40 protein-coding genes and 1 pseudogene are annotated in these 41,394 nt (G+C 62.9%); 18 read left to right on the plus strand and 23 right to left on the minus strand.

Annotated elements, in window-relative coordinates:
- The 5 genes and pseudogenes from VNS12_RS05655 to VNS12_RS05675 all read right to left on the minus strand — a co-directional run.
- Positions 1–1,489 (minus strand): annotated as a pseudogene (locus VNS12_RS05655) (hypothetical protein); the annotation flags it as partial.
- A gap of 69 nt (positions 1,490–1,558) precedes the next feature.
- Positions 1,559–2,287: a MotE family protein gene (locus VNS12_RS05660; protein WP_325486868.1), complete on the minus strand. Its 729-nt coding sequence runs from the start codon at positions 2,285–2,287 to the stop codon at positions 1,559–1,561.
- Positions 2,284–2,700, minus strand: a complete 417-nt coding sequence (locus VNS12_RS05665) for a DUF6468 domain-containing protein (protein WP_325486869.1) — start codon at positions 2,698–2,700, stop codon at positions 2,284–2,286. The genes VNS12_RS05660 and VNS12_RS05665 overlap by 4 nt, the downstream gene beginning before the upstream one ends.
- A gap of 1 nt (position 2,701) precedes the next feature.
- Complete coding sequence (fliM, locus tag VNS12_RS05670; protein WP_414693073.1) at positions 2,702–3,796, minus strand: flagellar motor switch protein FliM; 1,095 nt, start codon at positions 3,794–3,796, stop codon at positions 2,702–2,704.
- 10 nt (positions 3,797–3,806) lie between these two features.
- Positions 3,807–4,292, minus strand: a complete 486-nt coding sequence (locus VNS12_RS05675; RefSeq protein WP_325486870.1) for a flagellar basal body-associated FliL family protein — start codon at positions 4,290–4,292, stop codon at positions 3,807–3,809.
- Positions 4,293–4,612: 320 nt separating this feature from the next.
- Between VNS12_RS05675 and flgF the strand changes: the two genes are divergently transcribed.
- The 5 genes from flgF to VNS12_RS05700 all read left to right on the plus strand — a co-directional run bounded on the left by flgF (position 4,613) and on the right by VNS12_RS05700 (position 9,778).
- Positions 4,613–5,356 carry a flagellar basal-body rod protein FlgF gene (gene flgF, locus VNS12_RS05680; protein WP_325486871.1) on the plus strand — a complete coding sequence of 248 codons (744 nt, stop codon included), beginning with the start codon at positions 4,613–4,615 and terminating at the stop codon, positions 5,354–5,356.
- An 18-nt stretch (positions 5,357–5,374) separates the two neighbouring features.
- The gene (gene flgG, locus VNS12_RS05685; RefSeq protein ID WP_325486872.1) at positions 5,375–6,160 is read left to right on the plus strand and encodes a flagellar basal-body rod protein FlgG; all 786 of its coding nucleotides are present in this window, start codon (positions 5,375–5,377) and stop codon (positions 6,158–6,160) included.
- A 23-nt stretch (positions 6,161–6,183) separates the two neighbouring features.
- Positions 6,184–7,140: a flagellar basal body P-ring formation chaperone FlgA gene (gene flgA / locus VNS12_RS05690; protein ID WP_325486873.1), complete on the plus strand. Its 957-nt coding sequence runs from the start codon at positions 6,184–6,186 to the stop codon at positions 7,138–7,140.
- Between the two features lie 69 nt (positions 7,141–7,209).
- Positions 7,210–7,950 carry a flagellar basal body L-ring protein FlgH gene (gene flgH, locus VNS12_RS05695; protein WP_325486874.1) on the plus strand — a complete coding sequence of 247 codons (741 nt, stop codon included), beginning with the start codon at positions 7,210–7,212 and terminating at the stop codon, positions 7,948–7,950.
- A 334-nt stretch (positions 7,951–8,284) separates the two neighbouring features.
- Entirely contained in the window at positions 8,285–9,778 is a 1,494-nt protein-coding gene (locus VNS12_RS05700; RefSeq protein ID WP_325486875.1) for a carboxypeptidase M32, read from the plus strand.
- A 380-nt stretch (positions 9,779–10,158) separates the two neighbouring features.
- Here the strand turns inward: VNS12_RS05700 and VNS12_RS05705 are convergent, their stop codons facing one another.
- Together VNS12_RS05705 and VNS12_RS05710 are read right to left on the minus strand one after the other, a co-directional pair.
- A complete protein-coding gene (locus tag VNS12_RS05705) occupies positions 10,159–10,410 on the minus strand; it encodes a GlsB/YeaQ/YmgE family stress response membrane protein (RefSeq protein ID WP_325486876.1) in 252 nt (83 codons plus the stop codon).
- A gap of 71 nt (positions 10,411–10,481) precedes the next feature.
- The gene (locus tag VNS12_RS05710) at positions 10,482–11,420 is read right to left on the minus strand and encodes a hypothetical protein (RefSeq protein ID WP_325486877.1); all 939 of its coding nucleotides are present in this window, start codon (positions 11,418–11,420) and stop codon (positions 10,482–10,484) included.
- Between the two features lie 186 nt (positions 11,421–11,606).
- Between VNS12_RS05710 and VNS12_RS05715 the strand changes: the two genes are divergently transcribed.
- Positions 11,607–13,187, plus strand: a complete 1,581-nt coding sequence (locus VNS12_RS05715) for an ABC-F family ATP-binding cassette domain-containing protein (protein WP_325486878.1) — start codon at positions 11,607–11,609, stop codon at positions 13,185–13,187.
- A gap of 82 nt (positions 13,188–13,269) precedes the next feature.
- Here VNS12_RS05715 and dksA read toward each other — a convergent pair whose 3' ends face one another.
- Both dksA and VNS12_RS05725 read right to left on the minus strand, forming a co-directional pair.
- A complete protein-coding gene (gene dksA / locus VNS12_RS05720; RefSeq protein WP_325486906.1) occupies positions 13,270–13,689 on the minus strand; it encodes an RNA polymerase-binding protein DksA in 420 nt (139 codons plus the stop codon).
- A gap of 113 nt (positions 13,690–13,802) precedes the next feature.
- On the minus strand, positions 13,803–14,219 hold the full coding sequence (locus VNS12_RS05725) for a flagellar assembly protein FliX (RefSeq protein ID WP_325486879.1): 417 nt from the start codon (positions 14,217–14,219) through the stop codon (positions 13,803–13,805).
- A gap of 260 nt (positions 14,220–14,479) precedes the next feature.
- On the opposite strand from VNS12_RS05725, the gene VNS12_RS05730 reads away from it, so the two are divergent.
- From VNS12_RS05730 to flaF, 8 genes are all read left to right on the plus strand, one after another.
- Positions 14,480–15,604: a flagellar basal body P-ring protein FlgI gene (locus VNS12_RS05730; RefSeq protein ID WP_325486907.1), complete on the plus strand. Its 1,125-nt coding sequence runs from the start codon at positions 14,480–14,482 to the stop codon at positions 15,602–15,604.
- Positions 15,604–15,918: a rod-binding protein gene (locus VNS12_RS05735; protein ID WP_325486880.1), complete on the plus strand. Its 315-nt coding sequence runs from the start codon at positions 15,604–15,606 to the stop codon at positions 15,916–15,918. The genes VNS12_RS05730 and VNS12_RS05735 overlap by 1 nt, the downstream gene beginning before the upstream one ends.
- Positions 15,915–16,382 (plus strand): hypothetical protein, encoded by a 468-nt coding sequence (locus VNS12_RS05740; protein WP_325486881.1) that lies wholly within the window; start codon positions 15,915–15,917, stop codon positions 16,380–16,382. Before VNS12_RS05735 ends, VNS12_RS05740 begins: the two co-directional genes overlap by 4 nt.
- A gap of 472 nt (positions 16,383–16,854) precedes the next feature.
- A complete protein-coding gene (locus VNS12_RS05745) occupies positions 16,855–17,205 on the plus strand; it encodes a hypothetical protein (protein ID WP_325486882.1) in 351 nt (116 codons plus the stop codon).
- Positions 17,206–17,457: 252 nt separating this feature from the next.
- Positions 17,458–18,981: a flagellin N-terminal helical domain-containing protein gene (locus VNS12_RS05750; protein WP_325486883.1), complete on the plus strand. Its 1,524-nt coding sequence runs from the start codon at positions 17,458–17,460 to the stop codon at positions 18,979–18,981.
- 174 nt (positions 18,982–19,155) lie between these two features.
- On the plus strand, positions 19,156–20,631 hold the full coding sequence (locus VNS12_RS05755) for a flagellin N-terminal helical domain-containing protein (protein WP_325486884.1): 1,476 nt from the start codon (positions 19,156–19,158) through the stop codon (positions 20,629–20,631).
- A gap of 104 nt (positions 20,632–20,735) precedes the next feature.
- Positions 20,736–21,170, plus strand: a complete 435-nt coding sequence (flbT, locus tag VNS12_RS05760; RefSeq protein WP_325486885.1) for a flagellar biosynthesis repressor FlbT — start codon at positions 20,736–20,738, stop codon at positions 21,168–21,170.
- Positions 21,130–21,483: a flagellar biosynthesis regulator FlaF gene (flaF, locus tag VNS12_RS05765; protein ID WP_325486886.1), complete on the plus strand. Its 354-nt coding sequence runs from the start codon at positions 21,130–21,132 to the stop codon at positions 21,481–21,483. Before flbT ends, flaF begins: the two co-directional genes overlap by 41 nt.
- Positions 21,484–21,666: 183 nt before the next feature.
- On the opposite strand, the gene VNS12_RS05770 is transcribed toward flaF, so the two are convergent.
- From VNS12_RS05770 to VNS12_RS05785, 4 genes are all read right to left on the minus strand, one after another.
- On the minus strand, positions 21,667–21,888 hold the full coding sequence (locus VNS12_RS05770; protein ID WP_325486887.1) for a hypothetical protein: 222 nt from the start codon (positions 21,886–21,888) through the stop codon (positions 21,667–21,669).
- Between the two features lie 15 nt (positions 21,889–21,903).
- Positions 21,904–23,358: a flagellin N-terminal helical domain-containing protein gene (locus VNS12_RS05775; RefSeq protein ID WP_325486888.1), complete on the minus strand. Its 1,455-nt coding sequence runs from the start codon at positions 23,356–23,358 to the stop codon at positions 21,904–21,906.
- Positions 23,359–23,367: 9 nt separating this feature from the next.
- Positions 23,368–25,197: a flagellar hook-associated protein FlgK gene (flgK, locus tag VNS12_RS05780; protein ID WP_325486889.1), complete on the minus strand. Its 1,830-nt coding sequence runs from the start codon at positions 25,195–25,197 to the stop codon at positions 23,368–23,370.
- A gap of 192 nt (positions 25,198–25,389) precedes the next feature.
- A complete protein-coding gene (locus VNS12_RS05785; RefSeq protein ID WP_325486890.1) occupies positions 25,390–26,706 on the minus strand; it encodes a flagellar hook protein FlgE in 1,317 nt (438 codons plus the stop codon).
- Positions 26,707–27,019: 313 nt separating this feature from the next.
- Here VNS12_RS05785 and VNS12_RS05790 point away from each other — a divergent pair, with 313 nt between their 5' ends.
- Both VNS12_RS05790 and VNS12_RS05795 read left to right on the plus strand, forming a co-directional pair.
- The gene (locus tag VNS12_RS05790; protein WP_325486891.1) at positions 27,020–27,901 is read left to right on the plus strand and encodes an ATPase; all 882 of its coding nucleotides are present in this window, start codon (positions 27,020–27,022) and stop codon (positions 27,899–27,901) included.
- Positions 27,902–27,969: 68 nt separating this feature from the next.
- Entirely contained in the window at positions 27,970–28,887 is a 918-nt protein-coding gene (locus VNS12_RS05795; protein WP_325486892.1) for a homoserine O-succinyltransferase, read from the plus strand.
- Positions 28,888–28,896: 9 nt separating this feature from the next.
- On the opposite strand, the gene VNS12_RS05800 is transcribed toward VNS12_RS05795, so the two are convergent.
- Together VNS12_RS05800 and VNS12_RS05805 are read right to left on the minus strand one after the other, a co-directional pair.
- Positions 28,897–29,238 carry a helix-turn-helix transcriptional regulator gene (locus VNS12_RS05800; RefSeq protein ID WP_325486893.1) on the minus strand — a complete coding sequence of 114 codons (342 nt, stop codon included), beginning with the start codon at positions 29,236–29,238 and terminating at the stop codon, positions 28,897–28,899.
- On the minus strand, positions 29,231–29,500 hold the full coding sequence (locus VNS12_RS05805; protein WP_325486894.1) for a type II toxin-antitoxin system RelE family toxin: 270 nt from the start codon (positions 29,498–29,500) through the stop codon (positions 29,231–29,233). Before VNS12_RS05805 ends, VNS12_RS05800 begins: the two co-directional genes overlap by 8 nt.
- Positions 29,501–29,851: 351 nt before the next feature.
- Here VNS12_RS05805 and VNS12_RS05810 point away from each other — a divergent pair, with 351 nt between their 5' ends.
- Together VNS12_RS05810 and VNS12_RS05815 are read left to right on the plus strand one after the other, a co-directional pair.
- Positions 29,852–31,309, plus strand: a complete 1,458-nt coding sequence (locus VNS12_RS05810) for a YcjX family GTP-binding protein (protein WP_325486895.1) — start codon at positions 29,852–29,854, stop codon at positions 31,307–31,309.
- Positions 31,306–32,334 (plus strand): YcjF family protein, encoded by a 1,029-nt coding sequence (locus VNS12_RS05815; RefSeq protein ID WP_325486896.1) that lies wholly within the window; start codon positions 31,306–31,308, stop codon positions 32,332–32,334. The genes VNS12_RS05810 and VNS12_RS05815 overlap by 4 nt, the downstream gene beginning before the upstream one ends.
- Before the next feature lie 69 nt (positions 32,335–32,403).
- Here the strand turns inward: VNS12_RS05815 and VNS12_RS05820 are convergent, their stop codons facing one another.
- From VNS12_RS05820 to cysG, 8 genes are all read right to left on the minus strand, one after another.
- Complete coding sequence (locus tag VNS12_RS05820; protein ID WP_325486897.1) at positions 32,404–32,661, minus strand: hypothetical protein; 258 nt, start codon at positions 32,659–32,661, stop codon at positions 32,404–32,406.
- A 179-nt stretch (positions 32,662–32,840) separates the two neighbouring features.
- Complete coding sequence (locus tag VNS12_RS05825) at positions 32,841–33,455, minus strand: LysE family translocator (RefSeq protein ID WP_325486898.1); 615 nt, start codon at positions 33,453–33,455, stop codon at positions 32,841–32,843.
- An 805-nt stretch (positions 33,456–34,260) separates the two neighbouring features.
- Positions 34,261–34,590 carry a 2Fe-2S iron-sulfur cluster-binding protein gene (locus tag VNS12_RS05830; protein WP_325486899.1) on the minus strand — a complete coding sequence of 110 codons (330 nt, stop codon included), beginning with the start codon at positions 34,588–34,590 and terminating at the stop codon, positions 34,261–34,263.
- A gap of 222 nt (positions 34,591–34,812) precedes the next feature.
- A complete protein-coding gene (locus tag VNS12_RS05835; RefSeq protein WP_325486900.1) occupies positions 34,813–35,844 on the minus strand; it encodes an NAD(P)/FAD-dependent oxidoreductase in 1,032 nt (343 codons plus the stop codon).
- Positions 35,845–35,904: 60 nt separating this feature from the next.
- A complete protein-coding gene (locus VNS12_RS05840; RefSeq protein WP_325486901.1) occupies positions 35,905–37,218 on the minus strand; it encodes a phosphoadenylyl-sulfate reductase in 1,314 nt (437 codons plus the stop codon).
- 218 nt (positions 37,219–37,436) lie between these two features.
- The gene (locus VNS12_RS05845) at positions 37,437–39,095 is read right to left on the minus strand and encodes a nitrite/sulfite reductase (protein WP_325486902.1); all 1,659 of its coding nucleotides are present in this window, start codon (positions 39,093–39,095) and stop codon (positions 37,437–37,439) included.
- The gene (locus tag VNS12_RS05850) at positions 39,082–39,387 is read right to left on the minus strand and encodes a DUF2849 domain-containing protein (RefSeq protein ID WP_325486903.1); all 306 of its coding nucleotides are present in this window, start codon (positions 39,385–39,387) and stop codon (positions 39,082–39,084) included. Before VNS12_RS05850 ends, VNS12_RS05845 begins: the two co-directional genes overlap by 14 nt.
- Before the next feature lie 688 nt (positions 39,388–40,075).
- Positions 40,076–41,394: siroheme synthase CysG (gene cysG / locus VNS12_RS05855; protein ID WP_325486904.1), on the minus strand; the 1,319-nt coding region annotated here is incomplete at its 5' end.

Genomic DNA, 41,394 nt, shown 5'->3' on the forward strand with positions numbered 1-41,394 from the left:
GTTTGATCACCAGCCCATGCACGCTGCGCGGCGCCCTGAAATCCACGAAATCGAGGTTGCGGATAATGCCCTTGGCGGGCGGATACACCGTCACCACGTCGAGAATATCGCCCACATCCGGGTCGCGCAATTGATGCACGCGACCGGGGCGCTCCAGGTCGGTCACCATTTCATACAGTCCGGCTGCCGATTTGCGGCGGTCGAACGTCAGCGGGCGGGTTTCCGAAAGCAGGATATCGCCCAGCGACAGCACCCAGGCGCGGCCTTCCGAGGCCAGCGTCGCCAACCGGTTGTCGTCGAGCACCAGCCGCACAACATAGGCCTCGCCCGTACTCTCCAGGCTGAAATCGCTGGCCAGCCCACCCAGGATTTGTTCCGATTGCGCGTCGGGCCGCGCCAGCCGGGCCTGCGTATCGAACAGCATCCACACTACGCTGCCGCGCCGGAATACCGCCGCCGACGTATCCTCAGCGAACGGGAACACCACCCGCACTGTCGAGCCGACCGTGCTCACATGGGGCTGCACCAGTTCGGCCGTTTCCGGCCGCCCCGCGCTATCGGGTTCTCCCGGCCCCGCTTCGTCTGCCGCAATCGCCGGAACATCCGCAGCAGCCGCCACCGCCGCAAGGTCGAATACCGCCTCTCCAGCGCCCGGAACGTCGATGTCGAGAATGAATTCGGTACTCGATTGCTCGTAAAAGCGAAGTTCGGCTCCGTCTTCTATCGCGAGGGTAATTTCGGTGCCCGCGCCCAGAACGGTATTGTCTACCCTCCCCAGTTGCGTGGGCTTGTCCGACAGGATCGGGTAGAGATCGACCGGCACCGGCCAGTCGAACCGGACCCGCGCAACGTCTCCATCTTCGAGAAATTGCGCCTTGGTCCCCACGCTCCAGTTGAACGTGATGCGCGAGAAGGTTGGGTGCTTTCCCACGCGGATCGTCGCTTGGGGGTCGTATTCGAGCACCATTTCAGCGCGCCGGCGCTCCTCGGCAATGCGCGCTGCGTCCTCGGCCCGCTCCGCCAGCCGCGCGATCACGTCCTCGGGCAAGGCCGGGGGCAATCCCACCCAGTTCAGCGGCAACAGGTCGATGAAAAGCTGCTCGCCAGCGGCGATTGTGTTGACCTGAAACGCCGTCCGCAGCCCCATGCGGATGCTGGTCCGGTCCGGATCGAACCGCGCCACCGAGACGTAATCGCTCAGCACCGTGCCCACATCGGGCAAAAACCCTGACATCGGCACATCCGGCACCGTGATGACCAGAACGCCATTGTCGCTCGCCACCGAATGGTCGGGCAGCATCAGCCGGTCGGGAAATGTGAGGATCAGGCGGCCATAATCGTCATGCCGCTGCGCCTCGAAGACGATACGCTCGTCGGCCTCGACAGGCACGGCAAAACCCAGCCCGCCAAGCAGCACAAAAACGGCCAGCGAGAGTACCCTCGCGACCTCAACGATTGAGCGTCCACGGTTCTTGGTGGTCGAAAGCATTCTGCCAGCCGCCCTGATTGAACGGGCACACTAGGCATTAGCGCTTAAGATGCCCTTACCGGGCTGCACTCACTGTCCGATGATTTGCGGCAGGTTGGAAAAGTCCTGCGCCGCCACCTGGCTCGGTCCGGTCGGCCCGGTTTCGGCCAGCATCACGGTGAGCTCCTGGGCTTTGGCGGGCACCATCTTGGCCATGATCGGCCCCAGCTTGCGCGGGCTCATCGCCTGCCCCACCCGGACGAGAACCGATCGATCGAGATCGTTGAAAATGGTCGCCGCGTCGCCGGGCCGCATGGATTCATACATCGCGACAATCGCCGCGAACTGCGCAGCTTCGGCATCATCCTGACGATCGACCAGCGCATTGATCTGGGCTTCCATGGCGCTCAATTCGCTCATGCGCTGCTCGATCCGCAACTCTGCCGCCTCGACCACCGCCAGCCGTGTTTCCAACTCGCCCGCAAACACGTCGAGTTCCGCCCGGCGCTCCGCCAGCCGCTGCAGGATCAGCGCTTCCGTCGGATTGGCTCCATCCAGCCGCTCCGGGCCAGCCCCCCCGCCCACGCGCCAGGTGTCGATATCCTGTCGCTCCTCCGGCCCCGACGACAGCGCATCGTAAAGCGCCTGCGCCGCCAGTTCAGCCGCCTCAAGCGCGTCGCCATCGAGCGTCGCGGCGTCATCGGCCGTCTGCGCCATCGCAACAGGCTGCCCCCCGCCGGAAACGATGCCGATGGTCTTGAAGACCAGCAAGGCGGAAGCTGCGAGGATCACAACGGGCAACAGCCGTATCTGTCTCACGCAACGTTCTCCCGCCGCCGCTGATGCTCTTCCAGTGTACGTAATGCAGTCCCGGCCCGGTTCGGCTCACGCATATCGTTCGGGCTCCGCGCCGCCTGGGTGATCTTGGCGATCCGATCCATAACCGCCTGCCCGGCATTGACGTGATTGGCCAGTTCGATGGCAAAGCGCTCGGCATCATTGAGCCGCTGGTTGAGGCGTTCATCCGCCTCGATTGCGGTCGCCTTGAGGCCCTTGATCGCCCCATTGGCCATGGTGGTCGCCTGCACCAGATCGGCGATCATCTGCTGCAGCGCGGCGCGATCGGCATGCAAATTCTTGATTCTCTTATTGAGAACCACGCAGTAACCGATTGTTGTTGCCAGCAGAACGGCAACGGCAACCTCGATCATCATTCCCAGCGGGAGTCCCATTTCAATTGCCTTCCGCGTTGTCTTCCATGGCCTCGAATGCCGCCATCGTGACCTTTGGCGGATTGAGCGGGCGCGTCACACGCACCGATACATTCTTGCCGATATGACCCATCACGGCCTTGGTCAGGTCCACATCGCCGCAGCGCAGCGTCACCGGGTCCGATGGCGTCATGTCGAACATGATGGTGTCCCCTGCCGCCATGTTGAGCACTTTTGACAGCGGCAGGTTCAATTCGTGCAGAACCGCTGAAATTTCAGTATCCGCCGCGTAAATCTCGGTGGCCAGATGTCCTTCCCAGATCGGATCGCGCCCGAACTTCTCGCCCATATACATTTGCAGCAATTGCTCGCGGATCGGCTCGATGGTCGCATAAGGCAACATGATTTCGATCTTGCCGCCGCGGTCATCCATGTCGATGCGCAGCTCCACGAGGATCGCCGCATTGCCCGGCCGCGAGATCGCGGCAAAGCGCGGATTGGTCTCCATCCGGTCGAGCTTGAAGTTGACCGGTGCCAGCGGCTCGAACGCCTTGTGCATGTCCTCAAGGATATGCTCGATCATCCGCCGCGCCAGCGCCATTTCAATGGTGGTGTAAGGCCGCCCTTCCACCCGCACCACGCTGGTGCCGCGCCGCCCGCCCAGCAGCACGTCGATCATCGAATAGATCAGCGAGCTATCTACGGTCAGCAACCCGTAATTGTCCCATTCCTCAGCCCTGATCACCGACAGGATCGCCGGAAGCGGGATCGAATTGAGATAGTCCCCGAACCGCACCGAAGTGATCGAATCGAGCGACACTTCCACGTTGTCGGATGTGAAATTGCGCAGCGTCGTGGTTGCCAGCCGCACCAGCCGGTCGAAAGCGATCTCCAGCATCGGCAGGCGCTCATAGGAGACCAGCGCCGAATTGATCAGCGCGCGCACCCCGGTCAGTTCGACACTGGTGCTGGCGCTCGCATCGAACCCGAGCAGGGAGTCGATCTCGTCTTGATTGAGGATGCTGTTGTCGTCGGCAAGGCCGGCTTCGGCCTCCAGCATGGCTGCCCAATCCTCGCCCAGTCCGCCTTCCGGTTTTGTGCCTGGTTCTCTGGCCATGGTCCGCCCGCTACTGAATGAGTATTTCCTTGAACAGGATGTTGTCCACGCTCGCGGGATAGACCGCGAGGTTGACGCGACGCTGCAATTCTTCCTTGAGCCGATAGATGCCCGCCGACCCCTCGATGTCCGACCGGCGCAATTCGCGCAGATAGACCTGAAACGCATCAAGCACCCGCGCCATGCGCGGCTCGATCAGGCCGATCATGGCCTCGTCGCGCACTTCCAGCGCCACCCGCAACTTGAGATATTCCGTCGGCCCACCGCCGGTATTGAGGTTCACGATGATGTCGGGAAGGTCGTAAAAAGCCACCGGGGCCACCGCCGCGACGTCCGTGGCCGGATCGCCGCCGAACATGCCCGACTGGACGAGGAACCAGCCCCCGCCGCCCGCAATCGCCAGCAGCGCCACCGCCGCGCCGCCGATCAGCGCGACCTTGGGCAATCCCTTGCGGCCAGCAGCGGCGCCAACGTCCGTTTCGGTCACATCGCTCATGATAGCCTTCCGAATCCCCCGGGTTTCCAGCGCTTTCGCCGCGTTTCCAGCTAATCCCGACACGGTTAACGAATGGTTACGATTTACCTACGGGCGGCAGTTATTGCCGGGCAATATTTTCCACGCGGTTAACCATGTGCCGGGCCAGCCCGGATGCAGATACCGCCTAACCCATTGACTTTATTGAAACTCATCAGTTGGCACGCCTCGTGCATTGTTTCTGGCAAGGCACCGGCTTGGGGAAGTCGGGGTCTTAACGGAGCGCTTCCGGAACGGGCCTGCCCACAGAAGCGAAACGCGAACGTAACGGGGAAACGCGCATGATCGGCAACGCGCAATTGATCGGCCTGTCGCGCCAGATGGCCTTGCAGCGGCAGATGGATGTGGTGGCCAACAATCTGGCCAACATCAACTCGACCGGCTTCAAGGCTGAAGCCATCCTGTTCGAGGAATACATCATGCCGGTCGCCGCCGATCGCACCTTTCCGCGCGGCAGCCAGCAGCTTTCCTATGTTCAGGACTGGGCGACCATGCACGATCTTGGTGCTGGCGCGATGACCCAGACCGGCAATCCGCTTGATCTTGCCCTGTCAGGCGATGGCTTTTTCGCCATCGAGGCCCCTGAAGGCACCCGCTACACCCGCAACGGCGCGTTCGTGATCGACGCTGCCGGACGCCTCGTTACCGAAAACGGCTTTCCCGTTCTCTCCGATGGCGGCGACGCCATCGTGTTTGCCGCCGACGAAACCGACATCGCGATCGCGCCAGATGGCACCGTATCGTCGAGCGCCGGAAACAAGGGCCGCCTGAGCGTTGTCGAATTCGAGAACCCCCAGGCCCTCGCCCGCACCGGCGACACCATGTTTTCCGACGGCACGCCGCTGGCCACCGCCTCCACCCGCGTTGTTCAGGGAGCGCTGGAGCGCTCCAACGTCTCGGGCGTGGGCGAAATGAGCGAGATGATCCGCGTCACCCGCGCCTACTCCTCGCTCGCCGACCTCATGAACAAGCAGGACGAAATGCGCCGCACCGCCATCCAGCGTCTCGGCGACGCGCAGGCATAGCCCTAAAGGATCTTATCGATGAAAGCTCTTTACATCGCATCGACCGGCATGGCCGCGCAGGAGCGCAATGTCGAAGTCATCTCCAACAACATTGCCAACATGCGCACCACCGGCTTCAAGCGCCAGCGCGCCGAATTCCAGGACCTGCTCTACCAGTCCTACCGCCGCGCCGGAGCCTCGACCTCCGATACTGGCACCCAGGTGCCCGTCGGCATCGAAATCGGGTCGGGTGTCCGGGTGTCCGCCACCTCGCGCGTCATGAGTCAGGGCAATGTCGCCCCCACCGAAAAAGAGTACGACGTGGCCATCCGCGGCGAGGGGTTCTTTCCCGTGGCCCTGCCCGATGGTCGCACCGCCTACACCCGCGACGGCACCTTCGAGCTCGACGCGACGGGGATGATCGTCAATGTTGACGGCTTCCAGATCGAACCCGGCATTGTGGTGCCCGACGGCACCACCTCGGTTTCCATCAGCCGCGACGGCATCGTCGAGGGCTTTCTCAACGGCAGCACCGAACCGGTTCAGCTCGGCCAGTTCCAGATGGCGCGCTTCGTCAACAAGGCCGGCCTTGAATCGATGGGCGACAACCTCTTCCTCCAGACCGCCGCCTCCGGCGAAGCCCAGATGGGCCTGCCCGGCACCGAGGGCATGGGAAGCCTCCTCCAGGGCTATCTGGAAAGCGCCAACGTCAATGCCGTCACCGAAATGGCCGATCTGATCTCCGCCCAGCGCGCCTATGAAATGAACGCCCGCGTCATTTCCGGTGCCGACCAGATGCTCCAGGCAACGGCCCAGCTGCGCTGATCGGCTCTTACGAGAGGATAACGATGATGTTCGCTTCGCTCCTGAAACACACCGGCCTGGCTCTCGCCTTTTCCGCGCTTGCCAGCATGGCGCAGGCCGAGCCGCTGCTACGCGGCGATGTCACCGTGCATTCCGCCATCGTCACCATCGGCGATCTGTTCGAAAATGCGGGTCTGTTTGCCGAAAAGGCAGTGTTCCGCGCGCCCGCGCCGGGAACGGCGGGCGTTCTCAGCGTTGACGATATCGCCAGCGCCCTGCAATCCGCAGGCATCGAGCGCTTCGAAACCGCCGGCCTCGATAGCATCCGCGTCGCCCGCTCCGGTGTCGACGTCGAGCTCTCGCTGCTCTCCGATCTGATCGCGACCGACCTGCGCCAGCGCGGGATTCTCAATGCCGACATGGATATGGATATCGCCCTCGATACTCCGCTGCCTGCTCTGGTCGCCGCCAACGCCGCCCAGCCCGCTGCCCTGAGCATTTTGCGTTACATGCCCGGCTCGTCCACCTTTTCCGCGCGGTTTGAGGTGTCCGGGCTCGATCGCCCTCTCGATATTTCCGGCCAGATTCAACTGCTGATCGCCGCTCCGCATCTCACGCGCACCCTGCCCCAAGGCACGATCCTGGGCCCATCCGACATCGAAATGCGCATGATCCCGCTGGCTTTCGCCGAATCCTCCGGCCTCGTCGCCATCGAGGACCTTGTCGGCATGCAGTTGCAGCGCCAGACCCGCGCCGGCGTCATGGTGCGGCCTGCCGATATCGCAGCGCCGCAGATCGTCGGACGCAACGATGCGGTGACCCTGGTTTACCAGCACGGCGCACTGACCCTGACCAGCACCGGCAAGGCGCTTAACGCCGCCAGCCTCAACCAGCCGGTTTCCGTACTCAACACCATGACCAACCGGGTGCTGCAAGGCGTGGCGACACAGTCCGGCACCGTCACTATTCACTCCGGCCCGCAACAACTCGCCGGTCTCTGATCTCAACCCTCCGACCCGCGCTTGGGGAAGCGCGACGCCGGACACATTCGATTTTACGGGGAAACTGAAATGAACATTCTGATCAAGCTTGCGACAGCCCTGATGCTTGTCAGCGCTCTCGCCGCCTGCGCCACCACCGATAAGCTGGCCAATGTGGGCCGCGCCCCGGCGCTCTCGCCCATCGTCGATCCCACAGTCACCGCAGGCTATCGGCCGGTCTCCATGCCGATGCCCGCCGCCGAGCCCGCTGTCTATCAGGCCAATTCACTGTTCCGCTCTGATGCAAGAGGGTTCTTCAAGGATCAGCGCGCCGCCCGCGTCGGCGACATCCTCACGGTGATCGTCACCATCGATGACAGCGCCCAGATCGGCAACACCACCACCGCCACCCGCTCGTCATCCAATCAGGCCGGACTTGGCGGCGCGCTGGGCTCGATCTTCAATTCCATCACCCCCGCCGATGTGAGCGCCGACGCTGCCATCGGCACCAATTCGGGCGTTTCCAACACCGGCAACGGCTCTGTCCGCCGCTCCGAGCGTCTCACCACCCAGGTCGCCGCTGTCATCACCCAGGTGCTGCCCAACGGCAATCTGGTGATCGAGGGCCGCCAGGAAGTGCGCGTCAATTTTGAAGTGCGAGACCTGATCGTTGCCGGCATCGTCCGCCCCGAGGACATCGGCTCCGACAACACCATCGATTCCTCCAAGATCGCTGAAGCCCGCATCGCCTATGGCGGCCGCGGCCAGATCACCGATGTCCAGCAGCCACGCTACGGCCAGCAAATCCTCGACGCCATCCTGCCCTTCTGACACCAGACAAGGAGTGAGGCCTTGCCCTCACTCCCCACCCGGCACCACCACCCGGCCCGTCCGGTCCCTATCACCGTGGCATGATCAACCTGCCGCACCCAGTCCCCAACCGGTCGCCGTTCCCCAAACTCTGCGGCAACCGGTTCCCGGCCCGTCTTCCCCGTCGGGCCGGTAAAAAGGGGCGCAGCGTCCCCGCTGCGCCCCTTTCTTTTTCTCCCACATCTCATTCTGTCGTCCCGGCCTTGAGCCGGGATGACCACGCAGATGGGTGTCCCCGACTTTTCTTCCATCTCCTCGCGCGCTAGAACCGTTCCACAACCTCCCGGAGTTCCCCATGTCCTACGCCGATCTCGAAGCCCTTGGGCGTCAGCTCGAATCCATCGACCACGCCATCGCCATTCTCTCAGCGGACGAGGCGACCAACATGCCGGTCGGCGGGGGCGAAAAGCGCGCGGAATCGGTGGCGTTCCTCTATGGCCTGCGCCACGAAACCGCGACCGCTCCAAAGGTTGGCGAGTGGCTCGCCAAAGCGCAAAGCGAGGAGCTTTCCGAGGACCAGAAGCTCTCACTGCGCGAGTTTCGCCGCGTTTACACCAATGCCACCTGCCTGCCCGCCGATTTCGTGCGCCGCAAGGCTCAGGCCGAAATGCGCTCGGAACAGCTTTGGCGTGATCTGCGCGCCAAGAACGATTGGGCCGGTTTCGCGCCTGCGCTTGAAGGGGTCGTCGCCCTTGCCCGCGAAGAGGCACAGATGCGCGCCGATGCCCTCGGCCTTGCCCCCTATGATGCACTGATGGAGCAATACGACCCCGGCAATCGCGTCGCCGACGTCGCACCGGTTCTCAATACGCTCAAGACTTTCCTTGTCGATTTTCTCCCGCAGGCGCTCGATGCTCAGGCTCGCCGTCACGCAGCGCGCCCGCCCAAATCTGTGAGCGGCCCGTTCCCCATCGCCCAGCAGCGCGAATTGGGACTATCGATGATGCAGGCGCTAGGGTTCGATTTCACCCATGGTCGCCTCGACGTATCCCACCACCCCTTTTGCGGCGGTGTGCCCACCGATGTGCGCATGACCACGCGCTACCGGACCGATGAATTCCTCACCGCCCTTATGGGCGTGCTCCATGAAACCGGCCACGCCCTTTACGAACAGGGCCTGCCGCGCGCCCTCTCGCACATGCCGGTCGGTCAGGCCCGTGGCATGGCGATACATGAAAGTCAGTCCCTGTTCGTCGAGCAGCAACTGGCCCGCTCCCCGCATTTCTGGACCTGGGCCATGCCCATCGTCGCCACGAATCTGGGCGATGACGCGCTGGCTGGCTGGGATGTCGAGGATGTGATGGCCGAGGTCAACAAGGTCGAACGCGGCCTGATCCGCGTCGATGCCGATGAGGTGACCTACCCGCTCCACATCATCTTGCGCTTCGAACTCGAACAGGCCCTGATCGGTGGCACCCTTGAGGTGGCTGATCTCCCCGAGGCCTGGGACGACAAGATGCGCACCTATCTCGGGCTGTCGACCATCGACAACCCCGCCGATGGCCCGATGCAGGACGTCCACTGGCCGGCGGGTGCCTTTGGCTATTTCCCGTCCTATACACTCGGCGCCCTCATTGCCGCCCAGCAATGGCGCACCATTGAACAGGCTTTGCCTGATCTGCCCGGTCAGATCGCCCAGGGCGACTTTTCCGCCGTCAACGCGTGGCGCAGGGACAACATCTGGCAACAGGCGTCCCGCTATTCGACGCCCGACCTGCTCAGGCGCGCGACTGGTGAAACGCTCAACCCCGATATCTATATCGAACACCTGAAGCGCCGGTACGGTTAGGCGTCACTTCTGCTAAGCACTCTCTCCTTGCCCCTAAGGGGAGAAGGAAGAGCCACAAGCGCCCACCAAAAGCCCCCCCCCCCCTCTCCCCTTGAGGGAAAGGGGGGGGGGGGGTGAGGGGTGCCCAGCGCCTGCTAAGCCAGCCAGAGACGACTGCCCTTACGCCTTCACCACCCTCAGCACACCCCTCATCCGACCTTTCGCTATCGCGAAAGCCCACCTTCTCCCTCAAGGGGAGAAGGGAAGAAAAACACCAGCGTTGGCCAAAAACCCCCTTGCCGCCTTGCCCCTTTTACCCTTCTCCCCTCGTGGGAGACGGTGGCCGCGAAGCGGTCGGATGAGGGGGCGCAGCGCTCACCGGATCAGCCAGCGACAGTTGCCTACCCCTTCACCAGCCGCAGCAAAAACAGCAGGATCACCGCCCCGATCGTCGAATGGATGACCGCAGCAATAAACCCTGTCCCCAGGCTCACCCCGAGAAACGGGAACAGCCAGCCGGCGATCACCGCCCCGACCACCCCCACAACGATATTGCCGATCAGGCCAAATCCGCCGCCCTTGACCAGCTTGCCGGCGAGCCAGCCTGCGATAAGACCGACGATCAGGAAAATAAACAGACTTTCGACGCCCATGATGGCCCTCACTTTTGTTCGAGCAAAAGTCTAGGCCATCAGGTCGAAAAGTCTAATCGATTTTCGGGATGTCAGAACGAAACCGTTGCCCCCAGCATCACCCCGGCCTCGCCAGCAACGCTCCAGGCGGTGATTGGCCCGGTCTGCGGTCCGCCCGCATTCCCGAACGTCACCTGCCCCAGGCCCAGTTGCCCGCCGGCGAATGCGCCTGCCGAAAGCTGCACACCCTCGGCCATCTCCACGCGATAACCCGCCTCGGCCCGCACTCCAAGCGTCGCCAGATCATAGGCGATATTGGGCACCGGCCCCAGATCGGGGCGCAGGTAATGACTGTCGGAGACGCCCAGATAGTCGCCGCTCACCTCCAGCCGCAGATCGAACGCCTCTGTCGCGGAAATCTCCTGCTCCAGCCACACGCCCAGCCCCGCCGATACCGAGAACAAATCCTGCCCGATCACCGTAACGCTGGCTGGCAAAGCCCCGGTCGGACACGCCGCCCCGCAGGTCAGCCCCTTGGCCGCAGAACGCTCCAGCCCCATCCCGGCGCTCACATAGGGCCGCACCGCCATCCCGCCCCAGAAAAGTTCGTCCTCCATCGGCAGCCCGAACCGCAAATTGACACTGCCTCCGTGGCCCAGCGCGAGATCGCTGAATGTTTCCGAATAGAGCGCCTGCCCCGCCTCATAATCCCGATCAGCGAAAGTGCCGCCGCCCGCGATGGGAAACCCCGCGATCAGATCGAACCAGCCATCCTCTCCCCGCCCGCTGAGCACGAATTCGATATCGGCGCGATAAAGCGGCTCATAACTCAGGATCGATGTGGGATCGCCATAGCTCGTCATCCCGCCCGCCGGTGGCGTCAGCCCCGATGCGTCATGGTTGAGCGACAGATAACCGGCATTGAGACGCACCTGCGTCCCCACGCTGATATCCATGGCTGCGCCCGCGCTCGCCATGCCCCCGGCGATCAGCGCCAATCCCGCCCGCGCCAGTCCCCTTCGCCAGTCCATGCGTCCCTCTTTCCGCCTCCTCTCCCTTGGTACACCGCAACCGCCGCCCGGCACAACCTTGCGCGTCTTGACTTCTCTTCCATGGCGCCTATTTTTCAGCAAGTCTCAACACCAACAGGATGTGTGCCCGAATGGATTTCCACCCGAAAGCAATCTCCCCTTGCCTCGGACCGAAAGCCCATTCTCATGCCCGCACAGATCACTCTTTCTCGCCTCAGCTACTCAACGCCTGACGCCACCTCCCTTTTTTCCGATCTCGACCTCACCTTTTCCCGCCAGCGCACCGGCCTCGTGGGCCGCAATGGTGTGGGCAAATCGACCCTGCTGCGGCTGATTGCCGGACCGCTTGCGCCCTCTATGGGAACGGTCAGGACCGAAGGCAGCATCGGCGTGTTGCGTCAGGCCCTCCAGCCCGCGCCGGGCGAAACCCTCGCCGATCTGTTCGCCATCGGCGATGCACTCGCCATCCTCTCCCGCGCCGAAGCCGGCACCGCTTCAGCCGATGATCTGGCCGAGGCCGACTGGACTCTGGAAGCACGGCTTGCGGAAGCCCTCGCCCGCTTCGGCCTGGATGCCACGCCCCACACCCCGCTCGCCACGCTTTCCGGCGGCCAGCGCACCCGCGCCATGCTTGCCGCACTGGTCTTTTCCGCTCCCGATTTCCTGCTGCTCGATGAGCCGACCAACAATCTCGATCGCGACGGACGCGACGCCGTCATCGCGCTTTTGGCCCAGTGGCGCGGCGGCGCGGTGGTCGTCAGCCATGACCGCGAACTGCTCGATACCATGGATGCCATTGTCGAACTGACCAGCCTTGGCGCCACCACCTATGGCGGCAATTTCACCCTCTATCGCGAGCGCAAAGCCATTGAGCTCGCTGCCGCCCGGCACGATCTGGCCACCGCCGAGCGCCAGATTGCCCAGGTGGAACGCAAGACGCAGGCAACGCGGGAAAAACAGGCCCGCCGCGATCGCGCCGGCCGCGCCCAGAAGGCCCGCGATGACATTCCCCGCATCATTTTGGGTCGCGAAAAGGACTATGCGGAAAAACATGCCGGCGACAACGCCCGGCTCGCCACCCGCCAGCGCGAACAGGCGCAGGCCGAGGCCCAAACCGCGCGCCAGCGGATCGAGGTGCTCGAACCGGTCACCGTCACCGTTGCCCCCACGCACCTGCCTCCGTCCCGACAAGTACTCAATCTCGATAGTGTCACCGCCGGATATGCCCCTCAAACGCCTGTGCTCAAGGCCTTCTCCCTCGCGCTGACCGGCCCGGAACGCGTCGCTGTCACCGGGCCGAACGGGTCGGGCAAGACCACGCTGTTAAAGCTCATCACCGGCGCCCTGCGGCCCCTCGCGGGCTCCGTTGCAGTTCACGTGCCCTATGCCGTCCTCGATCAACAGGTCTCGATCCTCGATCCGCACCTAACCATCCGCGACAATTTCCTGCGCCTCAATCCCGGCTCCGACGAAAATGCCTGCCGGTCCGCCCTGGCCCGCTTCAAGTTTCGCGCCGATGCCGCGCTTCAGATGGTGGGTACGTTATCCGGTGGCGAAACCCTGCGCGCCGGGCTCGCCTGTGTGCTCGGCACGCAAACCCCGCCGCAATTGCTCATTCTCGACGAACCGACCAATCATCTCGATCTCGACTCCATCTCAGCCGTTGAGGCAGGGCTGTCCGCCTATGATGGCGCGCTGCTCGTCGTCAGTCACGACCGCCCCTTTCTGGATGCGATCGGCATCACCCGCGAAATCGCCCTTGGCTGAACGCTCCGCCCCAGAACGAAAACGGCCCGCTGGAGTCCATCTCCAGCGGGCCGCAAAGTCAGTCATCCGTCAGCCGGATTGCTCAATCGTCGCGATAGACCTTTTCACGCCGCTCGTGCATTTCCTGGGCCTCCAGCCCCAGTGTTGCAATCGGCCTGGCGTCGAGACGGGCCAGTCCGATCGGCTCCCCGGTTTCCTCGCAGAAACCATAGGTCCCGTCATCGATCCGCTTGAGCGCCGCGTCGATCTTGGCGATCAGCTTGCGCTGGCGGTCGCGGGTGCGCAATTCGAGCGCCCGGTCGCTTTCCGATGAGGCCCTGTCGGCCATGTCCGGATGGTTCGTGCTCTCTTCCTGGAGGTTGTCGAGGGTTTCGCGGCTTTCGCGAAGGATCTCGTCCTTCCAGGCGTTAAGCTTCCTGCGGAAGTATTCGCGCTGGCGCGCGTTCATGAAGTCCTCGTCCTCAGTAGGACGATAGTCGTCAACAAGGGCTTCAACAGACATCGTCAAGACTCACTCCCCTTGGTAACCAAGTCGCCGCCTATATAGTGGGCTAGGTCGTCGCGGGCAATTGGAAACTGCCCCTGCTGTTAACAAGGCCGTGACACAGTTTCGTGTCAAAGCGGCGGAAAACGCCCCAGCTTGGCCAGTTCCACCCGCACCCTCAACTCGATGTCCGCAACAATGGCGTCCAATGCGGGGTCGATCCGGGTTTTCGCCTGTTGTAACAGGGCGATGGCGCGGTTGAGCCGCCCTTCCCCCACCCGCCCGGCCAACAGGTCCGCCTTGATCTCTTCGAGCGCGTCGAGCAGCAGATTGGCCCGCCGCACAGCCTTGCGACGCCCCGTTGTGGCGTCGTCCACCGCTTGCAGGGCCAACAGCGCATCGATGCCCGCAGCCGGCATCGGCGCTCCGGCCTGAGCCGAGCGATTCGGCTCCTGTCCGGTCTCGGGCCGGAACGTCGCGCCCGAGGAGCGCGCTGCCCCTCCGGGCCGGTTCGCGGTGATGATCCGCCCTGTTCCGTCGATCCGCATACTGGTTCCGAACGCCCATGGTTAATGCTTGGCTAACCGGCAGAATTTGCCGCCAGGCGTTAATTTTACCTTAACCGCCCGGCAATCCCTGCCCACCCGCTCAACACTCAACCCATCCCGCCTAACAAAACACTTTCACTTTCAATAGCTTACCTCAAATTCCGCAAACTGGCACGGTTTTCGCTCCATATTCAGCAACACGCGGCGCGCCTTCGTGGGGACGAAATGCGCTCCAACCGGCAACGGGGAATTGAATGATTATGAGAGCAGGACTGTTTCGCAGGACATTGGCGGTGCTTGCCGCCGCAGCGATCGGACTGACATCGCTGGTTCCGGCCACGGCGGCTCCGGCCCGCATCAAGGATATCGTCGATGTCGAGGGCATTCGCGACAATCAGCTTGTCGGCTATGGGCTTGTGGTCGGGCTGAACGGCACCGGCGACAGCCTCAACAATTCGCCCTTCACGCGCCAGTCGCTCACAGCAATGCTTGAGCGCATGGGGGTCAACACCCGCGGCGAAACCCTGCGCACTGCCAACGTGGCCGCCGTGATGGTCACCGCCAATCTGCCCCCCTTCGCCACTCAGGGCACCCGCATCGATGTCAGCGTCTCCGCCATGGGCGATGCGTCGAGCCTGCGCGGCGGCACCTTGCTGGTCACCCCGCTGCTGGGTGCCGATGGCGATGCCTATGCCATTGCGCAGGGTTCAGTGCTGATCAACGGCTTTTCCGCCGAGGGACAGGCCGCCAGCGTCGTCTCCGGCGTTCCCACCACCGGGCTTGTGTCCTCAGGCGGCCTTGTCGAGCGCGAGATCGGCTTCACCCTTGGCGCACAGCATTCCGTACGCCTGTCGCTCAAGAACCCCGACCTCACCACCTCGCGCCGCATTGCCATGGCCATCAACGACCTGATCGGCCTGCCCGTCGCCATTCCGTCTGATCCCGCCAATGTCCGCCTGTCGCTGCCCAGCGGTTTTAATGGCAACATTGTCGATCTGTTGACCGACATCGAGCAACTGGTCATCCAGACCGATCAGGTGGCCCGCGTCGTCATCAACGAAAACTCCGGCATCATCGTCATCGGGCGCGACGTGCGCGTGTCGAGCGTGGCCATCGCCCACGCCAACCTCACCATCACCGTCGCCGAAAATCCCACCGTGGTGCAGCCCGAACCGTTCAGTTTCGGCGAAACGGCCATCGAGGACCGCACCCGCATCGATGTGACCGAGGACGGCACCCAACTGGCCGTGGTCCCCGAATCCATTTCCCTGCAACAGCTGGTCGATGGCCTCAACGCGCTGGGCATTTCCCCACGCGACCTCATCGCCATCCTGCAAGCCATCAAGGCTTCTGGCGCGCTCCAGGCCGAAATTGAGGTGATCTGATGCCCCTGACCATTGCCTCCACCGCCCCGCAATCCGCCCCCGCCAGCCTGCGCGAAAAGGCCATGGAGCTCGAAGGCGTGTTTCTCAACACCCTCGTCTCGGAAATGTTCAAGGGGCTCGAAACCGATTCCATGTTCGGCGGCGGTTACGCCGAAGAGACCTGGCGCGGCATGATGGCCGAGCAATATGCCGACCAGATGGCCCAGGCCGGTGGCATCGGCATCGCCGACCAGATGGTCGCCGCCCTTATCGACATGCAGGGCGCGCTGACGCCCACTCCACCCCTTTCCTCTCTCGGAGCCTACACACGATGACCGCTGCCGATCGCCTGTCCGCGCTTGAAAACCTCGATGCCGAAACCCTGTGCGCCCGCGCCGAGACCGCCCTTTCCGCGCTGGTCGAAGTGATGAACCGCGAAACCACCTATTTGCGGGCGGGCCACATGCGCGATGCAACGGCCCTCACCAACGAAAAGACCCAGCTTGCGCAGGATTACGTCACGCTGGCCCGCGCCGTGCAGCGCGCTGCTCCCCGCCTCAAGGATGAAGCCCCCGTGCGCGTCGAGGCGCTGCGGCGCGGTCACGAAGCCCTTGCCACCCAAATGGCCGAAAACCTGCGGGTTCTGGCCACGGCCCGTTCCGTCACCGAGACTCTTTTGACCGACGTGGCCCGCGCCGCTGGCAACACCACCCGCCCCAAAACCTACGGCGCCACCGGCCAGGCCCCCGCCGCCACCCCAGACGCCATGAAAGGCATCTCCATCAACCGCGCCCTCTGAGCCCCATCCCCAGCCCCTCTCCCACAGAGGCGAGGGTGGCTCCTTTCGCAGCGCCCACGACCCTGCCTCAGCGCCAGCGCATACTGGATCCCGGGTCTTCGCCCGGGATGATACGCTGGTGATTGGCTCATTCCGCCGACCGAACCTCAACCGTCCAGGACTCAAACTCGACGTTCCACCAGCCCCCTTCTCCCCTCGTGGAAGGAGGTGCCCCACAGGGGCGGATGAGGCGACGCTGAGCTCCAACGTCAACCCACGGCAAAACCTGACATACCACGCCTTCCCCACCCACCCCGGTCATCCCGGACCTGATCCGGAATCCAGCAGCCGGCAGCGCCGGACCAGTTTCCACCACGCCCCCAACACCGCGTATTTTAATCAATTCTCTCCCCCTCGCCTAACCCGCCCGTCACCCCATCCGGCATATCCTGCCCGGCAGATTTTGCCGCCTCCGCAGAAAAAGGGTTAACGGATGTCGGGTATCCACCCAGCGGCGCAGGGCCTTGTCGGGGTCGCTGCCGGAACGTCCCGCCCCGCCGGAAGGCCGGTCGGGCGCGATCCGTTGCGCGTGGACGATTCCACAGGCCCGTCCATCGGCCAGCCCACCCCATATCGGATAAGCCCTCCTCCCGGCCGGAATCAAAAAGACCAGCAAGATCAAAAGATTGATCCCCACGTCGCGCCTGCAACCCTGCTCGATGCCAGCCTGATCGCCGCTGCCTTGCTCAATGATGGCGAGGCGCGTTCCACCCTTCCGCCGTCCCGCTCCGAGCCCTGGAGCCCTCCCGCCTCCAGCCTCACGCTGCACGACCGCACCGTCTAGAGCGCTCCTAGGAAAAACAAACCAGTTTTCCGCCCAAGAAGCACGATAAAACAAAGGCTTGGCGCGTTTCCAGCACACGGGGACACCGCCTGTTCGGTTCGGAGGCGCGTCAGGCCCGAACTCGTTAATTTCCGCCCGCCCGATCAGGATTTGTTAACCATTCGGTAGCACTTGGCGCTGCACTCTATGGTTAACGCGCTCCTAACAGGAGTGATTCTGCCAAACCCATTTCGGGACGGGGGTTTTCGATCGATGTCTGATGTCACGCTGTCCAAGGCGGTCCGCTCCAACCTGCTCCATCTCCAGAACACCTCCCGTCTGATGGACATCACCCAGGAGCGTCTGGCGACCGGCAAGAAGGTCAACTCGGCTCTCGATAACCCGACCAATTTCTTCACCGCGGCCTCGCTCAATGGCCGCGCCGCTGACATCGGCACCCTGCTCGACGCCATGAGCAACGGCATCCGCACCATCGAGGCCGCCGACAACGGCCTGACCGCCATCACCAAGGCCATCGAGTCGATGCAATCGACGCTTCGCCAGGCAAGGCAGGACAATTCCTTCCAGACGCAGAGCTTCACTGTCAGCACAGCGGCAAATCCCACTGGCGACGAAGTGCTCAATCTCACTGGAGGCGCCCTGCCCGTCGGAGCCGATTTCGATATCGACCTCACCAAATCCCGCTCCGCACTTTCAGCAGGCACGTTCACCGCGGCTGGCGTGGACATGTCGGGGACCAGCAACCAGTTCAGTTTCGACATCGCCGTTCACGGCGGCGCCCCGGTGTCGATCACCATCACCAACGCGGACATCGCCTCTCCCGGCGCAGTCGCCAATACCGACGCCGTCACCGCCGATGAAATGGCCGCGATCATCAACTCCAAGCTCGGCAATGCCGGCGTCGCGGCCACCGTCACCGTCGATGGCGGCGATCTCGTCTTCACCACCAATAACGACACGGGCACCAGCAGCGCCGGTATTTCCATTTCCGATTACGCGGCCACGCTCACCGGCGCTGGCGTTACGGGCATTGCCGACGGTGACGGGAGCACCATCGCCACCCGCCCCCGCACCGTTGACGATCTGGTCACCGCCATCAATTCCAATCCCGATCTCAAGGGCGCGGTGCGCGCCTCCAACAACAATGGCAAGCTGCGCATCGAGAACCAGTCGACCAGCCCGCTCACGCTCACTGGCCTCACCAATGGCGACATGAATGGCGGCATCGGCCAGACCGAGGTGGATGGCAATGATGTGCGCGCCAATCTCGCCCGCCAGTTCAATGAACTGCGCACGGAACTCGACCGCCTCGCCGAAGATGCTTCGTTCAACGGTGTCAATCTCCTGCGCGGCGATCAGCTCAAGATTGTCTTCAACGAATCCGGTTCCTCGACCATCGAGATTCAGGCAAAGAACTCCAAGGGCGAAGGCCGCGCCATCAACGTCGCCAATCTGGGCCTGCTCGAACTCAACCCCGAAGATCTCGACCTCAACGCCGATATCGACGGTTTGCTCAACAATCTCCAGAACGTGCTGAACGAAGTGCGCGCGCAGGCCTCCGATCTTGGCTCGACCCTGTCGGTCGTGCAGAATCGCGAGGATTTCACCAAGCGCATGATCAACACGCTTGAAACCGGCGCTGCGAACCTCACCCTGGCCGATTCCAACGAGGAAGCCGCCAATATGCTGGCCCTGCAAACCCGCCAGCAGCTTTCCCAGACGGCGCTGTCCCTCGCCAGCCAGGCCGATCAGGCCGTCCTGCGCCTCTTCGGATAACCGCTCCCTTCATAGACGGGAATTTGAGGCGGGCTTCGGCCCGCCTTTTTCTGTTCTATTCATTCAATTGAAAGCATCCGATTTAACCGTTCTTTAGAAGCTCCCGCAGCAATGTCAGGCCAGCCGCCTCAGGAAGAGGTGCTGTAAATGCGTAAATCCTAGAAAGGGATTACAATGTCTGACGTGACGCTTTCAAAGGCGGTTCGCTCGAACCTGCTTTCCCTCCAGAATACCGCCAACATGATGGCATCCACCCAGAACCGCCTTGCCACCGGCAACAAGGTCAACTCGGCTCTGGACAACCCCACCAACTTCTTCACCGCCTCGTCGCTCAACAGCCGCGCCGGTGACATCAGCCAGCTGATGGACTCGATGGCCAATGGCATCCAGACCATCGAAGCCGCCGACAATGGCCTCACCGCCATCACCAAGACTCTGGAATCCATGTCCTCGACGCTCCGTCAGGCCCGCCAGGACAAGTCGTTCCAGACGGCATCCTACACAATCGCTCTGGGCGACACGCCGGCCGGCACCGAACAGCTTTCGCTCTCGGGCGGCGCGCTTTCGTCCGCCTTCGCGATCGACCTGACCACCACCGAAAATACCGCCACTCCGGTTTCGGTTACCGGTTCCGTTGACGAACTGACCACCGCCAGCTCGCTGGCGGATGCAGGCTTTACCTCGCCCGCCGCGGCCGGCACGATCACGATCGGTGACGGGACCAACACAGTCGCGTTCAGCACCACCGCCGGCGCAGTGGAAACCGTTGGTGACCTCATCAGCGCGATCAACGGCAACGCCGATCTGAAGGTTACGGCATCCTTGAACTCTGCGGGTGAGCTGGTTCTGGCGGCTGATGACAACACAGTCGGCATTTCCGTCGCTTATGGCGGCGCCGCCACCGCAGGTACGTCCGGTTTCGCCGCTGCCACGGCAACGCCTCCGACCGCGGTCGACACCAACGTCGCCAAGACCGTTGACGCTCTCGTCTCCGAGATCAACAACAACGCCTCCGTCAACACGGCCATCCGTGCTTCCAACGACAACGGCAAGCTGCGCATCGAGAACCTCTCGACCCAGGACATCACCACGACCACCCCGACGGGTGTTTCGGGCGAAGCCAAGATCGGTGGCAACACCGTGCGCGCCGATCTGACCAAGCAGTACAACGAACTGCGCGATCAGCTCGACAAGCTGGCCGACGACGCCTCGTTCAACGGTATCAACCTGCTGCGCGGCGATAATCTCAAGATCACCTTCAATGAGACCGGCACGTCGGAAATCGACATTCAGAGCAAGGATGCCAAGAGCATCAACTCTGCCACCCTCGGCATCCAGACCAACATGGAAGAAGCCGATTTCGACAGCGATGCAACCATCGACGGTTTCCTCGCCGAGGTGAAGACGGCGATCAACTCTGTCCGTTCGCAGGCTTCGGCCTTCGGTTCGTCGCTGTCGATCGTTGAAAACCGCCAGAACTTCTCCAAGAACATGATCAACACGCTGCAGACCGGCGCGTCCAACCTCACCCTGGCCGATGCCAATGAGGAAGCCGCCAATCTGCTCGCCCTGCAGACCCGTCAGCAGCTCAGCTCCACTGCGCTGTCGATGGCCTCGCAGGCCGATCAGGCCGTGCTGCGTCTGTTCTAAGACGTTTAGGCAAACCAATACTGCAAAAGGGCGGTCTTAATGGCCGCCCTTTTCATTTGTCCGGCGAAACTTCATAGTTTCCCACCATTTGCGGAGGGCGAATCATGGCGTTGAAAGTTGAACTCAGGCCCGGCGAAAAGCTGTTGGTCGGCAATTGCGTCATTACCAATTCCGATCAGCGCACCCGCCTGTTTATCGAAGGCCAGGCACCCATCCTGCGCGAAAAGGATATCCTGACAGCGGCCACCGCCGATACCCCCGCCAAGGCGGTCTATCTCGCCATCCAGATCATGTATGTGGAAGGTGACGTCGAAAAGCTGACCAAAAGCTATTTCGAGCTGATCAACGAGATGGTGCGCGCCGCCCCATCCACTCTGACTTATGTCGATGCGATCAACAACGAGATATTAACCGGCGATCTCTACAAAGCTCTCAGAGCCGCAAAGAAGCTTATCGCATACGAAGGGGAGCTGCTGGGAAATGCTGCAACAGGGGGCAATGGCATACCAGAGGACCGCACAACAGACTGCGGCCCCTAGAGACCTCGAAGCCAATCTGCTCGCCCGGCTGGCCTCGCGCCTGCAAGCGGTCCGCGACAACTGGCCCGAAAGTCAGGACGATCTCGTCGAAGCGCTGAACAGAAACCGCAAGGTCTGGTCGATTTTTCTGGCCGCCCTTACCAAAGACGATCATCCCCTGCCCCCGGCTGTCCGCCAGAACCTCGCCAACCTCGGCGTTTTCGTGATGGGCCAGACCTATGAGCTGTTGCACGGTGCCGAGCCGCACAAGCTCGATGCCCTCATCAACATCAACCGCCAGATTTCCGCCGGCCTGCGCGGCAATGGCGGCTGACCGATAGCCTCATGACCAAAAACAAAAGCCCCGGTCACTGCCGGGGCTTTGTGTGTTTTTGGTGCGCTATCTATTCCGCCGGATCATGCGGCCGGCGGTCGCGGCGCGTGATGTAGAGGCCCAACAGGCCCACAATACCAATGACAAACGGCGCCCAAAGCCAAAAGATCAGCGTTTCCATTTTCATTCCTTCAATCCTGCAAGGACCCGACGGGCCAGAAAATGCAGCACGATAGCTGATATGATAACAAGTAGGCTCAGTCCGACAATATTCCAAGTCTCCTGAGCAGGCATGGTTCCGAGCGCCATCCCGACCAGCGGCCCGATTATCGCAACGAGAATACTCCCGGATGCCACAGCGTTCATAAAATTAGCAGTGAGCTTGGTACGTTCGTTCTCGATCAAAGCCCCACCCCCGCATCACCGCAAATAGTTCACCAGCGTCAACTGGCTCGCCATCGCGGTCGCCTGATAGCTTGCTTGCAGCTGGGTCTGGAGCGTCAGCAGCATCATCGCCACCTCCTCGCGCGGTGCCTCGGCAATTTCCGCCAGCATGGTCTGCAATTGCGCATCATACTGGGTATGGCGCGCCTTGACCGTGTTGATGGTCGCCGCCGCCAGCCCCAGTTCCATCGTTATGCCTTCGATTGAACCCGGCTTGGAGTTATTGTCCTCCGACAACCGGCTGCGCTGGATATCGACCATGGCGTCATAGCGCCCGGCATTGGTGGCATCGAGCGGCGAAAGATCGGACACCGCGAACACCGCCAGCCCCTTGATTAGCTCCACAAACCCCGCCTCATTGGCCTGTACGCCATAATGGGCCTTGGTGCTCTCGTCGATATTGGCGGTCACCGTCTGGCGCGGATTGGCAGCGTCCTGCCCGCGATACCATGCGGTCGCCGCCGGGTCCTGGGCCTCTCCCATTCCGTTGAAAAACCCGTCCGCCGCCGCATAGGTCGATGACGACCGCAAATCTGTATGGCTCAACTGCGCCAGCTTACTGCCAATCGCCGCTTCGAGATTGGCTGCGGTTTCGTCTTCATCGGCACCGATGGCAAACCCGTTGATCGGCAGCGGATCGGCTTCGCTGGCGGTAAAGGTGAAATAACGCACGCTGTCCCGGTCGTGCGGCATGGTCACGCCAATGGTCACCCTATCACCGGGTGCCGGCTGGGCGGAAACGGTGATCGAAATCTCCTGTTCGGCATCCGGTGCCGCCGGGTCCACCGGCCCGCTCGCAGCCACAATACCCGCCCCAATGGCCGATACCGAGGCCAGCTTGAAGCCGAATGCGTGGTCCCCGTCTTCGGTCAGCGTCACCACATTGCCAGCGACAACGCGATCCACCCTCCCGTCATTGCCCATGTCCTGCGTGTTGCGGTTCTGGGAATAGGCTACGAACCCGTTCGGCCCGTCCATGATCTGGGAAAAGCTTGCCACCGGCTTGGTGTCGGATTTGTTGCCCCCGAAAATATACTGCCCGGTGATATCGGTATTGAGGACGTCGATCACCTCCTTGAGCAGATTGGTGGCCTGGGTACGTGCGGTGGCAAGATTGATCCCGTCGGTGCCATAGGCATTGGGCACCGCGAGCGCCCGCGCGTCGGCTTCGATCTCGTCCAGCCGCTCCAGTCCCAGCGTATAGAAGCTCATCCGGTTCTGTACCGTCAGGATATTGGCCTGATAGCCCTCGATCCTGTTGAGCCGCGCCCCAAGATTGAGGTGATGCAGCCTGTCCGACCCCATTTCCGCCAGCGTATTGTAGCGATTGCCGGTGGCCAGCTGGAGTTGCAGATTGTCCAGCTTCTTGTGCATGTTGGTGATGGTCTGGATGGTGCCCGAGACCGGGTAGAGCGACTTATTGATGATCATCGCGAAACCTCACATGCGCAGCAGGGCATCGATCAGCTCCTGCACCGTTGATACCACCCGCGCGCTGGCCGCATAGGCATTCTGGAGCTGCATCAGCCGCGCCATTTCCTCGTCAACATTGACCCCGTATTCCGCAGTCATTCGCGTCGTGATCGATTGCAGCGTGTAACTGACCGCCGCATTTTCCGACTGCGCCTTGGCGACCACATTGCCCTGATGGTGGATCATCTGTCCGATCAGGTCGCTCACTTTGCCCGACAGCCGCACCCCGCCATCGCGGAGCGAGGTCATCTTCTCGGAAACGAAGCCCATCCCCTTGAGATTATCCAGCAGGAATTGCGGCCGCGTCGCGTCGCCCAGCGATACTCCGGCATCATAGCGCACCAGCAGCGTCGGATCGGCGATCAGCGCGGAATTCACCGAAATGCGCCCGGCAAAGCCCTGCTTCTGCCCGCTGCCGTCCAGAGCATCCGTAAACGCCGCACCACGTGTATCGACAAACAGGTTGAGCGCTCCGGCCCCGCTCTGGGCCCCGCTCGCAGTGATCTGCGCGCTCAGGTTCCCGACACTCGCCACCCCATTGGCAACACTCAGCCCTCCGGCCCCGTCATCTGTAACGGCCAGGCCCGGCACCTCTGCTGCCAGTGCCGCAGCGATCGCCGCCGCCGGATCGCCGCCGGAAATATCCACGCCGATCACCCGCTCGCCGCTGGCATTGGGTGAGTTGAGCGGCAGCGTTCCCGCTTCTTCCACCGCCACCACCCGCACCTTGTGCGTCCCAGTGCCGTCCGTATAGCTCAGGCCCAGCGTGTTGCCCGGCTGCATGCCGCTGAGATCCAGCGCGTAGGCACCCGTCCCGTCGTCTTCGGCTATCGTGTTGACCGTGCTCATGGCCAGCGCCAGCCCGGCGGCGATCTCGTCGAGTTGGTCCTGCATATTGACCAGCGTGGTATCGCGCAGCTCAAGCAGCCCGGCGATGCTGCCCGACGACAACAGGCTTCGGCTGTCGAGATTGACCTCCAACCCCGACGGCGTGCGCAAGGTCAGCTGCCCCACGCCACTATTGGCCGGGTCGGGATCGAACAACGACGATGAGTTAAGCGCTCCGGCCGACTGGAACCCGAACTGGGAGGCCTGCACATCGAGAATGCCCACCCCGCTTTCCGTCATCAGGGCCACCGTGCCATCGGCTCGATAGGTGGCGCGCACGTCGATTGCTTCCGAGATCGAGGCGACCAGCCGGTCGCGCTCATCCATCAGCGACAGCCGCGCCTGCTGGTCCTGCGACAGGTCGAGAATCCGCACATTGATATCGGCCAGCGCTGTCAATTGCCGGTTGAGCTCAGAGACCGAATTGGAAATCTGCTGCTCGGCTTCGCGCCGCATTTCCTGCACGGCGCCGGTCAGGCCATTGAGCTGCTCCACAAGCTGCTGGGCGGCGTTGAGCACCCCGGCCCGGGTGGTCACGTCATTGGGGTTGGTCGCCAGCGCCTGCAGGGCATTTTCGAAGCCCGCATAGAGCGTATCGAGCGAATTGGCATCGCCCGGCTTGCCGATATGCATTTGCAGCCGGTCGAGAAAGCTTGAGCGCACCGCGTGATAGCCAGCCGATGACACCGCCACCAGATGCTGCTTTTCCAGCGCTTCGTTGAAGGCACGCGATAGCGTCGAGGACCGTACCTGGGCACTGGTCCCATACGCGGTTTCCTCGATGACGATGGACTGCCGATGATAGCCGGGCGTGCCCTGATTGGCGACGTTGCGGGAGACGACATCGATGCCGCGCTGGCTGGCATTCATGCCCCCCAAAGCATTCGACAGTGTCGAACTCAATCCCATCGTATCAACTCCACTTTCCCATCACGCGAATTCCACCCCCTATCGTTTGGGGTAGATGTGTTGAGGTTCGGCTTAGGGGGAGGCGAGAACGGTTGTTTTCGAGAACCGGAACGGAGCGTACATTGGTACGTGAGTATCGGAAGCGCAGAAAACAGCCGTTCGCAGCCCGCCATAAGCCGAAGATCAATACATCTAGCGCATCATATTCAAGGCTTCTCGCAACATCTCATCCGCCGTCGAGACGATCCGGGTCCCGGCAGCATAGGCCTGCTGGGTTACGATCAGCTTTGTGAACTCTTCCGAGATATCCGTATTCGACGATTCCAGCGCTCCGCCGGTCATCCCGCCTTCGGTCGAAATGATGGCCTCGCCCGATTCCGCCGTGGCCGAATAGATACCGCCGTCGAGGCGCTTCAGCTGGTTCTCAGCGTTGAAATTGGCGGTCACCAGCTGATAGATTTCGATCTGCTTGCCGTTCGAATAGGTCGCGACCACTCGCCCGGAATCGTTGACGGCCACCGACATGAACGTACCTGCCGGATAGCCGTCCTGCGCCAGCGTCGAAACCTGTGCCCGGCCGTTGGCATTGTCGAACTGGGATAGGCCGCCAACGCCGAAATCGATGTCCACGTTACCCACGGCAACGCCATTCACTCCCAAATTGGCAATAGCGAGCGGGGGAATTTTGCCATCCGCGTTGATAGTCCCCCATCCGACGCTATTCAGGGTCCCGTCGACAAAAGTCGCCTCCCCGTTCGGCACCGTTTCCCAGCCGGTTTCTCCAAGATAGAACAGCTGCCACTCGTCGAGGGTCGGCGGTACCGCCGTCGAATCCGCCTCTCCCGTCTTGCCCCAGCGCAACTGCACGTTCGCCGCCGCTCCGTTGGGCGCATAGACCGTGATCGCACCGCCCTCGACGGTCTGGTTGAGAAAGTCCGGGTCGGTCGGCAAGACCGACAACAGCCCCCCCGCCGGAGCTGCCGGCAGGTTCAGGGCATAATTGATCCGCTGGGTTGCCTTGGCCGGGATCAGACCGTTGCCCACCTTGACCATTTCCGGCACCGAGCCCGAGACGTTGCCGGTGGTTGAATCAATCGGCACGCCCTTGAGATAGTAACCTGCGCCGTTGCGCAGATATCCTTCCCGATCCATCTCGAAATCGCCGCGGCGCGTATAGAAGTTCGCGTCGCCGAACACCGACTGGCCGTCCGACGTCCCGGTTTTTTCCGCTACGACGAAAAAGCCAGAGCCGTTCAGCGCCACATGAGTGCCGGTGGGCGAGGTGATGATGTCGCCGCGCACATCGTTGGTCGAGCGCGAATAGGCCAGAACCGCACCTGGCACCTGCCGCCCCACGGCGGCATCGGGGATCAGGTCGATGAACCCAGTCTCCATCCGCTTGTAACCGGTCGTCTGCGAGTTCGCGATATTTCCAGAAATATTCTCCAGCGCAAACGACTGCGCCGCCATTCCGGTCACCGCCGTCGCCAAAGCCCCATAGATACCCATTCCACACTCCATCGCCGGGCGCGACCAACCGGCCGCTACCGCAAAAACTCAAATGCGCCGAGCACGCACGTCATCTTCCGCGATGCAATTGTGATGCCATCGACCTAAGCTATTGATTAAACTTAACTTCCCCGGAACTCACCTCCTCGCCCCACCCATCCAACCCGGCACCTTCCTCCCCCACCCCGGCAATTTCTTCCCCCCAAAGCCTGCCCAGGTGCCCTCGCCTGCGCCCGCTCCCCTCTGGACGATCACGCCATATGACTCTAAGCAGACGCCTGAACATCCCACCGGTTTCCCGCGAGCTCCCGCCATGCTGTTTGAAAGCGCCGATCAGTTCCGTTCCCTCGACCGCAAGGCGGTGACGGTGTTCGGCATGGCCGGCGTCGGGAAAACGCGGCTGGGCAACATCTTGCGCCGGGCCGACTGGTTTCATTTTTCAGTCGATTTCCGCATTGGCACCCGCCACATGGGCGAATACATCGTCGACAATTTCAAGCGCGAAGCGATGAAGGTGCCGTTCCTCGCGGACCTGCTGCGCTCGGATTCGATTTCCATCCAGTCCAATATCAGCTTCGACAATCTCGATCCGCTGTCGAGCTATCTGGGCACGCCCGGCGATCCCCGGCGCGGTGGCCTGCCTTTTGCCGAGTACCAACGACGCCAGGAGCAGCATCGGATAGCCGAGATCTATTCCCTGCTCGATGTCCCCTATTTCATCGAGCGCGCCAGCGACCTGTATGATTACCGCAATTTCCTCACCGACACCGGTGGGTCGCTGATCGAGGTTCTCGATCCCAACGACCCCGAAGACCCCGTGGTCAAGGCGCTCTCCGAGCACACCGCGCTGCTCTATCTGCGCGGCACCGAGGACGACGCCCAGCGCCTGATCGACCGGTTCTGCGCCAATCCAAAGCCGATGTATTATCCGCCGGACTTCCTCATTGCCCGCTGGGAAGAGTTCAAGCGCCTCAACGGCGTCACCCATGACGATGACGTCGATCCTGCTGCCTTTGCCGTCTGGGGCTTTGAAGCCCTTCTGCGCGATCGCCTGCCGCGCTATCAGGCGCTGGCCGACAATTTCGGCTACCAGATCGATGCCTCGGAGCTTTCCAGCGTCCGCGACGAACACGACTTCATGGAACTCATGTGCAGGGCCATCGCCAGCCGTTTGGCGGTGGCCGGAAATCGGTGAGCCGCGTTTTCGGCTCCCACCATTCATAAATCTGCACTTATATAAGCCTTCATCGAAGGGATGTTCCGATGCCTATTCGTATTCCCGATCAATTGCCTGCCCGCAAAACCCTTGAAAGCGAGGGCGTGCTGGTCATGGATTCCACCCGCGCCGCGCGGCAGGATATCCGCCCGCTGGAGATCGGCCTGCTCAATCTGATGCCCAACAAGCAGCGCACGGAAACCCAGTTCGCGCGCCTGATCGCGGCCACCCCGCTCCAGGTCAATCTCTCGCTGGTCCGCGTCACCGATCACCTCTCGAAAAGCACCCCTGAGGATTATCTTCAGTCCTTCTATTCCACCTGGGAAGAGGTGCGCACCCGCAAGTTCGATGGCTTTGTCGTCACCGGGGCCCCCGTCGCCAACCTGCCCTTCGACCAGGTCCGCTACTGGCCCGAAATGCTCGAAATCATGGATTGGACGCAGACCAACGTGCATTCGACCATGTTCATTTGCTGGGGCGCACAGGCCGCGCTGCACCATTTCCACGGTGCCGAGCGCTACCGCATGCCGCAAAAGGCGTTTGGCGTCTATCGCCACAAGGTCCTCGACACCCGCTCGCCCTATCTGCGCGGATTTTCCGATGATCTGGCCGTGCCGGTCTCGCGTTATAACGATATCGACCGCACGACCCTGGGCGAGAACCTGGACATCCTGATCGACAGCGACGAGGTCGGCATCTGCATGCTTGGCGATCGCAAATACCGCGCGCTCTACATGCTCAACCACCTCGAATACGACAACACCTCGCTCGCCGACGAATACCGCCGCGACCGCGAGGCCGGCCTCGACACCCCGCTGCCCGTCAACCTGTTTCCCGGCAACGACCCGTCCAAAACCCCGGAAAATCGCTGGCGCAGCCACGGCCACCTGTTGTTCCAGAACTGGATCAACGAAATGTACCAGACCACCCCCTACGATCTGGCAAAGGTGGGCGCAGAAGAGTGATCGGAGCCGTCACACCAGATCATCGACCGCTACGTTCAGCGCGACAGCCAGCTTCCTGACGGTCCCGACGGAGCCCGATTTCCGGCCCGCCTCGATGTCCGCGATCTGAACCCGGTTCACCCCCGACGCTTCGGCGAGAGCCACCTGAGTCAGTCCGCGATACTCGCGATAGACGCGCAGAGGGCTGTCCCCATCGATGATGCGGTTGGCGAATGCCGCGGGAACAGCCTCCTCCTCGCCCCTCGCCAGCCGCGCAACCACCCGGTCGAACGCGGCGCTATCAGCCACATCCTCCGCAATAGCGCGCAAACGATCATACTCCGCCCGTGGAATAGTCACGGTATCAGTCATCGTAAATGCTCCCTCTCGGTCCAATTGCCAAAACGGCTAGCACCACGCCATCCTGCATAATCACTCGCCAGTCTCCGACCCGCAGCCGGACGCCGTCGCGCCCTTTCAGAGTCTTGATATTGTTGGCCTGCGACGCCGGATCCCTTGCATAATCCTCGATCTTGCCCCTGATGCGACTGGCAGTATTCGCAGGCAGCCGACGCAAGGTTTTAACCGCGTCCCGCGTGTAGGTAATCGGCTTCATATCGCCATATGTAGCCATAAGCTACACTCCGTCAAGGCCTTGTTTTCTCGCCCCTTCACATCCCCCCTCACTACCCGCCCCCTTCATCGCGGGGAGAAGGGGGTTCTTGTGGCAGCCTTGACGCTCCTGCCCAAACGCTCCCCCGCACTCCCTGTCATCCCGGACTTGATCCGGGATCCAGTAACCGGCAGCGCCCCCGCTTTTCCCCAGCGCCCACCAAGTGCCTCTTTCTCACCTCTGAGACTGTGAGACGAAGCAGAACGGGAATCAGGGGGGCTAAGCCTCCAAAAACCCAACGCTCGCTGCTCCCCCTTCACATCGCCCCCCGCACCCCCTACCTTCTCCCTCACCACCGGAGACCGCTCGCCCTTGTCCAGCCTCCCCACAACCATCGCCGATGAGCTTTCCATCACGCTGGGCAATCTGGCCGACGCTGCCACCGGCACCGTCACGCCGACCCTGAGGATCGGCGTTACCGGTCTGTCGCGGGCCGGAAAAACCATCTTCATCACCGCGCTGATCCACAATCTGCTGACCGGTGCCCGCCTGCCCGGCTTTCCGCCCATGGCCGAGGGGCGGCTGATCGGCGCGCGGCTGGCCGAGCATCCCGACAATGCCACGCCTCGTTTTGCTTACGAAAACCACCTCGCCGCCCTCACCGGCCATCCACCCGCCTGGCCTGAAAGCACCCGCCGGATTTCCCAGCTGCGGCTGACCCTGCGCTACCAGTCGGCCCGCTGGCTGCGCTCGCAACTGGGCATTTCGACCCTCAATCTCGACATCGTCGATTACCCCGGCGAGTGGCTGCTCGATCTGCCCCTGCTGACCAAATCCTACGCCGAATGGAGCGCCGAAGCGCTGGCGCTGGCCCGCCGCCCGGCCCGCGCCGCAGAAGCAAAGGACTTCCTCGACGCCCTCTCCCATATCGACCCCGCCCGCGAGGCCGACGAGGTGACCGCCGAAACCCTCGCCACATCCTTCACGCACTATCTGCGCACCTCCCGGGGCGATGCCCGCGCGCTGTCCACCCTGCCTCCCGGGCGTTTTCTCATGCCCGGCGATCTCGAAGGCTCCCCCGCGCTCACCTTCGCGCCCCTGCCGCCTCCGGCCGCGACCCCGCGCCATGCCAGCCTCTATGCCATGCTTGAACGCCGCTATGAGGCCTATAAATCCGTCGTTGTCCGCCCCTTCTTCCGCGACCATTTCGCCCGGCTCGATCGCCAGATCGTGCTCGTGGATGCCCTGCGCGCCCTCAATGCCGGCCCCGAAGCCGTTGCCGATCTGGAAACCGCGCTCACCTCGGTGCTCGCCTGTTTCCGGCAGGGCGCGTCGAACCCCATTTCGCGCCTGTTCACCCGCCGTATCGACCGCATCCTGTTTGCCGCAACCAAGGCCGACCTCTTGCACCACACCTCGCACCCGCGCCTCGAAGCCATCCTCAACCGGCTCGTCGCCAATGCCGCCCGCCGTGCCAAATTCGCCGGGGCCGAGACCCGTTCGCTGGCCATCGCCGCCATCCGTGCCACCCATGAGGGTACCGTCAAGGACAATGGCGAGACCCTGCACACCATCATCGGCACCCCCGAAAACGGCCAGCGCCTCGGTGAGGTCGTCTATGACGGCGAAACCGAAATTGCCTTGTTTCCCGGTGACTTGCCCGAAAATCCGGATTCATTGTTCAAAACAGCTGATTCAACACCTCACCTCAATTTCCTGCGCTTTCTGCCCCCCGCCAATCTGCCTGTCAGCGAGACGGGGGATCCGGTTTTCCCCTACATCCGTCTCGACCGTGCTCTCGATTTCCTCGTCGGGGACAAGATGCAATGAGAGAGCCCCGCGCCATTCCCACCGCCCCGCGCCCCGACGCCGGGCCGCAAACCCGCGAACCCCGCGCCTTCGAGACCGCGCTGGCCGAACCAGCTATCGATGTCTTTGCCGCCCCACCCGACGCGCTGTCCGATGCCGATGTCGCCCCGCGCCTGCGCCCGCGCCGCAGCTTTTGGCGTCACCTCGCCTTCTGGACCGGCGGCACACTGATTTCCCTCGGTCTCGGCCTTGCCGCCGAACGGCTGATCCGCGATCTGTTCGCCACCTATGACTGGCTGGGCTGGTTCGGACTCGGTGTGCTTGGCGTATTTCTGGTCGCGCTGGTCATCCTCATTGGCCGCGAAATCTTCGGGCTGGCCCGCCTGCGCACCCTTGACCGGCTGCGCGCCAGCGCGACCATCGCGCTCGCCGCCGATGACCTCCCCTCCGCGCAGAAAATCACTGCCGAACTGCTCGGCGTCTATTCCAGCCGCGCCGATCTGGCCCGCGCCCGCACGGGGCTGAAGGCCGATACCGGCTCGATCCTCGATGGCGCTGAATTGCTCCGCACCACCGAACGGGCCCTGATGCTCCCCCTCGACCAGCGGGCCCGCGCCCTCACCGCGTCGAGCGCCCGCCGGGTGGCTCTGGTCACCGCCGTTTCGCCCCGCGCGCTGATCGATATCAGCTTTGTGATTTTTGAGAGTTTCCGCCTGGCGCGCAATCTGGCCGATCTCTATGGCGCGCGTCCGGGCCTGTTCGGTTTCATCCGCCTGATCGGCGCGATCCTCGCCCATCTGGCCGTCACCGGCGGGCTGGTGCTCACCGATGGCATCGTCGAACAGCTCGTCGGCCATGGAGTAGCGGCAAAGCTGTCAGCGCGGTTGGGCGAAGGCGTACTCAACGGGCTGATGACCGTGCGCGTCGGCATTGCCGCCATCAAGCTGGTGCGCCCGCTGCCATTTTCGGCGCAGAAATCCCCGGTCGTGTCCGATTTCGTCGCCGACCTGGCCAAGGTCGCTTCGGCACCCGAAAAATCAGCCTGAGCCCCAAATAAAAAGGGCGACATCTTCCGATGCCGCCCTCCTTTCAAGCCGTTTGGCTAGTTCGGAAAATTAGATCAGACCAGCCTTCTGACAGTCGCTCTGGGAGATCGAGCTGAGGGTCACGCCGCGGGTCATGAGTTCCGCCGAAATAGAGGGCTGCTTGTCGAAAGCATCGCTCACGGACAGGCCGCTCAGCGTATCGCAATACTGGACGACATAACCCCAATCCTGATCGTTCACCGAAATGGTGCCGATCGAATGGGCCATCGCCGGCGCAGCAAGGCCAGCGAGGATCGCGGTGGAGGCAAGAAGAGCACGGAGTTTCATTTTCTTTTCCTTTCTAGTCCGTCCCGCTTTTTGTGCGGAACACCTACCAGATAGGAGTCTGAATCCCGGCATCCAACCGCAACTTGTGAAATTTTTTACTCTTTCTCGCTGCCCAAATGCGCCGGGCGAAACGCTATTCCAATCACCTGTTTTTCCGCGTCAGAACGTCGCCGACGCCCTCACTGCTTGAGGACGATATACGCCGCTGCTCCCGCCATTGCTCCGGCGGCTCCGCGATTGAGCGCCTTAAGCGCGCGTGGATTGCGCAGGAAATTGCGCGCCCGCGCTGCCAGCGCCACATAGGGGATGGTCACCGCGTACAGCACCACCACGGTGATCGCCGCCAGCCAGGCAAACCGCTCCGGCGTCACCGCCTGCAAATCCACCACCGTGGGCAGCAGCGCCATATAGAAGATGATCGTCTTGGGATTGCCCAGCGTCAGCGAATAGCCGCCGAGCAGCGAGCTCCACGCCCCGTCGCCCTTGCGCGTTTCCACCTTGTCGGGATCGATTCCCGCTCGCCAGAAACTCCAGGCCAGCCAGAGCAGATAGGCCGCCCCGGCAATCTTGATGACGGTGAAAATCCCCGAAAATGCCGAAGCCACCGCCGCCAGCCCCAGAACGGCGAGGGCGAGATAGGTGAGATCGCCCAGAACCAACCCGGTCGAAAACCACACCGCAGGCCGAAATCCCGACCCCAGCGCCTTGCCCACGCACGCGGCGATACCCGGCCCCGGAATAGCCGCAGCCACCGCCAGCGCGATGGCATACGGCAAAAATTCAAGCACATTCATTCAGACCGACCCAGCGACTGCCGTTTTCCCGCGTCGTTCATACACCCGGCGACAAAAACGCGGAAGCAAGATTCATCCAGCCCACCAGCCCCAACACTCTGCCGAACCCCCGCCCCGCCCCCTGTCATCCCGAACCTGATCCGGGGGCCGTAACCGGCAGCATCCCGATTCTTGCCCATCTGCCTGCCAAAAAAGCCCCCTTCTCCCCCGGTAGGAGACTTCGAACCGTCCTTTGGCCGATCGTGCCGGTGGCACGATCGGAGGGGAGAAGGCCATGAGAGCTATGCTCGAATGGCAGGGGATGAGCGGAGCGCCAAGTCCCACCACACCGCCGAGCATACTGGTTCCCGGGTCTTCGCCCGGGATGACGCCTGTGGACGCGACACACGGTGGATAAACCACTGTCACCAGCCCGACCCACCCCCTGTCATCCCGGACCTGATCCGGGATCCAGTAACCGGCAGAGCCTGCGGTTCTTGCCCGTCTGCCTGCCAAAACAGCCCCCTTTTTCTCCGTTGGGAGACTTCGAACCGTTCTTTGGCCTATCGTGCCGGTGGCACGATCGGAGGGGAGAAGGCCATGAGAGCTATGCCCGAATGGCGGGGATGAGGGGGCGCCGAGTCCCACCACACCACCGAGCATACTGGGTCCCGGGTCTGCGCCCGGGATGACGCCGGTGGGGGTGAAAGGCCAAATGCTCCCCCATCCACCCCCGTCATCCCGGACTTGATCCGGGATCCAGTAACCGGCAGCGCTAGCGCACTTGCCGCAAGGGGGACGATAGGCCCTTCGCGCAGCGAAAATCCTAAGCTGCGGCGTCCTGCTTGGCCGAATCCGCCAGCGTCACCCGCAATCCATCCAGCTCTTCGCTCATCAGAATCTGGCACGACAGCCGCGAATTGGCCTCATAGTCCGGCACCGAGTCGAGCATGTCCTCTTCCTCGTCGGTTGCCGCCTTCAGCCTGTCCACCCATTCGGGCGCGACGAACACGTGGCACGTGGCACACGAACACGATCCGCCACACTCGGCCTTGATGTTGAGGCCCCAATCGCGGATCACCTCCATCACCCGCCAGCCTTCAAGCGCTTCGAGCTCGTGTTCTGTTCCGGTCTGGTCGGTGACGAAAATCCGCATATCAGGTCCTGCGAGGTTTTGGAGCATCCGACCGGGTGCGCGCGGCTTTCGGTCTGTTGCAATGCGATTTATTAAAGATCAGAGCGCCGTCGAACCATCCCGAAAGACGGTCGGCGCTCCGGGTCTGGTCCGGTGATGGCGCACAAGGCGCGTGTGAAAGTGCGGCAGGATAAACCCTGTCGCCGTTCCGGGCCAGAGGGTTGCGCCGTCACCCCACGGGTCTCAGGCCACGCCGAGCTTCTTTTGCAGGCTGGTCGATGAGGTCGTGTACTGGAAGACCACCTTCTGGTCCGGGTGCACGATGCGCTTTGCGGCCTGCGCCATCAGCGCGCTTTCGTGGAAACCGGACAGGATCAGCTTGAGCTTGCCCGGATACCAGTTGATGTCGCCGATGGCGAACACGCCCGGCTGGCTTGTTTCGAACTTTTCCGTATCGACCTTGATCAGCGAGTTGTCATACAGCTCCAGCCCCCAGTCCGCGACCGGACCCAGCTTCATGGTCAGCCCGAAAAACGGCAGCAGTCGGGTGGCGGGAATGCCCATCTCTCCGGCGGCGGTCTTGAGCACCACTTCACTCAACTGCCCGTTTTCGCCCTCCAGCCGTCCCAACTGGCCCATGACGAAATTGATCCGACCTTCCTCGACCAGCGCCCGCATCTTGTTGACGCTGTCGGCATGGCCGCGGAACTGGTCGCGCCGGTGCACAAGGGTGAGCGAGCGCACCAGCGGCTCAAGGCTCAGCGTCCAGTCGAGCGCCGAATCCCCACCACCGACGATCACCACATCCTGGTCGCGGAAGTCTTCCATCTTGCGCACGGCATAAAAGACCGACTTGCCTTCATACTGCTCCACATCAGCGACGGGCGGACGCTTGGGCTGGAACGATCCGCCCCCGGCGGCCACCACCACCACCTTGGTCAAGAACACCTCATCCGCGTCGGTGGTCACCCGGAACGAGCCGTCTTCCAGCCGCTCGACATTGGTCACCATCTGCGAAAAGTGGAACTCGGCCCCGAACGGCGCGATCTGCTTCATCAGATTGTCGGTCAGCCCCTGCCCGGAAATTTCCGGGAAGGCTGGAATGTCGTAGATGGGCTTTTCGGGATACAGCTCCGCGCATTGCCCACCCGGCCGGTCCAGAATGTCGATAACGTGACATTTGAGATCGACCAGTCCCAGTTCGAACACCGCAAACAGCCCCACGGGGCCTGCACCAATGATCACCACGTCGGCGACGATTTCATTTGAGCTCATAAACAGAGTCCTGGTCTTTTGGATTTACAAGGCATCGCTTGGAATATCTGACGACGCGTGTCAAGTAAGAGTGGAGTGAGGTGAGAGGCTTTCGGCCCGTACATCCTCGGGCCGGCGCAGGAACGGGCGTGTGCCGACAGGAATCTCCCGCCGCGCCCCAACCGGTTGATAATAGCGCGAAACTTCCGCCAGCGCGCCCTTTTCCAGCGCCGCGCGCGTCGGCGCATTGTTCACCACCATGGCATCGATGCCGCAGCGGCGCAGGAACGGAATCTGATCGGTCAAAATGTCGCCCACGGCGCGCAATTCCCCGGTAAACCCCATCCGCTCGCGCAACAGCCGCGCGCTCGAATAGCCCCGCCCGTCGGTAAAGGCGGGAAAATTGATCGCGATCGAGGCAAACCGCTCCACATCCGCGCCGATGTCTTCCACCCGGTCCCCCGGCTCGATCCGCAGCCCGATCGGATGCGGGCTGGCGAGGAACGCCGCGCGGTCGGCCAGAAAATCGCTCAGCGTCACATGCGCATAGCGGGTCTCGTCCGGTGCCTCGCCCTCGGCCCGGTCGCGCCAGGGATCGGCGAGAAACCGGCCATCCTTGAACAGGGTCAGTTGCGATTGGCTCACCGGTTTTGCGATGCTCCCGTTGAAGTCGAAATGGATGCCGCATTCCGATTTTTTGCGCCCGCGCCAGCGCCCCGCACGAAAATCCTCGCCCTCGCCCACGGCGCTGGTGCACGGCGCGCACCCGATCGATTTGTACCCGTCATTGTATAGCGGATGCTCGGGCAATCCATGGCGTTGCTTGTAGGCCTCGATGTCATCATGGCTGAAATGGGCCAGTGGATTGACCTTGATACGATCATCGGCGGTCAATTCAAAATGCGGCAGCACGCCGCGTTCGCTGGTCTGGAACCGTTTGCGCCCGGTCACCCAACCGCCAAAACCCTCCAGCAGCTTTTCCAGCGGTTCGGTCTTGCGGATATGGCAGCAACTGTCCGGATCGCTCTGCCACAGCGTCCCATCGGGATCGAACCGCGCCAAATCCCCCGCATCGGGCCGCACCGCCCGCACCGAACTCAAACCGAGCCGGGCCTTGAGCGTTTCCACATAATCGAGCGTCTGGGCAAAATGCTTCCCGGTGTCGATGAAATACACCGGCAGATCGGGATCGACCAGCGACACCAGATGCAACAGCACCGCCGAATCCGCCCCGAACGACGACACCATCGCCATCCGCCCCGGCAGCAGATCGGTCACCGCCTCGCGCAGCACGCCCTCGGCATCCATTTCATCGAACATCCCATTGAGCGCCACAATCCCCAGCGCCCGCAACCTGTCGGTTCCCTGCTCTGCAACCGCACTAGCCAATGCCATGGCCATACTCCTTGATCGAGGCTACGCCGCCCACCGCCATCATCCCGCCTTCACCAGCATCACCACCACTGCTGTCATCCCGGCCTTGAGCCGGGATCCACTTGGGCTCTCACACCACCGCCCGCCAAACGAGCTCCCTTCTCCCCTTGAGGGAGAAGGTGTCCCGAAGGGGCGGATGAGGGGTGTGCAGCCTCTCCGCACCCACCCACGATGCCGCTCTACCCATTCCCATACAACGCCTCCTTGAACGGCCCATCCCCCAGCCGCCGATAGGCGTCGATGAACGGCTCGTCCGCCGATTCCCGCCGCACGATATAGGCATCCACCAGCCGTTCGATGGCGTCGGGCACCTCGTCGGCCACGAACCCCGGCCCCAAAATCCTGCCAATAGCAGCGTTCTCGGTCCCGTCCCCGCCCACGGTGATCTGGTAGAGTTCCGTGCCCTTTTTCTCGACGCCCAGAATGCCGATATGGCCGGCGTGATGATGCCCACAGGCGTTGATGCAGCCGGAAATCTTGATCTTGAGCTTGCCGATCTCCCCCGCCCGCTCCGGCTGGGCAAACCGGCGCGAAATATCCTGCGCGATGGGGATCGAGCGCGCATTGGCCAGCGCGCAATAGTCAAGCCCCGGGCAGGCGATCATGTCGGTCACCTCTCCGGCATTGGCCTCGGCCAGCCCCGCCGCCGCCAGCCCGTCATACACCGCCCGCAGATCGGCCAGCGCCACATGCGGCAGCACCAGGTTCTGCTCATGGGTCACGCGGATTTCGCCAAAACCATAGGTCTGTGCCAGGTCCGCCACCGCCTCCATCTGCTCGGCTGTCGCATCGCCGGGCACCCCGCCGATCGGCTTGAGAGAGACAGTGATCGCCGTATAGCCCGGCTGCGCATGGGGAAACGTATTGTTGCTTAAAAACCGCCCATAGGCCGGATCGAGGATTTTTTCGCGCTCCACATCGATGCGGACCACGCCCTTGTCCTCGAATTCCGGCGGCGCGAAATAGGCCCCGATCCGGTCCAGCTCTTCTTCAGGCAGGGTCAGGATACCGCCCCTTATATGGGCGAATTCCTCTTCCACCTGCCCCTTAATGTTCTCCAGCCCTTCCTCATGCACGAGGATTTTGATCCGCGCCTTGAACTTGTTATCACGCCGCCCATAGCGATTATAGACCCGCAGGATCGACTCCAGATACGCCAGCAGATGCTCATGGGGCACAAAGCCGTTGATCAGCTTGCCCACCATGGGCGTTCGCCCCAGCCCGCCGCCGACATACACCGCCCACCCCACTTCGCCCGAGCGATTGGCCTGCGCCATCAGCCCGATATCGTGGAATTTCACCGCCGCCCGGTCATTGGGCGCGCCGGTCATGGCAATCTTGAATTTACGCGGCAGATGGAGAAATTCCGGATGCAGGCTCGACCATTGCCGGATGATCTCGGCCACCGGGCGCGGGTCGATGATTTCGTCCGCCGCCGCCCCGGCAAACTGGTCCACCGTCACGTTGCGCACGCAATTGCCCGAGGTCTGGATCGCGTGCATTTCCACACTGGCCAGATCGGCAAGGATCTCCGGCACATCGCGCAGTTTCGGCCAGTTGAACTGGATGTTCTGGCGCGTGGTGAAGTGCCCATAGCCCCGGTCATAGGTCCGCGCCACATGCGCGAGCATCCGCATCTGCCGCGCTGACAGCGTGCCATAGGGAATGGCCACCCGCAGCATATAGGCGTGCAGCTGGAGATAGAGCCCGTTCATCAGCCGCAGGGGCCGGAACTGGTCCTCGGTCAATTCCCCGGCGATGCGCCTGCGCACCTGATCGGAAAACTGCTCCACGCGCTCGGCCACGAACGCCGCGTCGAATTCGTCATATCGATACATGATCATCCTCGGCCAGTGTCTGGCGGTTCAGGCGCGGGGCGCTCGGCCCCTCGGCGCGGATACGCTCGCGAATCCGCAGCGGATAAATCGCCCCGTCGCGCAGTTCGATGGTCTCGGGTTCGATCGAAATGATCCTCCCGCTCGCCACACTCTCCCCCATTGCCGCCTCCAGCGCGTCACCGTCCTCCGCCCCAAACACCCGCGCCCGCTGCACCTCGCCACCCCACCTCCCACCCGCGTCGAGATACACGGCAGCACCGGAGAGCAATTCGTTACCCGTCAAAATTTTCATCTCCACCCGCCTTTCACTTCACCAACTTCAAACCCACCAACCTCACCGTCATCCCGGACTTGATCCGGGATCCAGTAACCGGCAGCGCTCCGGCTTTTTCCCAACCGCCCGCCAAAAGAACCCCCTTCTCCCCTTGAGGGAGAGGCGAGTGAGGGGGCCTGAGCGTCCCCGCCCCACCGTTCGCGCCAAACCGCCGTCCCCGCCACTGTCATCCGACCCCAAATCCATCATCCCAATCCTGTCATCCCGGACTTGATCCGGGACCCAGTAACCGGCAGCGCCCCCGTCTTCCCCCCACCGCTCGCCAAAAGCGCCCCCTTCTCCCCTCGTGGGAGAAGGTGCCCCGAAGGGGCGGATGAGGGGCGCTCAGTCTCCAAGCTCCCCACCGCTAACCGCTGCACCCCAAGGACACTTTCTGCCACCCGGAAAGCCGGTGCCATCAACCACATCCACCCGCACCACTCATGCCCACCACCACCCCGGCACCATCTTCCCACCCAGCCCCGCCCACCTCTGTCATCCCGGCCTTGATCCGGGATCCAGTAACCGGCAGCGCTCCGGCTTTTTCCCAACCGCCCGCCAAAAGAACCCCTTCTCCCCTTGAGGGAGAAGGTGCCCCGAAGGGGCGGATGAGGGGTGCGCTGAGCCTCCACCCGGCCCAAGCTCGCGCCAAACCGCCGCCACCCACTCACGCCACCCGCTCCGCCGCCGCGATTATTCCCGCGTCAGCCCAATCCCCATGCGCCACCGCTTCGCCCACAAAAATCACCGCTGGCCCATCAACAAAATCGATCGCCCCCGCCGCCAGCGCGCCCAGCGTTCCCGCATACAGCGCCCGATCCGCCCGCCCGGCATTGACGACGATCCCCACCGGCATCGCCCCGCCAATCCCCTGCACCATCAGCTTCCCCGCCACCTCAGCCGCAATCGCCTTGCCCATATAAAGCCCCAGCGTCAGCCCCGAACCGGCCAACGCCGCCCAGTGCCGCAGTTGCTCGCCATCGGCCCCGTGTGCGGTCGCAAACACCACCCCCGGCGAAACGCCGCGCAGCGTCACCGGCGTTGCCGCATCCGCCGCGGCGGCCAAACCCGCCGTCACCCCCGGCACGATGGAAACGGCGATCCCCGCCTTGCGCAGCGCTGCAATTTCCTCGCCAGCGCGCCCGAACACCATCGGGTCCCCCGATTTCAGCCGGGCGACGGCCTTGCCCTCACCCGCCAGCCGAACCAGCAGCGTGTTGATCTGTGCCTGTGAAAATGAATGATGCCCCCGCGCCTTGCCCACGCAGATGCGGGCCGCATCGCGCCGCCCCATCTCAACGACCGCCTGCGGCACCAGTTGATCGTGAACGATTACATCCGCCTCCTGCAGCAGCCGTTGCGCCCGCAAGGTCAGCAGGTCCTCGGCCCCCGGCCCCGCCCCGATCAGCCACACACTGCCCCGTGCCGCGCCCGCCGCGTGCTCGGCCATCAGGGATTCAGCTCGTTGCCGCCCTTCCCCTGCCGCCAGCGCCCGCTCGATGTCGGGCCCGGTCACCAGCGCTTCATAATACCGCCGCCGCGCAGCACTGTCGGGCAGCAGGTCCGCCGCTGCGTCGCGCATGGCCCCGGCCAGCCGCGCCAAATCCCCAAGCCGGGGCGAGAGCAGCGCTTCGATCCGCGCCCGCACCAGCCGCGCCAGCACCGGCGAGGCCCCCTCCGAGCCGATGGCAATGGAAATGGGCGCGCGGTCGACGATCGCCGGCGTGAAAAAATCGCAGTTTTCCGGGACATCCACCTCATTGACCGGCACACCCGCCGCCCGCGCCAAGGCGAGCGCCCGTGCGCCCTCCGGCCCGTGATCGGCAATAAACACCAGCGCGGCCCCGTCAAAATCCCCGGCCTCGACCGGCCGCGACGCGATGGTGACCGCCAACCCGGAAAAATCGGCACTGACCTCGCTGGCGAACACCACGATCTGCGCGCTGGTTTTCACCGCCAGCCGCGCCTTGGCCAGCGCCTCGTCGT

It is taken from the genome of Pelagibacterium sp. (genome assembly GCF_035555455.1).
In the GTDB taxonomy this organism is placed as follows: domain Bacteria; phylum Pseudomonadota; class Alphaproteobacteria; order Rhizobiales; family Devosiaceae; genus Pelagibacterium.

Coding starts and splice junctions, on each gene's coding strand:
- VNS12_RS05795 (WP_325486892.1), top strand. CDS start 27,970: ATGCCTATTCGTATTCCCGATCAATTGCCTGCCCGCAAAACCCTTGAA.
- VNS12_RS05835 (WP_325486900.1), bottom strand. CDS start 35,844: ATGAGCTCAAATGAAATCGTCGCCGACGTGGTGATCATTGGTGCAGGC.
- VNS12_RS05710 (WP_325486877.1), bottom strand. CDS start 11,420: ATGGACTGGCGAAGGGGACTGGCGCGGGCGGGATTGGCGCTGATCGCC.
- VNS12_RS05745 (WP_325486882.1), top strand. CDS start 16,855: ATGTCGGGTATCCACCCAGCGGCGCAGGGCCTTGTCGGGGTCGCTGCC.
- VNS12_RS05725 (WP_325486879.1), bottom strand. CDS start 14,219: ATGCGGATCGACGGAACAGGGCGGATCATCACCGCGAACCGGCCCGGA.
- VNS12_RS05845 (WP_325486902.1), bottom strand. CDS start 39,095: ATGTATCGATATGACGAATTCGACGCGGCGTTCGTGGCCGAGCGCGTG.
- fliM (WP_414693073.1), bottom strand. CDS start 3,796: ATGGCCAGAGAACCAGGCACAAAACCGGAAGGCGGACTGGGCGAGGAT.
- VNS12_RS05850 (WP_325486903.1), bottom strand. CDS start 39,387: ATGAAAATTTTGACGGGTAACGAATTGCTCTCCGGTGCTGCCGTGTAT.
- VNS12_RS05700 (WP_325486875.1), top strand. CDS start 8,285: ATGTCCTACGCCGATCTCGAAGCCCTTGGGCGTCAGCTCGAATCCATC.
- VNS12_RS05805 (WP_325486894.1), bottom strand. CDS start 29,500: ATGGCTACATATGGCGATATGAAGCCGATTACCTACACGCGGGACGCG.
- flgG (WP_325486872.1), top strand. CDS start 5,375: ATGAAAGCTCTTTACATCGCATCGACCGGCATGGCCGCGCAGGAGCGC.
- VNS12_RS05665 (WP_325486869.1), bottom strand. CDS start 2,700: ATGGGACTCCCGCTGGGAATGATGATCGAGGTTGCCGTTGCCGTTCTG.
- VNS12_RS05715 (WP_325486878.1), top strand. CDS start 11,607: ATGCCCGCACAGATCACTCTTTCTCGCCTCAGCTACTCAACGCCTGAC.
- flgK (WP_325486889.1), bottom strand. CDS start 25,197: ATGGGATTGAGTTCGACACTGTCGAATGCTTTGGGGGGCATGAATGCC.
- VNS12_RS05775 (WP_325486888.1), bottom strand. CDS start 23,358: ATGATCATCAATAAGTCGCTCTACCCGGTCTCGGGCACCATCCAGACC.
- VNS12_RS05815 (WP_325486896.1), top strand. CDS start 31,306: ATGAGAGAGCCCCGCGCCATTCCCACCGCCCCGCGCCCCGACGCCGGG.
- VNS12_RS05785 (WP_325486890.1), bottom strand. CDS start 26,706: ATGGGTATCTATGGGGCTTTGGCGACGGCGGTGACCGGAATGGCGGCG.
- VNS12_RS05705 (WP_325486876.1), bottom strand. CDS start 10,410: ATGGGCGTCGAAAGTCTGTTTATTTTCCTGATCGTCGGTCTTATCGCA.
- VNS12_RS05830 (WP_325486899.1), bottom strand. CDS start 34,590: ATGCGGATTTTCGTCACCGACCAGACCGGAACAGAACACGAGCTCGAA.
- flgF (WP_325486871.1), top strand. CDS start 4,613: ATGATCGGCAACGCGCAATTGATCGGCCTGTCGCGCCAGATGGCCTTG.
- flgH (WP_325486874.1), top strand. CDS start 7,210: ATGAACATTCTGATCAAGCTTGCGACAGCCCTGATGCTTGTCAGCGCT.
- VNS12_RS05840 (WP_325486901.1), bottom strand. CDS start 37,218: ATGGCATTGGCTAGTGCGGTTGCAGAGCAGGGAACCGACAGGTTGCGG.
- VNS12_RS05790 (WP_325486891.1), top strand. CDS start 27,020: ATGCTGTTTGAAAGCGCCGATCAGTTCCGTTCCCTCGACCGCAAGGCG.
- flgA (WP_325486873.1), top strand. CDS start 6,184: ATGATGTTCGCTTCGCTCCTGAAACACACCGGCCTGGCTCTCGCCTTT.
- VNS12_RS05755 (WP_325486884.1), top strand. CDS start 19,156: ATGTCTGACGTGACGCTTTCAAAGGCGGTTCGCTCGAACCTGCTTTCC.
- VNS12_RS05820 (WP_325486897.1), bottom strand. CDS start 32,661: ATGAAACTCCGTGCTCTTCTTGCCTCCACCGCGATCCTCGCTGGCCTT.
- flaF (WP_325486886.1), top strand. CDS start 21,130: ATGGCATACCAGAGGACCGCACAACAGACTGCGGCCCCTAGAGACCTC.
- VNS12_RS05730 (WP_325486907.1), top strand. CDS start 14,480: ATGAGAGCAGGACTGTTTCGCAGGACATTGGCGGTGCTTGCCGCCGCA.
- VNS12_RS05825 (WP_325486898.1), bottom strand. CDS start 33,455: ATGAATGTGCTTGAATTTTTGCCGTATGCCATCGCGCTGGCGGTGGCT.
- dksA (WP_325486906.1), bottom strand. CDS start 13,689: ATGTCTGTTGAAGCCCTTGTTGACGACTATCGTCCTACTGAGGACGAG.
- VNS12_RS05750 (WP_325486883.1), top strand. CDS start 17,458: ATGTCTGATGTCACGCTGTCCAAGGCGGTCCGCTCCAACCTGCTCCAT.
- VNS12_RS05675 (WP_325486870.1), bottom strand. CDS start 4,292: ATGAGCGATGTGACCGAAACGGACGTTGGCGCCGCTGCTGGCCGCAAG.
- VNS12_RS05735 (WP_325486880.1), top strand. CDS start 15,604: ATGCCCCTGACCATTGCCTCCACCGCCCCGCAATCCGCCCCCGCCAGC.
- VNS12_RS05740 (WP_325486881.1), top strand. CDS start 15,915: ATGACCGCTGCCGATCGCCTGTCCGCGCTTGAAAACCTCGATGCCGAA.
- VNS12_RS05800 (WP_325486893.1), bottom strand. CDS start 29,238: ATGACTGATACCGTGACTATTCCACGGGCGGAGTATGATCGTTTGCGC.
- flbT (WP_325486885.1), top strand. CDS start 20,736: ATGGCGTTGAAAGTTGAACTCAGGCCCGGCGAAAAGCTGTTGGTCGGC.